We start from the raw sequence: 57,135 nt of genomic DNA, 5'->3' as shown, positions 1-57,135 counted from the left end.
GCAAGTTGTCGCTCCGTTACGCTAAGAGCAGCGTCTGCGGAGCCGACGGCGCAGCCTGAAAAAGTTGGCGGATATGCGCATACAGAATCGGGATATCGTCTGCTCCGAGATCAAGTTCAATCTGATACTGCGCTATACCGATTTCTGCTGCTGCGCTCGGCGCTAGGTCAATAGTGCATTGGGTATCACGAATAACAAAACTCGTAATCCCACCATAGGTTGTAGCACCAGCCGAAGTACTGAGACAATAGGTAGCCATGCCTAGCGCTTGGTCCTGTTCATCAGGCTCCTCAAAGCTACGCTGCAATTCGAGATATTCTGATGGCTCCTCAGAATCATCGGCAAAAACAATCGCTAAAATGCCATCATCACACCAATCGATGCCAACTACGCGCGCCAAAAAATGAATTTTTTTCATAAATGCGATTCCTAAGGCAAAACATGGCAGCAGGATTGGATAATAAGGCCAAGCAATCCAACGGTATCCTATTCTCCTTTATGGATGGCAGACCCAGTGCAGCTTGAGTGCGCTTGCATGGGCCTGCCACTTTCCAGCCTCATAATATCCGCTTTTGGCCTAAACCGAATCGTGGCGTTTGAGCCAATTCAAGATTGCTTGGTTCGTTTCGTTGGGCTTTTCTTGCTGAATCCAATGTCCACAATCTAGATCGAGCACTTCCACGTTGGGCACGAATGTCGGCAGGTTTGGCGAGCGTTGGACGGAATCGTGGTTGCCGTAAATCATCAGCGCTGGTTGCTGGATAATTGGGTCGACATCGGCCAAGCGCTGCCAATTACGGTCAAGATTGCGATACCAATTGAGGCCACCACTAAAGCCTGATGCTTCGAATGCGGCGACGAAAATAGCCAATTCTGCATCACTCATAATCGGCTCACCGCGCGGTGTTTCAGCGTTGGCAAGATTGATCAAGGCCATTCCGGGCTGTGGCTCGCTGGGCGGCACATTTTTGCGATACAGATTGCGCAAAAATTGCATGGTATTGGCTGCGAAGATTGCATCAGCAACGCCTGGCTGGCGATTAAAGTGCACGAAATACGAATCGCTGCCAAGAATTGCCTCTAAAAATTCGAGCCATGGCATTGTGCCGCGATCCATGTAGGGCACGCTGAGGTTAATCAGTTTGTTGACCCTCGTTGGATGCAATAACGTCAATCCCCACACCACCATTGCGCCCCAATCGTGGCCAATAAACGTGGCATCGGCGTAGCCATAATGATCGAGCAGGGCAATCAGATCGCCCGTCAAATGGTCAAGATCGTAGGCTGTTACAGCTGCTGGTCTGGTTGAGTTGCCATAGCCGCGCTGATTTGGCACGATAACATGATAGCCTGCATTGGCCAAGGCTGCCAGCTGATAGCGCCACGAAAAGGCATGCTCTGGCCAGCCATGACAAAGCACAATTGGTTTGCCTCCATTGGCGTTGCCTGCTTCAAAAACTTCAAGGGTTACTCCGTTGACTGCGATTAAGCCGGGCTTGGGAAAATCGTTTGGATTAAACATTTGGCGTCCTTCATTGCTGATCGTGTTTAATGCTTATCAACACGGCGGGCTACTCATAGCGCGAGTATAATAGCCAAACGATGACAGCAGAATGTCACTGTTTTTACTGAAGCAAAGAAGGAAGCCATGGAAAAAGTCGAGCGCTTGATAGCGATTACCATGATTTTGCTGCAAAAAGAGCGAGTTTCAGCAACCGAATTTGCCCAGCTTTTCAAGGTTTCCAAGCGCACGATTCTACGCGATATGCAAACCTTGAGCATGGCGAATATCCCGATCTATGCGCTGACTGGGGTCAATGGTGGCTATGGCATTATGGATACCTACAAAGTTGATAAACGCTTGTTGAGCAGCGCCGATTTACAGCATCTCTTAACTGCGCTTGCAGGCTTGGAACAACTCATCCTCAGCGCAGAGATTGCCCAAACAATCAAAAAAATCGAGGCCATGGTCGGTCCATTAGGGCTTAATCGCTCGATGCAGCTGTCATTTTATGCTTGGGAAGGGCGGGCCGAACTGCGCGAAAGCTTAAAAATCTGCCAAACAGCGTTATTAAAGGAGCGACTTGTGGCATTTGACTACAGCGATAAAGCTGGCGTGCAAACCCAGCGCATAGTCGAGCCATATGCGCTGCATTTCAGTGAATCAAGCTGGTATTTACAAGGCTTCTGCCTTGATCGCCAAGCCTATCGGAGCTTCAAGCTCGCCAGAATGGAGCAGTTGCGGGTGGAGTTGCGTGGGTTTCAGCAGCGCGCTGATTGGCCAGCCCACGCTAATACAGCCCACACTAATCCGCAATTCGTGACCATTAAGGCGTTGGTTGCACCAAGCATCCACGACCAAATTATCGAACGCTATGGCCGAAGCAGCATTGAAGCATATACTGCTAATTATGGCCTGGCGACAATGTATGTGCCGCAGAATCCGCAAGGATTTCAGCTTTTGGCCAGCTTTGGCACTCAGATTAAAGTGCTCGAACCACAAAGCTATGTTGCTGAATTTCGCACATATCTCGTGCAAATGCTCCAAAACTATGCTTGATTAGCGCTTGGCATCAGCATCAAGCATGGGTTTGAGCAAATGACCATAGCTAACCAGATAGACTTCAAGGGTGGTGAGAGTGGGCATTGCAGTCCAATCGCTGGTTATTAAGCTGTATAGCCGCTTAACAACCCTTCTTGCCAACCTGACCCCAGAAAAGCTCAAGGTTTAATTGGGTAATGGTTGTAGGGTAACCAGCTGCTGGCAAGCGGCTTACTGGCGCTGAGAACTCAGTCCACAAGCGGTTAATCGCAGCGCTGAGTGGTGGTATTGTGATGCTGACTGGGCACTCGCCCGCTACGTATTGCATATACTGTGAGGAGTTTTTGCAATGGCATTAGAACGACTGGCTGCAGCTCCAACCGACTTTGATTTTGTGCTTGGCGACTGGAATGTTCGCCACCGACGGCTCAAAGATCGGCTGGTTGGCAGCACCGAATGGATTGAGTTCACTGGGCAGATGTCTACCCAAGCAGTGCTTGGAGGCTACGGCAATGTCGAAGACAACCTCTTGAATCTCCCAGAAGGGCCGTATCGCGCGATTGCGATTCGCTCGTTCAATCCCCAAACCATGAGTTGGTCGATCTGGTGGCTCGATGGGCGCATGCCCGGCCAGCTTGATGTGCCCGTGGTCGGAAATTTTGTCGACGAGGTGGGAACGTTCTACGCTGATGATACGCTGCGCGGCAAGCCAATTAAAGTGCGCTTCCTCTGGTTCGCGGTCACGCCAGATGAGTTGCGCTGGGAACAAGCCTTCTCCGCAGATAACGGGGATACGTGGGAAACCAACTGGATTATGGAGTTCTCACGCATTTAGTGCGACCGTCGGGCATCAATAGAGGTGTCCGACGGCTATTTAACATTAACCACAGTAGGTTATAGATATAGCATTGCTGGTAGTAACAGATAGATACGAGCAATAACCCGCTACGAATCCAATATGGCGTAAATCTGGCGGGCTACTAATCCGTTGCCCATGTTGGCGTTGCCGAACCACATCGATCCTCACTCCAAGATAAATGATCAGCGGGGAATCAAGGCATGAGTTTCTGGATCTTTGAGGAGTCCTGCGCCAATGCACGGTAGCCACTCCCACATTGAATAGCGCCATAAATCGAGATACCACAGAAAGCTACTAAGCATGAGCCAAATACGTGCTGTAACCAACGTCCAAAACCAATGAATCGCCGTTTCCCAGCGTGATGGGGTTGGCTGGTTTGATGGCACCTGCCACATAGTAACTCGCTTTCCAGCATCTTTTTATTATGTAAAATAAGAGGTAGAAATCGTATCCTAAAAAACTAAACGTAGCTTGTATCTAACGTGAGGAGGTATCTCTTCGGTGCAAGCGTAGGTGCTGCACATCGAATTGTCAAGCATAGCCCTATGTTGTAACAGCGCTGTAACATCGCAGGGCTATCCTCTCCTCAAGCAGCAACTCTGGTTATTTAATGGCTGCTGAAAGGGAGAATCCATGTCCAGCCTAATCACATCACCCCAGCCTGGCATCCACTGGCGCTATTGGCTTGTGCTCTTGACAAGTTTTGGCTATTTTGGCTTCAGCGATTGGTTGCTAACAAACATTTTTGGTTATGGGTTGTGGCCACTCTATTTGGTTAGCACAGGGTTGCTCTTTACGCTGCAATGGTGGCTGTTTGTACCTCATCCCGATGGGCTACGCTGGATCGTTGGCAGTGTTGGGGTATTTACGCTAAACTTGTTGATAACGACTTTTTGGTTAGAACCATTATTTAGATTTGCTATACAGACATATATGCCAAATTCTCCTATGGAGTTAAAATTCAGACTCCAAGCTGGACTTACCTATGGTTTTTTGGGGTTGCTGCTGGGGTTCGTCCAAGCTACCGCGCTACCAGCGTGTTATAGTCCGATCAAGTGGATTATGCTCTCGATGCTTGCCTATAGTTTGGCGGGTTTGGGGTTGTTGTATTTTCTATGAGGGTAATTATCACACTCTTCTCGCTGTGGTAGCCCAAGCGGGGCAGTTAAATTGACCCGCTTGGGCTGAGCAATGGCATTAATAGAGTTGTTCGCTCTCGTCGACATCCGCATTGACTGCTTCAAGCACGGTTTCGCTAGCGAGCTGCACCCCACAATCGGGGCAAGCATCGAAGCTAATCTCACCGCCTTGATGTTCCACATAATTCAAATCGTACTCGGTTCCACATTCACACGTTACTGATAGCTGCATAATGCCTCCTTGGCTGTATTGTAGCAAATGGCCGAAAAAAGCACGAATTGCTATGGCAGCGCATTCAGAATGTTTGGCAGTCGCCAAAACACAATCCCAGCCAGCACTAGCCTAGCCTATGCGGAAGCATAGAAAAGAAGCTAGCCACAATCGTAATGTTGTGTTCAGTGATCCTCAGTGCTAAGCATGCCAAGCCTACTGCGCGCCGCCTGGTTGGGCAAAATCAATCTGCTCAGCGCGGGCCGTGTTATTCGTGCGCCCAGGATAGGAGAGCCACTGCATGGCGATATTGAGTTCCTTAACAATAGCTGCTGCTTCGATGGTGGTGCCGCTCTCCAATTCGATTGTTCCGGTCGTATGCCCATCACTGATGAGGGTCAGATCGTAGCCGCGTTCAAGCGCAGCATAGGCGGTGGCACGAATGCACCAATTGGTTGCAGCTCCTGCTAGCACAATGTGCGAGACCTCACGCACCGCTAGTTCTTCCGCTAAACTGGTCTGTTCAAACGATGAATTAAACTGCTTATGGATGCGTGGCTCATCTGCGGCTGGCACCAGTTCTGGAACCCATTGCCATTGTGGACTATCGGTGGGCAGTTCTTCATCAGTATGTTGAACCCACAGCACGGGAACATTTTCAGCACGGGCACGCTCCACAACATGGGCAATATTCCCGATAATCCGCGCGGCATCCCACGCCTCATTAACCACTCCGACCTGAACATCAACAACGACGAGTGCTGCCTTGTTTCCTTCGCGGATAGTTGCCATACAGTGCTCCTTTGGCGCAATTTAGCAGATACTATTGGTGTATCATAGCACATATGTACGAATTTAATGCTTCAAAACGATGCTTGCGGAAGTTCCCTGTTTTTTCCTCAGTAATCAGCTAAAATCAAGCCTGCTGCGCGGTCAATAGCACTGGCGCTAACGAATCAAGGGCGGTGTTAACTCGAATTTCAATCAGCAATTCAGCATCAATAAAATCCAAGGTTAATGTATACACAAATGGCGTTTCGTGGAGCCGCAGCTGCATTGTAAAGCTCGTCTCGCTTATCCATGCCCCACTGGCAACAAACGGGGTATGGCCAAAAAATGCTTGCTGAAACAGCGCCGTCGCTCCAGTCTGCCAAACTCCATAGCCACAAGCAAGCGTTTCTAGGCTCGTCGCTGTTTGGCAAATCAGGTGACAACCAGTTGCGTTAAAGTGCAGACGTATCCGTTCAAGCCCGAGCCGATTGGCGCCAACGTCATAGCTGCGGCCAGAAACCAGCTCTGCAAGCGGCGAGCTCGCTTGGCCTGCAACTGTGGGGAAATGCAAGCTTGCCAATTTTTCAGTTAACCCGTGGTGGGTAGCAGGATCAGCAGCTAAACTGTCAGCGCCCATGATCGGCAACAACAGCTGCCACACCAAATCCAAGGGCTGCTGCATCGCAAACACATCTATTCCAGCAGTTATCGCCAGCACTGCATCCTGCGCTGGCAGCACAAGGCAATATTGGCCAAACACGCCATCGCCACGATAGGCTCCATGGCGGCAACGCCAAAATTGATAGCCATAGCCTTGCGCCCAATCAGAATCAGGATCATCACCATTTGCGATCTGGAGTGCCGTCGCTTGCTCCACCCAAGCTGCGGAAAGAATTCTTTGTTTGTTCCACAGACCTTTTTGCAAATACAACTGACCAAATTTAGCCACCGCTTCGGTGGTCAGGCTTAGGCCAATGCCGCCAAGCGTAATTCCTTGCGGCGATTCCTGCCAGTGCATTTGCTCAATCCCCAAGGGTGCAAACAAACGCGGGCCAAGATAGTCGCTCAAACGCATACCAGTCGTTGTTTGAATAATTGCTGAGAGCAGGTAGGTCGCACCTGTGTTATAAACAAACTGATTGCCAGGCGCAGTCGCAATTGGATACGCCAAAAAGGCTTTAATCCAATTGCCATCAGCTCGTTCATTCATCGCCGTCCATGGGTCGCTCGCATGGCCAGTTGCCATCGTAAGCAGGTGTTTAACCTGCATTGCTGCCAAAAAGTCGCTCACCACCAGCGGGGTTTCAGCAGGAAAAAAGCCGATAACCGAATCATTAAGGGCAAAATAGCCTTCGTCAATTGCCAGCCCAATCGCTGTCGCGGTAAAACTTTTGCTCAGCGAAAACAACAAATGTGGTCGTTCAGCAGCGTATGGCGACCACCATGCCTCGGCCACAACCGCACCATGGCGCACAAGCATCACACTATGCAGCTCGTGAATCTGGCTATCAAGTGCTTCGATAAAGCGCAACAATCCGAGCGACGAAATACCCTGTTGTTCAGGCGCTGTCCGTGGCAAGCGATATTCATTATGTAAAATCATAGTAATAAACTCCATGCACAAGCCATTGCAATCTGCTTGCTATCGTAGCAGCAGGTGCAACAAGCATGAAGTTTGGACAAACCTATATTGGTTGCCAAAGCGCTGGTACAATCTGCGGTTCCCAGCCGGGCAAAGAGGTATGGGCTTGAATACAGCGATAGCGTATGCCATTATGCAGCACAAGGCTGCCAACGCTATAGCTGGTGTAAGCCTGCCAAGGATTAATTCCATTGGGAGTTGCGGTTGGCGATGGCGGGGCCATGGTTGGCACAAGGGTTGGGGTGGCACTCGCGGGAATCAGCGTTGGAATTGGCGTGCTGGTGCTCGTTGGAAGCTTGGTTGCTATAGTTGTTGGCGTATTGGTGCTGCTAGGGTTAGGAACATAGGGAAATTGCTGAGTGCCAGCGACATCGCCCTCAGCACGCAACGGAATATTGCTATCGGTCACAACATTGCCATACACATCAGTAATTCGGAATGTGAAAGGGCCTGTGCCCATGCCGCCGGGCACCAGAAAATAGTTATAATGCGCCCGCTCGACAGCTTGAAAAACCCCTTGGGGATTGCGAAACTCAAACTTGGCGATTGCATTGCGATGATTGCGCAATTGAACCCCAGCCCACCATTGGCTACTTCCTTCTTTGTAATTGTAAATCAGCTTACCACTAAGATTGGGAGCGCTGATTAATTGCCATGTAATTGGCACGTTACCAGCCTCAAGCGCGGCAATTCGCTCGAAGGCTTGCGGGCTAAGGTCGATCCCACCAACCACACAGCCTGGGCAACGATCAATAATTTTGACCGTTACGCTGCCTCGTGGCCCATTGACGGTCACAGAGGCTCCGCAATAATCGGCCAAACCATAATCGCTGGTATTGATTGCAGCCACCAGCAAATCGCTGGGCAACGGCAAGCTACAATTGCCCATGCCAACCGTTGGGTCATAATGGGTCGCCCGACCAGTGCGCAACGCCCATGGATTGCCAAGTGACTGGATCGATTGCGCATTGCTTTGGGCAACCAACACAGCCGAAGCAAGCAGCATAGCCAACACCAACCACAGGCCAATGAGCATGCGTTTCGATTGAATCCGCGCCATAAAATCCTCCAAACTGCATAACAACACCATGGTGATTTCATTCTTGGCTAGGATGTTAATAAATTCAATGAAATTACAAACACTACTTTAAGCAAATTTTTACAAATGTCAAGCTTCGAAGTGGCGCAGCTGTAGCCAATTCGGCAATCGACCAGTGGCTGATCACATGGCAATGATCAGCCATTAACATTACAACCTTAAACGCATGCCAATACCAGCGCTACGCCAACAAAAACGGGGCAACGAGCTGGGCGACGAGCGGTGTTGCCATCAGCGTGTAATGGGTTGTGCCAGGCACAATCGCTAGCTGGCCAGCTGGCCGACCAGAACCATCCATGCCGCCATCGCGCTGGCCGCCGCCCAGCTGGCGGTAGAAATCAATAATACCCTCAGGCCGCCAACAGTCTGCATCAGCAAAGACCAGCATCACTGGCATCGGTAGTGTCGCCACCGCCTCCGACCAGTCATAGTCGTGGGCCAGCATCTCGCCCAGCTTGGTAAAGAGTCGCGTCCAATCGACAGCGGGGTAGAGCTGGGCCAATGGCGATTGCTGCAAAGCAGCACCAATCTGCGGCGCGTTAGCACCCAAGGTATCAAAGCCAGCAATCCCCTCTGGGTAGGCATCGGCGCGGCGCATGGGGGTTGAGACGAGCACCAAGCGCTGCACAAGCGCAGGATGGCGAATCGCCAACTGTAACGCCACCGCAGCCCCCATCGAATAGCCCATCACGGCTGCTTGGTTAAGCCCCAACAGCTCGATCAGCGCGGCTACATCGTCGGCCATAAACTCGCGGCGCAGTGGTCGATCACTATCGAGCGTTTGACCATGGCCCTGCAAATGTACGGCAAACACTTGGTGCGTCTTTGCCAGCTCTGTTAAGGTCGGCCCAAAAGTATCACTGGGGTTCACGCCCCCATGGAGCAAAAAGAGCGGCGCACCACTCCCATGAACCTCATAGTAAAGTTTCAGTCCGTTAAGCTCGACATACTGGCCTTGAACTACGTTTGAATCAAGCATACATCACGCTCCTTTCGCAATGGGCAGCAAATGGGCTGCGGGTCTATAGCAGTCTTGCGCTAGCCTACCGACCATGCATGGCGCTAATCGAACATCCATGCTATTTTTATGGCTATCATCGCGCAAAAGCGTTTAATTTGCAACCCTGAAAACGCTAGCAACGGCCTTTCTGCTTGTGCTCCAAACCTTAGCGCTAGTTATGACTGAATCGATATTGCTTTCTACTGCATTCAACGAGTGGTTATCGGCTATGATGGTCTGCGCACAGCAATAGGCACGAATTAACCACCCAATGCTGAGGGTTAATTGTGAATTGTTGTTGCAGCTCATCAGGGTGATCAGTCCCGCCACGCTGGTGATAAAGCAGATTCGATTGCAGTTCGAAAGGATATACTGTGAAGATCCAACGTCCGGCCAACCTTGGCCTGATTCTCCTCGCGTTTATTGCCTTTGTGGCTCTTGGGCTGCCCGATGGACTGCTGGGAGTTGGCTGGCCCTCGATTCGCGCAAGTTTCGCCCAGCCGCTTGATGCAATTGGCTTATTTTTGACCGCCTCGGTTGTTGGGTATATGGGTTCGACTTTTCTAAGCGGCATGTTGTTGGCGCGACTAGGCGTAGGCCGAATGCTGGCTATTAGTTGTTTGCTCACCGGAGTGGCATTAATTGGCTATACCCTTGTGCCTGCATGGTGGATGATGGCGGCGCTCGGCACGCTTGCTGGCATGGGCGCTGGCGCGATCGATGCAGGCCTCAACACCTATGTGGCAGCCCATTTTAGCGAAGGCCTAATGCAATGGTTGCATGCAAGCTGGGGCGTTGGGGTAACGCTCGGTCCAATCATCATGACCTTAGGGCTTTCGAACCTCAATACATGGCGCTTTGGCTATTTGGTGGTCGGCTGCTTCCAAATTGGCTTGGCGCTTTGTTTTGCCCTGACTCGGCATATGTGGAGTCGGCATACTGCTGCCGCCAGTGCAGAGCCAGAAATCCGCCTGACCGATTATAAAACGCCAATGAGCACAACCTTGAGCCAGCCGCGGGTTTGGCTTAGCATCACGCTGTTTTTCCTATATGTTGGTGGTGAGGCCTCGCTTGGTACTTGGACATACAGTTTGCTGACCGAATCGCGCGGCGTGGAGCCAACGTTGGCGGGCTTCTTTGCTGGGAGCTATTGGTTTAGCTTTACAATCGGGCGGATTGTGGCTGGCCTGATCGCCACTCGTTTAGGAGTGCATCGGCTGGTGTTGGGCGGCTTAACTGGAGCATTTCTTGGGGCAGCGCTGCTGCTCTGGAATCCCTCGCCGCTCGCGAATGTAGTTGCTGTAGCCATCATTGGCCTCGCGATTGCGCCGATCTTTCCCGCTTTGATGTCGGGCACCAAAACTCGCGTAGGCGACCACCATGCAGCCAATACCATCGGCATGCAAATGACCGCAACTGGCTTTGGCATAGCGGTCATCCCCAGTTTGTTGGGCGTTTTCGCGCGCCGAATGTCGCTAGAAATTATCCCCATCTGTTTGCTCGTCGTCTATGCAGTGATGATTGGGGTCTATATCGTAGCAGTACGGGTTCAAAAGCCCATAAGCATAGCCAGCAATGTAGAAGCAGAGCATTCATAATCAGAACCAATCGCAAACCCCACAGAATGCACTATGCCCATTAAAAGCATAGTGCATTCTGCTTTTAGGCCAGCTACGAGGCCTAAACCATTTAGCGTTCGCCAATTGCATAGGGTTGCCATTCTGCTGGCCAATCCTCAGGCTCATAGATGTCATAGCTGATGCGCTATACCTCTCCTTTTTCGTTTGCTTTGTAGCCGTATTCTAGCAGCAAGCGATGGTATAATCCAAGCATGCCCCAACTGCAATAAATCTGCGCCACGATGCTCTATCTACTAGGCACTTTAATCGTTAAAAGGAGTTCTTTGATGAAGCCTGAAGACATTGCGAAAAAAGTTCGCGAAGCAGCCGAAGATGGGCTGAAAAAAGCTCAAACCAATAGCGTCGATGATCATCTCGATCACGCGAGCGATCAGCATGATCGTCGCCCAGCCAAGGAAGCAGACGAACATATTACCTTGCGCAAACGCCGCCGCCCAAGTGGCAACGACAACGAATAATCATCAGTTCATTATTGGATATACTCGCCGATTTTTGCACTTTGTAGGAGTGTTGTATGCAGCAGATTGCGCCGCGACGCTGGCGTTTGACGCGTTTTAGCTTCGTTTTACTCTTGCTCTTAGCCGCTTGTGCCGATCTCTCCGAACCAACTCCGGTGGCAAAACGCACTCCGATTGCTGGCCAAGCCACACCTGCCGCTCCAACCCGCACCGCCGCTGGCCGCGATGATCAGACCTGGCTGATTATGCTCTACTCCGATGCCGACGATGAGATTCTTGAGGAAGATATGCTCAACGATCTCAACGAGGCCGAATTGGTTGGCTCGACCGATCGGGTGCGCGTGGTCGCCCAAATGGATCGCTACGATGGTGGCTACGATGGCGATGGCGATTGGACCAGCACCAAACGCTTTTACATCGAACAAGACGACAACCTTGAGCAAATGAACTCCAAGGAACTTGCCGACCTTGGCGAGCAAAACATGGCCGATGCAGATACGCTGATCGATTTTGTCACATGGGCTGCCAAAGCCTATCCCTCGGATAAATATGTGCTCATTATGTCGGATCATGGCTCGGGCTGGCCAGGTGGCTGGACTGACCCCGAACCTTCAACTTTGGGTCGCCACGATATTCCCTTGGCCGAGAGCTTTGGCGATATGCTGTTTCTGATGGAAATGAGCGAAGCTTTTGAACATATCATCGCTGAAACCGGAATTGGCGAATTTGAACTGATTGGCTTTGATGCATGTTTGATGAGCCATGTTGAGGTCTATAGCGCGATTGCGCCCTATGCCCGCTATGCAGTGGCCTCGCAAGAGGTCGAGCCATCGCTTGGTTGGGCCTATGCCGCCATTCTTGGCCGCCTAACCGATAGCCCAGAGATTGATGGCGCTGAGCTTTCGCGGGCGATCGTCGATAGTTACATCGAGCAAGATCAACAAATTCTCGATGACGATGCACGGGCCAAGTATGTTTCGCGTACCTACGACTTCGATGGCGAGGTCTCTGCCGAAGAAGTGTTAGTGCAAGAGCGTAAGGCCATTACGCTCACAGCGGTTGATTTGGGCAAATTGCCAGCAGTTATTGATGCGCTTGATCGCTTAGTGATCACCTTGGCCGAGGCCGAACGCAAAGATATAGCCGCCGCCCGCCGCTATACCCAAGCCTTCGAGAGTGTTTTTGATAGCGATCAGCCCAAGCCCTATATTGATCTTGGCCACTTTGCCCAATTGCTCAAGCAAAAAGTCAATGTGCCAAGCGTCAATAAAGCCGCCGACGACTTGATTAAGGCCATCGACAAGAGCTTGATCGAAGAAAAACATGGCGACGAAAAAGCTGGCGCAACTGGCATTTCGATTCACTTTCCCAATTCGAAGCTCTACACGAGCGCCGATGCTGGCTATAAATCGTATAACACGGTCGCGGTAAGCTTCGTTAATGATTCGTTGTGGGATGAATTTTTGGCCTTCCAATACGCCAAAAAGCCCTTGCCAACCACCGTTGAGCAACCAACCGCAACCATCGAACGCCAGCCAACGCCTGAACCAGTCGATGTCGGCGATGTCGAAGCTCCTGGTGCCGACCCAATTACGGTTGCGCCGATTCAGCTTTCGTCCACAACTGCCAGCCTCGATCGGCCTGTTGTGCTCAACAGCAGCATCACTGGCGATAATATTGCCTTTGTTTATATCTTCATCGGCTATTACGATCAAGAATCCGATGCAATTCGCGTGTTGGATATGGATTATCTTGATGCTGAGCAAACGCGCGAAATTGGCGGGGTCTTTTATCCCGATTGGGGCACGGCCTCAACGATTGATATTGAGTTCGAGTGGGATACCCAAGTGTTTGCCATGCAGAACGAAACCCAATCGAGCTTAGCCTTATTCAGCCCCGAAGATTATGGCGCGTCGCCAGAAGAGGCAACCTACACGGTTGAAGGCTTGTACACGACCGCCAAAGGCAAAAAGAGCCGCCGCGCTTTGTTGTTGTTCAGCAATGGCGAGTTGGTGCAAGTGCTGGGCTACACGGGCAAGGAAGATACCGGCTCGTTGCGCGAAATCAACCCCAAGCCCGGCGATAAATTTGTGCTGCTCGATACTTGGCTCGAAGAATCGCAGCAAACAGGCGAGAGCGAATTTGTCAATTACGAAGGCGAAGATTTCGTTTTTGGCTCGGATAACTTTACATGGAAGCTTGAGCCAGCTCCAGCAGGCAACTATTTGGTTGGTTTCTTTGCCGAAGATTTTGATGGCAATGTCTATTCAGCCTACGAAACCTTGATCGTCGAATAATTGCTTTAAACACACAAGGCGCTGGTTTTTATACCAGCGCCTTGCTTTATTTTAGCTCTCTGAATGGATTAGGGCTGCCAAATTAACCAAACTTCGCTATTGCCATAGACCGAGCCAGCCACATCGCGGAAGGTAATTGTTAGCGGTTGATCGAGCCATGTTTGCAACTCGCTGCGCGAAACTTCAACAATTTGCGGCGTGGTCAAGGTATTTTCATACAAAATTTGATTATTCGCCCAAACCGTCATGCGATCATCAACCCGTACTTCGGCCACCGCATCGCTGCGCGCCGAGAGATAGAAACGACCAGTTGCTGGCAATGGGCCATTGATCGTCAAGGTCGTGGTGTAGTAAATTTGGCCTTGCTGAGCGATCGGAATCAAGGCTTGGGCAATTGGATTGATCACCATCGGAAAGATCTGGCGCTGATTCGTGACCAAAGGCAAGAAGGTCAGCGAGTTTCCAACCCCTGGCGTAACGCTTGGCTGCACTGTTGGTGTGATGGTTGGAATTTCGGTTGGCGTTGCAGTAGTGGTTGGTGTTTCAGTTGGCATACTCGTTGAGGTGCTGGTCGGCGTTGCGGTTGCAAGCGGAACGCGGCGCAACAAAATACTAATGCTATCGCCATAAAAATTCGAGGTGGCAAGATCAATTAAACCATCGTTATTCAAATCGGCATAGATTAATGAGGTTGGATGCACGCCGACAGTCACGATTTGCGGCGAGCTAAAATTGGCATTACCTAAACCAAAGTAAATGCTGACCGTGCCAGGATCGACATCGGTAATCGTATTGGTTGCCAAAATATCCAGCACGCCATCGCCATCAAGGTCGCTGATTTCAATATCGCCCGGGCCTTGCAAGAAAATAGTTGGCGTAAGTGGGCTAAAGCTCCCAGTGCCATTATTAATCAAGCGGGTCATGCTTTGTTCCCAGCGATTCACAGCAAGAATATCGTTATCGCCATCAGCATCAATATCACCAATTCCAGCGCTATGCGGAATCTGTCCAACTGGATAATGCACCGCAGCAGCAAAATTTCCATTGGCGTTATTGCGCAGCACGCTGATGCTATCGCTGCCAGCATTAGCCACAACCACCTCAGGATAGCCATCGCCAGTCAGATCACCCACTGCTTCGAGCGTTGGCGATGCTTGCACGCTATAAACAACCTGATTGGCAAATGTACCATTCCCGTTGCCCAATAAAACACTCAAACTTTGGCTATTAATGTTGGTTACGACCACATCGAGCCGGGTATCTTGGTTGAAATCGGCCAAAATCACATCGGTTGGGCGTGAACCAGTAGCAAACGATTGTCCCAGCACGAACGTGCCATCGCCATTGCCCAGCATCACAACCAGTCGATTTGAGTTTTGATTTGTCACCACAATATCGAGGTGCTGATCATTGTTCAGCCTGCCAACATCAATTCCACAAGGAGCGGCAATCTCATAACTCGCGCGGGTAGGAAAACCACCAGCACCATCATTGATAAAGATCTGAACTTCACCTACCAATTGATTAGTCGTTGCCAAATCAACAAAACCATCGCCGTTAAAGTCGCCGCGGCCTAATTCACAAGGCCGACTTGGCGCAGCATAAGTTACCACTGGCTGAAAATCAATAAGATTGGGTAGGTTGGGAACAGTTAAACCTTGACTGTTAGCATTAACAATCAATACACTGCCCACCAAAAGAGTGCCAACACTTGCGAGCAGGCCACGCCGAAAAAAGCTGGTTGTCATGCGAAAATCTCCCATCAATCGAGTGTGAAGCTTGGTTGTTCTCTCTAATGAAGTTCTAACAAATTATAGCAGAAAGGCTGGCTCAATAGAATCCTTAGTTTTGAGTTACGTCCCACGCAACCTGCTGCAAGTATTGGGCTTGGGCATCGGGCAAATCGGTTAAATTTGGCAAACTTTGGCTTGGTGGCCGCAAGAGGGTTGTGTAAAAAACGCAGGCGGTTAAATAGGCGCCGTTTAATGTGGCGTGGTTTTGATCTGGCTCGTAGAGTGCGATGGAGCGATCGCGTTGGCGAACCTGTTGCCAAGCAGCACCAACCTTAACCAAGATTGCCTGTTGCCCAGCAGTTTGGGCATAAGCTGCATTAATCTGGGCTTGCTGCTCTGGCGCATACTCGCGCGCCCACGTCACAAAAAGCACTGGCGTTGCGCCTTGCTGGCGAATCGTCTGCATCCAGCGGCTTGCTGCCTGTTGAAAGCCTTGCGGATCTTCAATTGGCCCAAGGCTGCGTTCTTGCAACACAACATACTGCCATTGCTGGCGTTGCAAGGCTTGCAATCCCACTCCATCCTGCCAATGCTTGGCTAGGCTTGCGCCACCTTCAACCACGGTTTCAATTTCAAGGCAATAACGCGGCTCACCAGCAGCAGCCAATTCCGCCAACAAATTGGGCATATCATGGCCATAGGTATGGCTATTGCCAATAAAAAGCAGGCTGACTTTTTGGCAATTCTGCTGCTGATTAATCCAAACCAAGGCCCCAATACTTGCTACCACAACCGCAATTAAGATCAATCCTTGGGCAAGCCAGCGTTGCATCCATCCTCCTCCCAATAATTCAGTATTCTAAGTTACGTTGTAGCCATTATCTAAAAAATCTCAGCAGAAAACAAGCCTGTTTCCTGCTGAGATGCGCGCAAGTAGCACTATGCTTGCGGCTAGATGCGGCAGAATTTAGTTGGCCAAACGTTGTTGACGTTGCGCCCACCAACTTTGCGGCCAATTCGTATAGCAAATATGGATAATAATCGCCAACGGCAGAATCCAAGCAAAGCGCATGGCGGTTGAGCCAGCCAAGGGAATAAACAAAACCCATGCATACGATAACGGAATCGTCCACCATTTAGGGTAGAACAAGACCAAAACCATGTAGGTGTAAATACCGAAGAACGGCGAAGCGAGGGCCATCACCGCAATACTCAGCACAATTCGCAAATCGCGCTGCTTGAAAAGCAGGGGAATCCAAATAAATGGCAAGCCAAAACGCCAGGTATCTAAGGCTGAATAGCGCCACATATGCACTGGCAACGATTCAGTATTGGTCAACCAACGCACAGGCCAATCGATGCCAAACACCGCAAAACTGAGCAAGGCCAGAATAATCGGTGCTACCAACATTTTGGCTAAAACAGGCAATGGTTGGCCAATCAGCAGATAGAGCATAGCTAAGGCCATAATTTGCGGCTTAATTGCCAAAAAGCATAAGCCAATTCCATTCACCAATGGATTTTCGTGCTTGAGAATTAAATAAATTCCAATGCATAAATAAATATCAATCTGACCCAACCAAAATTGGCCAATAACCGCAAACGAGGCTACGATTAATGGATTAACATCAAGCGTGTAAATCAGCCAAAATAGAACTGCAAACATAATGATGTTCCAAATTGGCCACGCAAGCAAGCTCTTTGGCAAAAGCGCTAATGGAGCCAAAAACCAACGCGCATAATAGGGAACATAGCCACAATCAAGGCAACCTTTGGCAAATGGCATATAATGATTATATAAATCACTGCCATAATCAAAGAAAAATGAGATCCCAATATAAAAGAGCACCATCACAATCGAACTAATCCATGCAATTCTTCGCCAATTGATGGTTGGTTGTTGGCTCATCGGTTGCGTTCCTCAATACTTCAACGATGTTTACCGAGCTGCTGCGCTGCGAATAACAACTGACGCAGTTCAAAGCTTTTCAATAAGGAGATTTATGGGTGATTCAATCATCATGATTCCAGTTATGTGTGATCCTGAGATGGCTGATTGGTTAGCCGAATATGGGATTACGCTACCAAAATTACATGCTGATAGTCGCTATCCCAGCCTAGCCGAAATGCGGGCCTTCTTTCAGCGTTTTCCTGAGTATACAGTCAGCGAAATGATTAATGATAAGGTTTGCGATTTATATATTCAAGGTCGCGAAGCCTATCAGTATACGCCAATCTGGTTTAGTGACTTCAAGGGCGACGAGCACGAACCACTCGATATTCATTTTCACAAAGGGAATTATGAACTTGTCTTATGGATTGTGCATCAAATCGTCGCCTGGTGTGGCCCAATGATTGTCTTTACTGGTAGCGTGGGCGTCCCGATGCTCATCAGCCATGATATGACCTTTGATCAAAGCTTGATCGATCGATTTTATGCATTGGAATGAGCGCTGTGGTAACCACAGCGCTCGTTTAATCTGCTTAAGGCACGTTTGCGGTGCGGGCTGCTGCTAGCAGATGATACCATTCTTCGCGATTGAGTTCGATTTGCAACGCTTCTTTGGTGGCAGCAATTCGGCCTGGGTTGGTGGTGCCAATAATTGGCAAAATCTGGGCTGGGTGACGCAACAACCATGCCAATTGAATCGCTTCGGAGCTTACGCCATACTGTTCAGCCAATTGATTGACCAAGGCCGCAGTTGCCTTAACATTGGCTGGCGCATCATCCTTGAAATTAACTAACTGACCACCAGACAATGGCCCCCACGCTTGAATTTGAATCTTGTGCAAACGACAATAATCAAGCAAGCCAAAAGCTGCATTAAAAGCCAAATTGCTGCGATTGGTATCAATGCCTTCGCTAATTAATTGATGGTGCAACAAGCTCAATTGCACTTGATTAACCACCAACGGCTGGTCAAGCGCCGCTTGGGTTAGCTCAATTTGGGCTGGCGAATGGTTGCTGACCCCAAAATAGCGTACCTTGCCGCTTTGTTGCAATTGATCAAACGCCCGCGCAATTTCCTCTGGCTCGACCAGCATATCAGGGCGGTGTAACAGCAGCAGATCAAGGTGATCGGTGTTGAGCCGTTTGAGGCTGCCTTCAACCGAGGCAATAATATGGTCGTAACTAAAATCGTAGCGTTGCGGCGAGCCAGCAGGCTCATCTGCAAAGCGAATGCCACACTTCGATTGCAAAACGATCTGATCGCGCAAGCTTGGTTGTTCAGCCAAAAGCTCGCCAAAAATTCGCTCCGATTTGCCGCGCGTGTAAATATCAGCATGATCAAACAGCGTAATATCCTGCTCCAGTGCCGCAGCAAGGGCTTTGCGCCCAGTTTCATATTCGCTGCTCGTCCACGGCTCGTTGCTCCAATTACCCCCAATCGTCATACAGCCATAGCCAATTGGCGCCATCTGGAGATCGGTTCGTGAAATCGTGTACGGGTTTTTCATACGAGCATCTCACACTATCCAAAGCCTTGGGGTAGGCTTCGGCTCAGCTTTAGGGTAACACATTTTTATGCCAAACAGCGTTGGTAGTCATACGTTTGATTTTGTATAGCAGAATATTTGCTATCAAAAAATTAACGACATTTTAGTACCAATAAAAATATTTATGTCAACCAAAAATTATTCAGCCTGATCAAGATAATGTTGGATTTGGGCCAACGAGCCTTGCCACATGGTTTGGGCCAAGTAGGGCTTGAAGCCCAAGGCTTGGTTGATTTTCAACATTGGCGCGTTCGAATTGGCGTTGGTTGTGCGTACAAACTGCACCATTGGCAATTCACGCCGCATATAATCAACCATTGCTGCCTTAAGCCAACGGCCTAGCCCGTAATTACGATAGTGCTCAAAAACACCGGTATCTCCTTGCTGAACAACATGCGGTCGTTCGCGATGCCAAAAAATTTCAGTATAGCCAGCCAAAGCGTTGGTTGCCCGCTCGCGCACATAACACGTCCAGCGTTGCATGCCATTGGCCAATTGAGTTTGCTCAAGCTCGCGCAGTTGCTCAGGGCTAAAATGCAACGGCTCATAATCCAAATCATCGTAGGGCTGTTGATTCATAACCTCATACAAGGCCACAATCGCTGCCAATTCGGCCTCAGGATACGGCCCCTGCCACATGCCCAGTTCAAAGCGAGCGCTTAATTGCTGATTTGGTTGGAGCCATTGCTGCAATAATTGTTCGTCAATTTCAGCCAGAACTAATTGATTAATCTGGGTTTTTAGCCGCGCTTCAGCCCCCAGCTTTTGGGCAAAATGCTCACCAGCAGCAACTGCTTGGGTTGTGGTACCAACAATCACTGTGCGTTCTGCTTCAACCACCACTGGCAGCATTTCGCGCAATAAGCGCCGCGCCAAGCCCCGCCCACGATGGCCAGGCAACACTGCGAGATTAAGGTCTGCAAGATTACGATTGGTATCGAGCAGCAACATATGCAGCATGCCAGTCGCCACAATCTGCCCTGCATCCCATAAGGCCCAAACCCGATAATCGACAAAATCGGGAATACATTGCCACATATTGACCAAGAAGGCAGTTGTCATTGGCGGATCAGCGGGCGTGCGCTCGTGGCGAATTTGCTGCTCGAATTTGGCCAACGCGCGATAGTCGGCCTCGCTTGCATGGCCAAATCTGAAGCTTGTTAAGTGCATAAAAGTTCCTCAGCTTATTGAATCCGATCAGCCAGTGCTGCTTTAACCTCAGGGCTAGCCCGCAATGCACCATAAACCTTGATCGATTTGATCGTCGCTTGGGCTAGCTCAACCGAAATATCGTTGCTGAGAATCAGCAAGCCTACCACGACAATTCGCGCTTGCTCGTTATGCTGTTGCATGCGCTCCAAGCGCTCGCGGTCAAATAGAATGACCCCTAACACCGATGAGGTGCGTACAACTGCTTGCTTAATTGCTTCGTCGTGGCCGCCAAGTTGAGTACGCACCGCCGCCCGAAAAAAATCAGTTCTGCTGGAATAAAAGCCTTGATCGACCAAGAGGTCAATCTGACCCAAATCGACCACACTCAAATTAATCGATACTTTCTCAATATCCGCCATATATCCTCCCTATGTATTCCATATGGAATACAAAGAGCATATAGCAGGAGTATATCCTTGTCAAGTCCCAAATATTGGCATGCTTTGATGTGCTCATCCTTTAAATTATGTCAAATAAAAACCTATCCTATTGAGCACTCTAACCAACATGCGTTTGGCAGATCTGCGCATAACTGTGGGTCAAAAGCTTAATTAATTATTACTATTCAGCCATTGACTGCAACAAACTTAGGCACTTTAGCCAACCCTAGATTGGCTGATCTCTTTGTACAACATGCACAATTAACAATCAATTAAGATCGTGCATTTTGCTAATTCAAGCCCATATTTGGATCGGCTATGCTTAGTGCTAACCAAGTTTCAAGCATCATATTGCTGCCAAGCAAGTCAAAATCGGTTTTTGTTTGTACGTTTTGTACAAGTGTCCAACAAAAACCAACTTCAACCATTCAACACTCATCCACAATCCGATGATCCCCAGCGCTGCGGATCACGAATGTTCAAGCAGGTAGCGTTCGACATTCAGCACAAGTTAGGGAGACCCGCAGCATGGAAATGATTAACGGAGCCGATACCGTTTGGGTGCTTCTCTCAGCCGCCCTGGTTATGTTGATGACCCCCGCCTTAGGGCTATTTTATGGTGGGATGGTTCGCAAGAAAAACGTGCTTTCAACCTTGATGCACAGCTTTTTTATGTTGGCCTTAATCAGTGTGCAATGGGTGCTCTTTGGCTATAGTTTAGCATTCGGGCCTGATGTTGGGGGCGTGATTGGCAGCCTTGATTGGGTTGGCTTGCGCAATGTTGGCATCGAGCCAAACCCAACCTACGCCGCAACGATCCCGCACCAAGCCTTTATGATCTATCAAATGATGTTTGCGGTCATTACCCCAGCGTTGATTTCTGGGGCCTTTGCAGAACGCAAGCGTTTCAAATCGTTTGTGGTGTTCTCATTGGCTTGGTCGACCTTAATTTATGCACCAGTAGCACACTGGGTTTGGGCTGATGGCGGTTGGTTGCGTTCATTAGGCGCGTTGGATTTTGCAGGTGGCACGGTTGTGCATATTACCTCAGGGGTTTCGGCCTTGGTTTGTGCCTTGGTGCTTGGCCGCCGTTCAGGCTATGGCAAAGAAGCAATGGAGCCACACGACACCACAATGACTGTGATTGGCACCGCCTTGCTGTGGTTTGGCTGGTTTGGCTTCAATGCAGGCAGTTCGTTGGGCGCTGGTGGCTTGGCAGTTTCAGCCTTTGTCAATACCAATTCAGCAGCAGCCATGGCAATGCTTGCTTGGATGACCGCTGGCTGGATTCAACACAAACGCCCAAGCGTGCTTGGTGCTTCAGCTGGAGCCGTCGCTGGCTTGGTTGCAATCACCCCTGCTGCTGGTTTTGTGACCCCAATGGCCTCGTTGCTAATTGGCTTCTTGGCTGGTGGTATCTGCTACTTTGTGGTCGAAAACTTGGTGCGTGGTCGGGTCGACGATGCGCTTGATGTGTTCGGTGTACACGGGGTTGGCGGGTTGCTTGGGGCACTGTTGGTCGGCGTTTTCGCTACCAAGAGCATCAATCCAGCTGGCGCTGATGGCGTGCTTGCAGGCAACTGGAGCCAACTTGGCGTCCAAGCGCTCACGGTCGGCATTGTAGCAGTTTATGCTGGCGCAATGACCTGGGGCATTCTCAAAGTTGTTGATCTCTTGTTTGGTATTCGGGTTACTGAGGCCGAAGAAGAACAAGGGTTGGATAGCAGCCAACACGGCGAAGTCGCCTATCGGATGGGTGTCTAATTGATTGGGTTACAGCATTTCTAGTTTGATAAGGAGCTACACTATGGAATTCATCATTGCTTTGGTCTTGTTCGTCGCGATGGTTGCTGTTTGGTTGCGCATGCCAAAGAGCGCCCAAGCTTAGGTCGGTTGGTTCAACCAGCGCTATGGGTTTTCCCATAGCGCTGGTTTTTCGTTTAATCATACGCGGGGCAAGGGCTCAGCGGTCAGCGGCTTAGACGCTGCTTGGATTGCCCAGATTAACCTGGCGCATGTGGCGCAGACAGAGCACAAGCAGGCTATAACAAGCCACCCCAATATAAAAGTTAACCGAAATCGTGAAATAGATTGAAATCAAGACTGCTGAAGCAGAGCAGAGCACGCCAAAGATTCCATTCAAGGCCCAATACCATGGCGTTTCCGTGGCGCCGCTTGAGCGAACCAACTGCATCCCTGTTGGGAAGAACAAGCCAAGCAGTAAGCCCAACGGAAAAATAAGGATGATCGAAACCATAATCTTGGTCGCCATGGGAGCAGTGATCATGGCGGCAATAATCGCCGATAGCCCAAAGCGAATGCCAAGAATCGCCAACGCTGTCACGATTGGCATCACGAAAATCCAAGGCTTCTTGGTTAATGGCAAGCGCTCGCTGAAAAAGCTACCAACCCCAGTGCTGGCAATGATGGTAAAGAGCAAAATGCCTAATGCATAGACTGGATGACCCAAAAATACTGAGAGTCGCTGCATGAGCGCAATTTCGACACACATAAAGCCTGCGCCAATCAGCGAAAAATAGGCAGCTGCCGACCAAACAATCGTCGTAGAAGCCTCGCTTGTGTTGCGAGCTTTTAAGATGAGTGGCAGCACGATCGTCATCACGGCGAAGATCAAGAGACAGATGATCAATCCTACCAACGTTAAGGTTGCCGTAAGATTGCCATCAATTACCCCATTGTCGGCAGTGGTTTTATTTAAGGCTACATCCATGCGATCAAGACGCAACATGTTGAAAAAGTAAGGGTTTTCATCAGTTGTAGGCGTGTAATTTAATGGCTCATCACGCACAACTGCAAATAACTCTTCAAGCGAAGTAGCGCCAAGAATGTTGCGCAAAACCGGGGTTTCTGCAGGAGTACCAGGCACAATCAGCAGCTTATATTGTAAATCGGTGGTTACTTTATGTAGCTGAGCAATATCTTGGTCTGTGAATGGCTGGCGGCTCAAAAGCAAGGTCGAGACTTTGCCCGAGCCGATTAAGGCGATATGGCGTGCTGGATCAGTAATACCATACTTTTGTAAGGTTGCCACCGCCAAACTTACAACCCGACCGGTCTCATTAACATTATCCGCCGAGTACCAGCGTGATACGGTAAAAATACCATCATCAGTCAGCCGATCTAAGAAAACTTGCCAGGCTTCAACCGTGTAAAGCCCATTTTCGGAGAGCGAATAAGCGCCAGCTCCGGTTGAGGCCCATGTATCAATCAGCGACATTTGAATGGTGGTATAGCGCTGGTCAGTCCGTGATAAGTAGCTTCGGGCTTCATCAACCACGAAAGAAACGCCTGGCCGATCAGCCAAACCAGCAAATTCTCTGAACCTTGTTTGGAGTAAGTCCACAAAGATTGGGTTCAGTTCAATTCCGGTGACTTGCTCATGGCCAAACAAAATTGCACTTTGCAAATCGCGACCACCACCAACGCCAATCACGGCAGCGGCGCCTTGCGGACGCAAATAGTAGACCATATTCGTCACGTCGTATTTTAAGTGCTCAATATCTGCAAGCGAAGAAAATTGACGGACTGACGTTCCTGCTGCACCATCAATATTCATTTGATATTGGGGTAATAAGTTTTGTGGTGCCAGCGGGCTTGGCCCCCAGTATTCGAGGCTGGTGTTTTCTTGGTTGTAGACAACAACGCGCGAAAATGAATTCCACTCTTCTGAAAGAAAATTGCTGGCATCTTCTGCCGAACCTTTAACATAGAGCGGGCGAATGAGGGCTTGCGTTGATTGATTAAACAGTGCAGCAACGATCAGCACCCCGCCAACTGCATAGCAAAGTTGCCGCAAACGAGCTGATGCGCTGCGCCAAGCAAAACTGAGCGCGGCCACTGCGCCAAGTCCACCGCAGAACAAAATAAAGCTTGGAGCATCGAAGAAGGCTAATCCACCCAAAACAAACAGACATCCCAGCGCGGCGCCAATCAAATCGCTGCCATACAGCCGACTAATCGACAAGGGCGATTTGGTCAAAATCGCACTGATCACAATCCCAGCAAAATAAAACGGCAAAGCACAGGCAATAGTCGCTAGCGCCATCTGAAGCATGCGTTGGGCAGGCGATCCAGTATCAAACGGAATTCGACACAGGATAAGCAGCATAACCGGAATCGAACCAGCATAGCCTAAGCAGGCCTTCGCAGCAGAGTCAGCCAAGCGTTCACGGCTAAATCGTTCTGGTTTTAAATAGACGGTTGTTGCACCAGCAGTCATCCCGAGCATCGCCGTTGAAACCGCGAAAAAAGCCAGATGATACCAGGTCATAACACTGAGCAGTCGGGAGAGCGAAATTTCTACGCTCAGGCTTGCAAAGGCAATCAAAAAAAGTCCAAAGTAGATTGGCATGCCAAATACCTCAATAAGGAACAATCATAACGATACCGAGGATGAAATTGATGATGAGTGCGAATGCGTCACTGGTTAACAATGCCTGCTGGTGGACAACCCATATTATAGGTTAAATTGATTAAAGAACAACTAAGGGTTACCCCAATCAATCCAACTTTGGGGTGAGTAACGTTTGGTACACTCGATGAATGTTGGGTTCAGGCCATCGCTAGGTGCAGTACTTGCTCACGTTGAGCATGAATATTAAGCGAGCGGCCTCATCCTCCAAGCAGCGCAATTCGTGGTGCTCTTTTTGCATACATAAGCCCTCAATTAACATCAATCACGGTTTACAATGAGGTCAATCATGCAACGACGACATATCATCTATGTATTCGGGCTTGGGCTTGGATTCATCGGCCTAAGCCAACTCTGGCAACGGCGTTTCAAACGCGGCAAAACAACCCAACGCCCACAAGCAGGCAGCGGCTCGCTCTATCGCCGCCGTTATTGGGTCGATTTTGTTGATCCTAAACAAACTCCAGAAGCCTTGGTCAAATATATCAAGGCCAATCTGCCCGATTTCAGCCCAGGCTTATTTGCCGATTTTCGCAAAGCCACTGGCGATGGGCGCCTAATGCAAGTTGGCGATGAATATGATATAACCATTTTGGGGCCGTGGAATGGCTCGGTACGCGTGCGCGAAAGCCAAGCGTTAAGTTTTAGTTTCAGCACGCTCGAAGGCCATCCAGAAGCAGGTCAGATTCACTTTGAGCTTAAACCACACCCTGAGCAAGCCCAAACCTGGCGCTTTGAAATTGGCTCCGAGGCTCGTTCACGTGATGGCTTAGTCGAAATGGCCTATAAAATTGGCAAAGCAGTGCAGACCCAGGTTTGGCGCACCTTTTGCGAACGGGTGGTTGAGTATGCCCAAGCAGAGCAGCTTGGCGAAATCCAAACCAGCACCATTGAACAAACAACCGAGGGCGAGGTAGTGATCCATGACTGAAACACCTTTATGGCAACAATATCGCCAGCAAATCGAATCGTATCGCGATGCACAACTGAATTTCGATTTGCAGCGCGTCCACGAATATACCAAGGAAAATGGCTGGAATGTTGATGATCATGAGGCTGAATTGCCACCAGAACAGCCAGGCGAGCCGCAAGCGCATGGCTCGTGGCATGCAGCCTGCGCGGTGCTACGCGAATATCGCTTTCCACCACCAGATCTGATTACCGGCATTTTTATTCCTGATCAGCCGCTAGAGCAGCGGATTATGTTGCTGCGCGGCACTTTTTTGGGCTTTACCTTCTATTTTGGGGTTAAAATTGGCGGTGTGATCGATGAAACCCGCCAGACCGAGCATGGCACCGAGCGCATTTGGGGTTACAACTACCAAACCTTGCAAGGTCATTTCGAACGCGGCCAAATTGATTTCAGCATTGTTAAGATAATTGAAACTGGCCAAGTGCTCTTCCGTATCCATGCCTTCTCGCAAACTGGACGGATTAGCAACCCAATCTATTGGATTGGCTTTAAGCTCTTTGGGCGGCATTTGCAGTTGCGCTTTGCGCGAGATGCGATGAAGCGTATGCAAACCTTGGTTCAGGAAGCCTTGGCTGGGGTGCCAAGCCAAACCAGCCAACAAACTCCAATCCAAAGCACCGCCAACAATCCAGAGGCTGCTGAACAATTGGCCGAAGTCGTCGAAAAACAATGATCAACAAATTAGGCTTAATCCATACTGCCGCTGTGCATGTGGCAACCTTTGATCAATTAATTGCTGAAATTGCGCCACGCTGTGCGGTTGAGCACGTGGTTGTGCCAGCCTTGCTTGAGCAAGCGCGCCACGAAGGCTTAAGCGTGGCGATTGCCCAGCAACTTGCCCAGATTATTGCCGATTTGCAAGCCCAAGGAATGGAGCACATTCTTTGCACCTGCTCGACCCTTGGCGGCCTCGCCGAGACGCTCAACTCTCGGGTTGTGCGGGTTGATCGCGCCATGGCCGAGCAGGCAATTGGGCTTGGCTCACGGATAGCGGTGGTTGCGGCACTGGAAAGCACACTTGAACCAACCAAACAGCTTTTATATACTCTTGCCCAAGCCAAACCAATTCAGATCGAAACATACCTATGTGCCGCTGCGTGGCAAGCCTTTTTAGCCAACGATCAAGCAAGCTATCTACAGCAAATTGCCATGCAGCTTGAACACATTCAGGCCGTCGATGTGATTGTTTTAGCGCAAGCATCAATGGCTAATGCAGCGAAATTATGTCAACAAAAAATTCCAATATTAAGCAGCCCACGCACTGCAATCGAAAGCTTGTTTGCGCCCAACGAGCCATCCTAGTTGAAAAATGGTATTGACAGGTTGGTTATCAAAGCACCACCAAATCGCTATTTAAGCTTCATTGACAGCTAGTTAAAATGTAACTATACTTGTTTCATATTCACAATGAGGCAAAAAACCATGAGTGCAAGCAGTCGATTCGCTGTAGCGGTGCATATTTTGGCACTGCTTGAAACCAATGCTAATCAAGCTCTTTCCTCAAGCTCAATTGCAGCCAGCGTTAACACCAATCCGGTGGTTATTCGGCGCATTTTGGGCCGATTGAACAAAGCGGGCTTAGTGCATACCGAATATGGCGCCGATGGTGGCACTCGTTTGGCGCGCGCTGCTCACGAAATCACCCTCAACGATATTTATCATGCGACCGAAAATTGTCGTATTTTACCGTTGCATGCCAGCTCGCCCAACCAAGATTGCCGCTGTGGGCGCACGATTCAGCCAGTGCTCAGCAGCATTTTTAGCAGTGCCGAAGCTGCCATGCAACAAGTGCTAGCCAACAAAAGCCTTGCAGAGGTTGTACGCGAGATGCAGGCCCAAGCCAAGCCGCCAGTAGTTCAACCAAGCTAGGGTTGCATCAATCCACTTAATACTTGCTGATCATAAATATCGATCCCAAGCAAGCGCAATCCAGCTAACGTATAGGGTAGAACATAAAAATCGGGCTGCTGTTGAGCTGGATCAAATGGTTGATACAAACTATTGCCTGCTGGAGGAAGACAAGCAGCCATCCATGTTGTTAATGCTTCAACGTGGGGTAGCGGCTGATTTTGCAAATTCAAAGCTAGCAACAGCAAATAGACTTCACGCACGGTAAATGTTTGGCTGTTTTGGGCCTCAAGCGTTTCAAGAAACTGACGAATCCAATTAATATTCGCTGCTTGCTGATCTACGTTGTAGCCGAGATAGCTATACAGAATCACTGCCATGGCCGTATGATAGGCAGTGATCGTGCCTTCAACCCCATAATTGCCATTAAGCTTAAAGCCCTCAACGACGTTGATCACCTGTTGTTTGAGCGAATCGGTAATTGGGAGCTTTAGTTTGTTAAGCGCCGAAAGATAAAAAAAGTATTGCTGCAAGTCAGCTTCCGAACTAGGCTTAGCCTGTTCAAGCTGCTGCACAAACAGCTGTTGATTCGTAGCCGAGAGTTTTGCAACATCAAGCATGCTCAAACTATAAAGTTCTTCAAGCCTCAATTGCGGCTTTTCCAACAAGTGCGCTATAACGCTATTCAGATCGCTAGTTGCTGCTGATGGTAATTCGGGGAATAAGCGGGCATACTGATAGGCAAAGACGGTCGTGAGCACATCATCCTCAGACAAAACCACCGGGTAGAAACTGCCATCGGGCATTAGCTGCCGTTGCAGAAACTCTTGCATCCGCTGCTGATTAACCGCGAGCGTTGGATGCGCTTGGGCTGCCCGATACAACATTTCTGAAAACAACAGATCAGGGGTCTGATTGGAATCGACGATCAAACCATCATGATTACGAACCGGATCGTTGATGAAGTCGATCGTTGCTTGCTCAAGCCACGCCTCAGCAATCCCTGTATACTCTGCATATCCAAGCATTCCGCTCAGATCAAACCCAAGATCGCTGTAGTTGGTTGCGATTTTCGATTTCGCACGATACATGCTCAGAATTGAATCCCAGCTATAATCAGTGGGCAATGCTGATGTTGGCTTGAGCAACTCAATCAATACAAGTAATGAGGCCAAACTGCCTGGATCGTTGGCTTGTTGCCGCGCTCGCCATTCTGTCTTAATCCAAGCGAAGAGTTGATCATGGGAGGCATAGGGATAGCCTAAGCGATCAAGAATCCGCAGCGAAAAATAGGTACTTGCAAAAGAGTCTGATTGATTGGTAGGTTGTTCAGCTTGGCTGGTGGTTGTCGCTAAAAAGTAGCCTTGTGGTTGCTGCAACGCTTGAATGAGGCTCGCCAATGTTTGTGGCTCTGGAAAGGCGATGTTGAGGATTGCCAATGACTCAAGCAAGTAAAAACTTTCTGATTGCAGCGATATAAAGGCTTTTTCTGGCTGCTCCATAATCAATGTTAGTCGATCAATCGCCCATTGCCCGCTTTGATCAAAGGGCAAGCGCTGCGCACCAAGCGTCTGATTGATGCGTAAGCCGCGATACAGCCAATAGCCATTCGATTGAATTGCTGGATTAATCACCCCATAGGTTCCGGTTTCTTTATAGGCGGTCTTAAGGTAGGCGCTCGTCGCAGCATGCCATTGCTGATAGCCAGGCGAGGTCTGAATCAGGGCTGGCTGATCGGCTTGAGCCATACAACCCCACAGCAAAACCAGTAAGCACAAACTTCGATAGTATTTCATCAGGATAGCAACACCATCGTGCAACGATAGATTATGCACGCATGCTCTATCGTTGCACACACGTTTTACCAGCTAGGCGTTATGTAAATAAACCATGCATGTCGCGTGTGTGAGTGGAGGAGCAGAATGAGCGAGGATGCTGAGCGAACGAAGCTTAAACAACGCTTGATTTAGGGGTTATCCCAATAGGAAATGCGGGCTGAACTAACTGCTACTGACGTGCTACTGCCCTTAGTTGCCGCATTTGAGTCAATTTGTTTGACTGCTTCGAGCGTGGGATAAAACGCCGAACCACTGGCCTCGTGTCCGGCAGCAGAGATTGTGCCAAATGCTGTGTTGTTATAGTTGAATGGACCAATGCTCCCACATGAGTTTGAGGCACTCATTCCAGGCGGGAACGAAACGGTGAACGTCACACCTTCAAAACACACTTGGTTGACCATACTAATAACATCAGCATTGCCATTGTTGTAGAATGAAAGGCTTGAGTAGGCATTGGTGACTTTAAGCCGTTTGGTCGCTGTCGAGGTCGTTTTGGTAACATTCAACGATGTAAAACTTTTGGCTTTGCCATCTGGAGACCATTGGGTTGCTGTGCGACGAATATTCACCGAGAGTTGATTTGGTTGTGGTTGCTCAGCTTGGGCTTGGGTTTTAGCTTCTTGGTGCTGGCTCAAGCTATCCAATTGGCTCACATCAAGCGCTTGCTTATCCAGTGGCAATAGATAGCTAACCTTATAGCTACCATAATCCAGCGTGCGCAAGGTTACTGGTTGCTGACCCTCAAGTTGAATCACTTCTTCCGAAATATGCACAACGTCGACCGAACGATCGTTGGCACTTGCCTGTTGGGTATTAAGCATCATAGCCATACTTACAAGCATAAGTATAAGTAAAAACCGCACCTTCATCATCAAAAATCCTTCTACTATTCGATTAAAATGTAATCTTCCGCAACGTATCTATTCTATTAATTTAATTGAATTAACAAACAATTTTACCCTTGCTTATTAATCAAATATTCCTCAAATTAATAGATTTAGATCACTATGGTTATTGTGGATAGATATGATTTTCCTCGAAGCACCTCCCACCTCAATCTATCAGATAGTTTAAAATAAAAAACTCGTCACAGTTCTGTGATGAGTTTACAAAATTCCTCATTTAGATAACTCATCTCACTTCTTCGATGTGATTATAAATGGGTTGAAATCTTAAGTCAATAGATAATTTCCTATCTATCTAAATCTCTAATCTATAATTAATAAATGATTATGGAATCTACTAATCGATAATTACTGCTCTGGATAGAATTTATTTTTCGTTCAATTGAGTACCAGATCATTGCTGATAACTGCTACTTCAAGCGCAAAAAGACGATCATCTGTTAACGCTCGTTACAATCCTTGTCGGGGGCCAAAGCTACATGCTATGATGCAGCACGAAGAGAAACTAGCGGTAGGAATCCAACGATATGGCAGAAACACGTCGCTGGCCATGGGGCCTTGTTTGGACAGCCCTGATTATTTTTCTGGCTGCACTCGACCAAACGGTGGTGATCACTGTCTTACCAAATGTGGTCAGCACCTTGGGTTTGAGCGTCGATCAAGCACTTGAACAGGGCATTTGGGTTATTACTGGCTATTTGCTTGGCTACACAGTCGCCATGCCCTTGCTTGGCCGCATCGCCGATGCCTACGGCCATCGCCGCTTATTTTTGGCAGCTTTAGGCGTTTTTGTGGTTGGCTCGATTGGCTGTGCCTTGGCCAATAGCGTTTGGTCATTGGTCGCTTGGCGCATCGTGCAGGCCATCGGCGGCGGTGCGGTCTTGCCGATTGGTCTTGCAATTGCCATGGACGAAGTTAAACCAATCCATCATGCCACAGCCTTGGGGATTATGGGCGCTGCTGGCGAAGCTGGTGGAGTGCTTGGCCCAGCCTATGGCGGTCTGATCTCGCAAATTCAACTTTTGGATGTTGATGGTTGGCGCTGGGTTTTCTGGCTCAATGTACCGTTGGGTGCAGTGCTGGCATGGGCGATTATTCGGACGTTGCCAAATCGGCAAGGCAATCGCGGGGCTGTCGATTATGTCGGCGGCGGCTTGATCGCAATCAGTTTAACTGCATTGACGGTTGCACTTTCGCGCTCGCTTGGCAGTCTTGCCGTCGAGCCAAGCGCCGAAAGCGGCAATCTCGACCAATATGCAGTTGAGTGGACATCGCCGCTCACAATTGGGCTATTGGCATTAACGGTGGTTAGTTTTATTGGCTTTATTTGGTGGGAACGCCGCACCAAAACGCCGTTAATTGAACTAAGCGCCTTTCGCACTCCAGCATTTAGCGCCGCCAATATCACCAATTTGTTGGTTGGCATGGCCTTAATTGTTGGCATGGTCAATGTGCCGTTTTTTGTTGGCACCGTGCTCTCCGGCGATGCCCTCAGCGGCGGCTTAACCCTTATGCGCTTGACGGTTATGATTCCGATTGGCGCTGTTTTGGGTGGAATGTTAATGCGGCGGATCAGCGCGCGCTTGGTTGCCAGCCTTGGCATGATCATCACTGCGGTGGGTTTTAGCCTACTTGGCTTTTGGAACCTTGAAACCAACCAGTGGATGTTGACGCTCTATTTGCTGCTTACTGGAACTGGCTTTGGCTTAGTGTTGCCAGCATTGAGCGCCGCCGCAATTGGCAATGTTGCCCGCGAATCAATGGGCACGGCAGCTGGTTTGCTCAATGCCTTGCGTATGGTCGGCATTACCTTGGGCGTTTCAGCCTTAGCTTCGTGGAGTTTAGCCTATCGTAACAGCCTCAACAGTCGCTTGGTATTAACCCTCGAAGACTTAGAGAATGGCAAGGCGCTAGCAGCATTCACCCAAAATGAGATGACGGTCTACCATAGCACCTTTTTTGCTGCCGCCGTCATTTGTTTGTTGGCCTTGATTCCAATTTGGTGGCTGCCCCGCGAACGCAGCGAAGGCGATACACCGCTGTTTGCTTAACCGATGTTAATTGAGGTGCAGGCAATGAAAAGCCTATGCGAATGATCCTATAGTTCATCATTTGATTGCCCAATTCCAATGATTGCCATTTAGGGGGTACAGGGGGATTAAAGCCCCCTGTGTTTCCCGCCTTGAGGCGGGATGGAAGGGTGGTGATCGCCAATAAAGGTCGATTACCATGTCTCTTTAAGAACCTACCATTACTACAAGTAAACGTTTAGTAGGCATTCTCATTGCCACGAATCGCATCGTAGGCAGTACGAATAATAATTTTAATATCGAACATGGGCGACCAATTTTCGATATAGTAGAGATCGTAGCGCGTGCGCTCCTCGATTGAGGTATCGCCACGCAGGCCATTAACTTGTGCCCAACCAGTAATGCCAGCCTTTTCGCGATGGCGATGCATATAGCGCGGAATTTGCTCGCTAAATTGGGCCACATAGCGCGGTTGCTCAGGCCGTGGCCCTACCACACTCATATCGCCCAACAACACATTGATAAATTGTGGCAGTTCATCGATTGAGAAGCGCCGCAAGAAGGTGCCCAACCGCGTGCGCCGATCATCATTTGGCGTTGTCCAGGTGCCCATTTTTTCAGCATCAGTTCGCATCGAACGATACTTGATCATCTTAAATGGCCGACCATCACGCCCAACCCGTTCTTGAATAAAAAACGCTGGGCCTGGCGAATCAATTTTGATCAAAATGCCAATTAACAGCAACAACGGCGAAAGCATAATTAAGACTGCCGCCGAAACCGCCACATCAAGCAAGCGCTTAATCGTGCGGTTCAATTGGCGATCAAGCGGCACAGCCCGCAAGGTAATTAGCGGCAACCCACTCAATTCACCAACCGAGACTTCATTATTGGTGATCAATTGAAACGCATCAGGATAAATTTTAATCGCCACACTTTCATCGTCAATTTGCGAAACTAAATCGAAAATATCGTTATATGAGGCTCCGCTAACCGCAATAATCACTTCATCGATCGCACAGGTGCGCACTGCTAAGCCCAGTTTGGCGCGTTTGCCCAACACTGGCACATCATCAAGCACTTGTTGGCCAGTCGGAATATCGTTGGAGAGAAAGCCAATAATTTGGTAGCCCAAGGTTGGCACTTTGCTCATCTGGCGATAGACCAATTGGCCAATTTCGCCAGCCCCAACAATCAAAACCCGCCGCGTATCATAGCCACGCAAACGTAGCTGGCCAATGCCCTGATGATAGAGCAAACGTAAGATCGTCGTCAGAATAATCGCCAAAATCCAGCCATAAACCAAGGTTTGGGTCGTGATATTGAGCAGCGGGAACACGGTATTGAGCGCAATAAACATAACCGTGCCGATCGCAATCGCCCGAAAAATATGGTAGCCTTCATCGATGCGCGAGCCACCACGCTGCATGCGATACAGCCCATTGGCCGTAAACAGCGTGCCAAACAAGGCATTCAACACTGCCAACGTCAGCAGCACTTGGCCAGCACTTGGCGGCTGAAATTCGCGCACAATCGCATCGAGATTAAGGTAATAAGCTAAGAAAAAACCACCGTTCACGCCAATAATATCGCAGCTAATCAGCAGCAATAGCACAACATAGCGATAGCGGCGCGTAACGACGGTTGTTTGATTAAGCATTCTTGTTGTTGCCATGGATTGCTCGCCGAGAGGCTAACGGGCGCAATCGATTGCGCACTAACGCTTGCCATTCTTTTAATCTAATGCCTAGATAAATCAACCAATTTAACGGCGCAAGCGTCGTCGCCTCATAATGTTTGCGATGAAAAATCCGCATCGCATCATAAAATGCCCGAATCGAGGGCACTGCGCGCCGTGTGCTCGAAACCCGTTTATAATGCAAAATGGTTACTCGTGGATCGTACCAAACTTGCCAGCCATAGCTTTTGGTGCGATAACACCAATCGAGATCTTCGCCATACATAAAAAAGGCTTCATCGAGCAAGCCCACATCGCGCAACACTTCAGTGCGCAACAACATTGCTGCGCCAACAATCGAATCAACTTCGGTTGTCACATCAGGATCAAGATAGGTCATATTGTAGCGGCCAAAGCGCGGCGAGCGTGGAAAAAGCGCCGATAGGCCAATCATGCGGTAGAGCGCAACCTCGGCAGAAGGAAACGAGCGCCGACATGCAAGGTCGAGCGAGCCATCAGCCAGCACCAACTTTGGCCCAACAATTCCCGCTTTTGGCCGTTCAACCAAAGCCGCAACCAAGCCAGAAATACCATTGCTTGGCACGACCGTATCTGGGTTGAGCACTAAAACTCCCTCAGGCGTTGGGGTTTCAGCCACAATCTGGCGCAAGGCGAGATTATTGCCCGCAGAAAAACCAATATTTTCCGGCGATACGATCAGGCGCACCCAAGCAAACTGCTCGCGCACCATCGCCACGCTAGAGTCTGCTGAGGCATTATCAACCACCCAGACATCAAGCCGACCATCCCAGTCTTGCTCAGCCAATGAAGCTAAACAGGGCTTCAATACATCGCCCGAATTAAAATTAAGAATCACAACAGCAATATGTTTCATAGCGTGCCAATTATACTGCATAATATCAAGCGCCATTGTATCGCTTGCGTAACAATCAGCGTTGGTATAATGGGCAAGCACTCAGCATCCCAAGCGATGCACCATCCAACTTTATAGCGAAAGGATTGTGCTGTGACGACTCAAGCGTTCCCAATCGAATCGATTAATGCCTGCCCTATTTGTCAACACCCAGAGGCACGCTTTGTGGCCCATTACCCAGAACCCCATCTTGAAATAGGCGTAACGCTCAATCAATGCCTTAGCTGCTCGGTGGTCTACCTTAATCCACGCCTGAGTTTAGCAGGCATTCATATGCTTGAAGATCAAAGCGATGTTTACGATTATGATGCTGCGCAACAGGCCCAAGCAGTTGATGACCGCGAGGAAATCATTGCTTGGCTTGAAACAATGACCGACCTCAAGCCGCGTTCGATTCTCGATGTTGGCTGTAATCGCGGCTATTTGTTGGCGGCAGCAGCCCGCCGCGGTTGGCAGCCAAGCGGCGTGGAATTATCGCTGGTTTCAGCAGCAGCGGCCCGCGAACGCTTTGGCTTTCCAATCTATCCCAATCTCGAAGCCTTGCCAGAAGGCCAATTGTTTGATTTGATTACCTGTTGGCATGTCGTTGAACATCTGCATCAGCCAGTTCAGATGCTGCAACAACTTTACGATTTGCTCACGCCCGATGGCGTTTTGGCCATTCAAGTTCCCGCCTATAGTTTTGCCGATGAATATCTGCGCCGTGGCAATGGCTTACATATTTTTTGTGCCTCGCATCCAGTTCACTATACTGCTGCAACCTTAACCATGGTTTTGGAAAAAGCTGGCTTTGAGGTGTTGTATAGCGATGAATCAGCAGAGTATTTGTTTCTGACGATCTATGCAGCCAAACCTACGCGCAATGCCCAAAGCCGCCATAATGCCGAATTACAAGCCCAGCTGGAGCAAACCAGCCAAAAACTTGCGTGGTTTGAGGCCGATCATGCCGAGCTTGCCACACAACTCCAAAGCATGAATCAGTATATTCGCCGCCTCGAAGCTACGCTTGAAATTAAAAATCAATACCTCGAACACCTTGAGCAACGCCTCAACGCGGTGAATAATGGCCGAGCCATGCGTATGCTCAATAAACTTAAGCGAACTTGAAGCTTAATCTATTTGCGCTACAATGAGGGTAGCTCAGTTTTGAGCCAACATAGGAGTTCCGCGATGATTGATAAAAAGACCCAAGCCACCGAAGCCAAACGGATCTTGGCCCTAAATCCGCGTGAGCTTTCACTGGAGATCGCTCGCTTGGCGGCCCAAACCGGCCTGCCGCAAACCAAAGTCCTCGAATTGCTCCGCCGTCAGGCCGCCGAGGGCGAACAAAAACGCTAAACTAAGCAAGCGATCTGATGTGTAGGGCATAAACCCCGTACATCAGATCGCTTGCTTATGGATTAAAGCGACGATACTTTTGGGCCAAGGCATATTGTTGTTGTAGATAACGCTGTTCTGCTTGCTGGAGATTTGGCTTTGTGCGCCACAGCTCCCATGCCACTGTGATAAAAACAACTCCCATCGCAATGAATGACATTCCGTTTAACAGGGCACTTGAATCCTTCCAAGCAAGCCAAATCCCCAAGCCCGCTAGCCCAAGCCCAGCGCCGAAGGCAAGCAAACTATTCAACTCAAGCCGAATTGGATACGCTCCATCTTCATCGGGGCGCTCCGGATGCGCGCTATAATAAGGTTTGATAGTATGATAGCGCAATCGCTCATTGAGCCAACGTTGCTCTAATTGCACCAATTCAGTCAGGTAGGCCTGCTCAGTTTTGGGGGCATCAACAATGATCCGTTGGATGCTTGCGTGATAGTGTTTATCGCGTTTTAGCTCAGCATAGTGCAATTCTTGCAGCGCATAGATTTGTTGTTCGGCAGCAGTCCATTGGCTGGCATAGGGGTTTGTTGGAGCAGAGATGCGTTGTTTGGGCGTTAATTGCTGTGGTTTGCTTGGTCGATTCAGCGCTTTGGCTAAGGCTGCTCGCTGTTTAAGATAGCGGTGCTCAGCCAAGCGCAGACGAATACCCGCCCGCAATCCAAAACTCAGCACAACACCCAAGCCAACCAATACAAGGCTTACCAGCAAAAAGCGAAGATCAACTTGGTTAATCGCCTCGCGCACTGCCATTGCCCCAAACATCAGCAACATCCAGAGCAACGCCCCAAGCATTGGGATGCTAGCAAGCTTAATCCGCGGATCAGCGTTATGTTCACCAACATATGTAATCCGTTCTTGCTCCCACTGCTGATCAAGTGCATCTAAGGGATCAAGCGCTTCTGAATTGGGTTCGAAACGAACAGCCTGGTCGGTCAATGGGTCAATCGTGGTTAGTTCGAGCATTGGTTGCCTCATTTCAAATAATCAGCTAATCGCGTTAGCGGCCATAATCGTGGCTCAGCTGTTGGCGTTGGGCAAAATAGCGTTGCTCTGCTGCATCAAATGAAAGCGATTGCTTCCGCACTGAAGTAAAACCACCGACCATCATTAACCCAAAAAGACAACAAAGTACAATATTAATCAATGGTTTGCCCTCTGCTGCAAGCATAATTCCAAACCCAATGATTCCCAATCCAAGCCCCAATACAATCCAAGGGCCCAACGAGGTCGGCGATTGATAATAGCCCGCCTTATGATTATAGTTCAGATAGCTAAAGCGTTCTTGAACCCAACTTAATTCCAATTGGGCTAGTTCATTGAGATAGCGCTGATCGGCCTCAGGCGCATGTGCAATGAAACGCTGAATTTGATCACGATAGGCCTGATCGCGCTTTGCGGACTCATAATGCTCTGCTTGCAGTTCATGAAAGCGACTTTCAGCTTCCGAGCGGCTCTTTTTGGGCCATGAATAGCTTAATCGTTGGGCTGCGATTGGCAATGCAACTGCTTGCGCAGGATAGCCAAATTTTTCGATTAAATCAGTACGTTTTTGCAAATAGCGCTTCTCGCCAAGCTTAAATCTGATCAGATTGCGTAGCGAAAACAAACTTATTAGGCTAGTTCCAATAAATAAAACAGATCCAATATACATTGTTATTGATGAGGCTTCGACTGCCTTATTCCACAAGGCTAAACCGGTGATAAAGATCAATCCAGCCATAAGAATGACCACAATCGGGTTGCCACGTGGTTTTGAATAGAAAACATTCTCAATTCCGAGGTACTTGACTTGTTCTTTGCGCCATGCTTGGTCCAGTTGGGTAACTGGATCTGCATTGGGATCGGGTTCTAAAGATTTTTCAATTTCGAGTTGGGTTTTGTAGGCTTCTGCAAGGATTGCCTGAAGATTAGTTAATTTTGCCATTTTTTTGCTCCTTAACGTTCAAATACATTTTATTTTTTAGCTATTTAACTACGAAAGACCTTCCTGTTAGAGTATACGCGACGCTAACAGGAAGGTTACGACAGAGATATTAATTGATGTCCATTTAATCGCGGAGCTTAATCACGAAAACGGCTATGGAGTTGCTTGCGGCGTTCAGTAAATTCTGCTTCTAGTTTTCGATAGCCTTGGGTCTGTTGCTCGCCATAGATCGTGATAAAACCAATCAAACTAAGCATGCCAAGCCAGATCAGCAACCCACCCCAATGCCCACGAGGCGCATATTGGATAATTCCAAAGAGGCCAAAGAGGCTATAGATCAACACCATTGCCCCAATATTCAACGGTTTTCTAGCCTGATAACGCTTGCGGCCAATTCGAAGCCGAGTAAACTTAAGCCGTTGCTGAACCCATTCGGCTTCGATTTCTGCCAGTGCCCTGAGATAGCGCTGTTGTTGTTCTGGCGCCCGCGCAATGATAGCGTTGACCGACTGTTGATAGTGGGCTAGATCGTCCAAGCCGCGATAATAATCTTGTAACTGGCGAATTTGAGCGGCTGGCGACATGCGATAGGATTGATCGCTAAACAATTTTTCAACTACTGGTGCTGGCGGCGTTGCTTCTGGTTTAAGGCGTAAGCGCTCAATCAATTCGGCCCGTTGGGCTAAATAGGCCTTCTTGGCTTGGGCAAAGCGCAACTGCTGGCGCACCCCCCAGCCTGAAATCGCCACAAACAGCAATAATACGAGACCAAAACAAAACATACCAGGATTAACCGTTGTTACGCTGATAAAAAACACGCCTAGCATAAAAACGGTCATAACTACGAACACCCCAATGACAATTTTTAGATTGCGCTCTTGACTGATTGGCCTGCCAGAACCATCGCGCGATACCTGCATCCCTGTATATTTGACGCTCTCTTGAATCCATTGTTGATCAAGTTGAGTAAGGGGATCGGCGTTGGGATCTGGTTCTAAGGCTTGCATGTTAACGGCGAAATTGCGTTGCGCCCGATCAATAAATTCACTCATTGATGGTCGCCGTCCGCTGTTACTATCCCATTCCTCGTCCATACACAACCCCTTTATGTTTGATCGTCAATCGAATTGCTTGGCAAGCTCTACGCAATAGCAACCAAGAAGGTTACGTGCTCAAAGCCCCTCGCCTATTGCATAAACGAGGGGCTTGAGGAATGGGGAGCAAGCGCAGCAGTGCCTAGGACTGCATCCATTCGCTGGGCACGCGCACGGCCAACACCGTGCCAGTTGCACACAGCTGATCGTCTGCGCTTAACGTGCAAGTTACCAAGGTTTTACGTTCGCTTTGCACAGCGAAGCGGGCGCGTAAGGCAACGCTTGGGCCAAGCGGGGTTGGTTTATGATAGGCAATTTCGAGTTTGCCAGTGACATACCAAATTGGCGAAGGGCTGCTGAGTGCAACCCCTGCCTGTTGAGCAGCCAAGGCCATGGCACTGATAATTGAATGGCAATCGATCAAGGCACCGATAATCCCGCCATTGAGCACATGGGTTGGCGAGGCGCAATGCCAAGCTTGTGGTTGCCAATGGCAAATAGCGTCAGCCCCATCCCAATAGCTTTTGATCTGCAAACCATGCGGATTATCCTTGCCACAGCCCCAACAATGATTGCCCTGCAATTGATCTTGGAAGGCTGGTTGCGTCGTTGAAACCATCAGTGCTGCTCCTTGAAAATTATTCGCTATACCCATCAGGATGGTGTTGATGCCACGCCCAAGCACTTTCGATAATGCTCTCGATGGTGGTATAGCGTGGTTCCCAGCCCAACTCACGGCGAATCGTTTCTGATGAGGCAACCAAGGTTGCTGGGTCGCCAGCGCGGCGCGGGGCAACAACGGCGGGAATTTCGTGCCCAGTGACGTTGCGCACCGCTTGGATCACTTCTTTGACGCTGAAGCCACCGCCGTTGCCCAAATTGTAGCGGCGGCTAGCACCACCATTGAGCAAGGCTTGCAGGGTCAGAATATGCGCCGAAGCCAAATCACTTACATGCACATAGTCGCGTACACACGAGCCATCGGGCGTTGGATAATCGTCGCCGAAGATTGCGATTGATTCGCGTTGGCCCAAAGCAACTTGCAAAATCAAAGGAATGAGGTGAGTTTCTGGGTCGTGGTGCTCGCCAATTGTGGGCGTACAGCCACAGGCGTTGAAGTAGCGCAAGGCGCCATAGCGAATGCCATGGACGCGTTCATACCAATAGAGCGCCCGTTCCATCCAAGCTTTCATCTCACCATACGGCGAGCCAGGCACGATGCGCTCGTTTTCGTCGATTGGCATTTTGGCAGGGTCATCGAATAAATTGGCGGTCGAAGAAAGAATAAACGCTTTTACGCCATGCTCCGCGGCCACCGTCAACAAGTTAATCCCAGCCACAACGCTATCGCGCAGATAATATTCAGGGTGCTGCATCGACTCGCCGACCAAGGTATGCGAAGCAAAGTTTAAGATGCCATCGAAAGGGCCATAGGTTTCAAAGGCAGCCCGAATTTCGGCAATATTATTAAGATCGCCAAAAACAAAGGTCGCAGCAGCAGGAACCGCTTGGCGATGGCCTTGGCGCAAATTATCAAAGATCACAACATCGTAGCCAGCATCAAGCAATGCGGCACTGGTTACGCTGCCAATATAGCCAGCGCCACCCGAGACCAAAATACGCATACAAACTCCTTTTTACACGGCAAGAGCGTCGTGTAGCATCGAATTCGCTGGCTATTGTAGCCGAATCAGCTTAATTGTGGGTGAGAAGTTGTATGAAGGATGAAGGATGAGGGATGAAGATAAACAATACTCTTTGGGCTAGCCGAGTGCTCGTTCATGGGGTATACTAGGCCTAACAGCCAAACCATATGAATCAAATAAACTCTTGCCTTCAGCATTGCCTCCATTCCATACAGAGTTTTTGAAGGAGCGATCAATGCCTGTAGCAAGAAAAATCATCGCTGGTGGTCTGCTCGTTGCTAGCCTCGTCGGCCTTGGCCAACTGCAAGCGCCCGCTGTTCACGCCCAAACTCCCACGCCAACTCCAACCGACCCCGGCTACACCACGACCAACATTGGAACCCTTGGCGGCCACGATGGCTTTGCCTCCGATATTAATGATTTTGGGCGGGTTAGTGGCTACGCTGAGAACGAATCATCAGATTATCATGCTTTTATGTGGCGGCGCGGCACCAAGACCGAAATTTGGCCAGTTAATACGAGTGAAAACGATCGAAGCTATGGGTATGGCATTAATGATACTGGCTATGTCGTTGGAAAAAGTGGTACCTCCTCACAGTATCAAGCCTTTTTTTGGAATGGCGACGACATGCTTGGGCTTGGTACGCTTGGTGGAACGAATAGCAGCGCCAGCGATATTAGTAATGGCGAACGGATCATCGGCACGAGTGATACGGCGAATGGTGAAAGCCATGCCTTTATGTGGTATCGCGGCACCATGACTGATCTGGGCACACTCGGCGGCCCAAGCAGTGCTGCCAACGAAATAAACGATCACAAGGTGATCGTTGGCACTAGCAGCAACGCCAATGGCCAAAGTCGCGCCGTGATCTGGAAAAATGGCCACATTATCGACCTCAATGTGGCAGCACCTAATAGTTATGGCTATGGGATTAATAATCATGAGCAAATCGTTGGCACAATGGTTTTGACCGATGGAATTCCACGGGCCTTTTTGTGGGAAGATGGCGTAACAACCGACTTAAGCATCAGCCCTAACACCTATACCTATGCGAACGATATTAACGATGCAGGGATTATCGTGGGTTCTACGTATTCTTCAGAAGCTAGGAAGGCCACCGTTTGGCACAATGGCACAGTTCTGTATCTGTGGCCAGGTGAAGATGCTTGGGCTGATTACGACACAGGGGCAGTTGCGATTAATGAATCAAATCAAATTGTTGGCTATCAGGAGTATGACGATGGTTGGGTTTTCCTTACCGATGCAATGCTCTGGAAATTGACTGAATAACGCTTCGCTTGAGGCTGCCTGACAACGCTCCTGCTTCAAGGCCCACTACAGGAGCGTTGTTTCGGGGTATAATGCAGCATATGAGCCTGAAAGCCATGGGTTGTGCTTGATGAAAACCGACCTGAGCCTGCAATGGACACCAACCAACATTCAAACCTTGCTGCAAAACCCGCAGCGTCTGCTTCAACATGCACAGTGGCAAAGCGCAATTCAGCATTTTGGTGGTTTAAATGGCTTTTATCAATATCTGCGAAGTTTACGCTTAAATGAACGCCAATTAAATCTCTTAACGGTCATTACAGCCTATCCAAGAGCAAGTGTTAGCGAATACTGCGAGCACTTGCATATTCACGCCGCAACCTTCCATCGCCATCAGCGTGATCTGTGGCAAACCCTCAGCACTCAATTAACCAGTGAAGCGCCGCTTAAACAGGCCCAGCCAACCCCAGCAATGCAGCTACGGCCCCAGAAACGGAGCCAACTTCCGCATCCATTAACCCACTTAATTGGGCGGGCGCAAGAAATTGCCTTTATCCATAATTTACTCCAGCACACAGTACGACTCATTACCCTAACGGGAATCGGTGGTATTGGCAAAACCCGCTTGGCAATCGAATTGGCTCATGAGTTAGAGGCCGAACGCACCCAAAAAATATTTTTTTGCTCATTTGTCGATATTCTTAACCCTGAAGCAGCATTGCCTTTTTTAGCTCGTCAACTGGGGCTGAATGATAATCCACAAAGCGATGACCTAATCGAATTATTGGCTGAATATTTTTCTGAACAGCCAAGTATCCTTATCTTAGATAACCTTGAGCACATTTTAGGCATTGCACCGTTACTTAGTCGATTGTTGCGCCAAACATCGAGCTTGAAAATGATTGTAACCAGTCGCGTGCGCTTAAATCTCTATGGCGAACATGTGTTGCCAATTCAAAGCCTCAGCGTTGCCGACCCGCAAATTCAATTAGCATTGAGCGATATTGATAATTTTGATAGTTTAAGGCTTTTTATCAGTCGCGCACAGGCAATTAATCCCTTCTTTCAAATTGATCAGCATACACTTGCCCAAATTCAAGCTATTTGCCACAAACTTGATGGTATTCCGTTGGCGCTCGAATTTGCTGCTGGTCATTGTAATCAGTTAACCACAACTGAAATTATTAATGGATTAAACAAACGCTTTGAATTATTAACCAATAGCACCAATGATGCTGAAGCGCGCCATCAAACCTTGTATGCGACCTTAGATTGGAGTTATCAACTGCTGGAGCCAGAAACTCAAGCTTTTTTCAATCAGCTAGGTATTTTTCAAGCGCCATGGGATTCTGAGCTATGCTATGCCTTATTTCCCCAATTTACTCAAGCGTATGTTGATCAACAGCTGGCTACCTTGCTTGAACATCAATTACTCAAACGATTCACACTTAACAACGCGTCTGCCTATATGATGTTGGAAACAATTCGCGATTATGCACAGCAAAAACTCGACAGCGTACAGAATTTGGTAATAATTCAACAATCAATTATTAACTATCTGCATGATTATCTCCAAGTAAATCCTTATGCTGATTCGAATAAAGAAGATTGGATTGAGCAAATTCAGTTTTATTATCCGCATATTGTCCAAATATTAGACTGGTTAGATCAATCAGGTTACGACCACCGCTTAGCAGAAATAGTGTATGCAATTATCCCTTATTGGCTGAAAAAGAATTATTTCAAAGCAGGTTTAGATTGGTGCAAAAAGATCATTGATGCTAATAATGACCAATATGATCTTATTTATGCAAAAATACTTTATTATTTTACCATATTTCATGGGTACTATTGGAATTCTGTTATGGATGATTTTTATATTTTAGATAAATATCTAGAAACATCGATCAAAATAACAAAAAATTACCTAAACGAGGAATTATTTATTGCAGAATCATATAATCGTCTAGGAATTATTCATTCATTGCATAATAATGATATTGCATTTAACAATTGGCGGCGAAGTATAGAAGTTTTCAAAAAATACTCAAGGCATATTGATGTAGGCAGAGTCTATAACAATATGGCTAATGTTTTTCGTTTGGATGGTCGGCCAGAGAAATCGTTACTGATTTATCAAAAAGCAATTGATGCCTTTCGTTTAGCCAATGATTATAAAAAGCTTTCAATCGCTTTAGGGAACTATGCAGCTTCGTTACAAGCAGTTAATCGAATTGATGAGGCAATTGAAGCATTAAATGAGGCTTTAGCACATACAAAAGCTAATAACGATCTGCAAGCAATGACCCTCAATTTAATGTATTTATTTGATGTTTTTTGGGTCACTAAGCAGAAATCAGCCGCAGCAGCCGTTCTTGAGGAGGCTAAAGCCAATGTTAGAATTTTGCGGAATAGATATTTTGATCACTGGATCGATCAATCTGAACAACGATTAGCAGAACTGAACCAACAAGGCTCCTAGCAATTAACTGGCCTCAAAAGCTACAACTGGCCCTTGCACGCTCACCGCAACCCGTAAATTTGGCGCAAGATCAAGCCGCGGCCCCGTTTGCACAGCCAGTTGCAAAGCGCCAATTTGGACATCAAGCAGTTGGTAGTGGCCATAAAAACGTTGGCCAAGAATCAGGCCATTGCCGATTGGGTCGGGCACAAGCTGAAGCGCTTCAGGCCGAATCATCAGGGTCACAGGGCCATGCATGGGCTTGGTGAGCAACAATTGGCCCAATCCACATTCGACGCTATTGTCGCGGGCGATCCCCGCCAAAAAGTTGGCTTCGCCTACAAATTGGGCAACTGCCTGGCTGGTTGGACGCAAATACAGTTCATGCGGGCTAGCGCTTTGCATAACCTTGCCCCCAAGCATCACCGTGACTTGATCGGCCAAACTCAGGGCTTCTGCTTGATCGTGGGTCACAAACAGAGCCGTGGCTCCAACGTGGCGTAAAATCTGCTTGGTCGCACTCCGCACTTGGTCGCGCAGGCCTGCATCGAGATTGGAAAATGGCTCGTCAAGTAGCAAGAGTTGTGGATTGGGAGCAAGCGCGCGGGCTAATGCTACCCGTTGTTGCTGACCACCAGAAAGCTCATGTGGCATGCGTTTGGCCAAGCCTGCCAAGCCAACCAATTCGAGCAATTCGTCGATGCGCTGCTGGCGGGCCTGCCGACCCAAGCCGTAGCCAACATTTTGGCCAACCGTCAAATGCGGAAACAAGGCATATTCTTGAAAAACCATGCCAATCTGGCGTTGTTCAGCTGGCACATGGGTTTTGGCGCTGGCAATTTCGCGGTCGCCAAGCCAAATCTGGCCTTGATCGATGGTTTCGAAGCCAGCAATTAAACGCAACAAGGTGGTTTTGCCGCAACCTGAAGGGCCAAGCAACGCACCTAAACTACCGCCAGGCAATTGAAAATCAATCTGATCCAACACCTTGGTTGTATTGAACGTTTTGCTCACGTCACGGCAATTAATCGCAAAATTGGTTGGTTCATGCATGGTTGTAATCTCACGTCTTGCGTTCGTTCGCTAGCAGCAGGGCCAAGGAGCCACAGGCGGCCAACATCAATAATAAAGCAGGCAGCGCGGTTTGCGAAAAGCGCAGTTCGGTGGTGTTATTCCAAATATCAGTTGCCAAGGTATGAAAGCCAGTCGGGCCTAAAAGCAGAGTCGCTGGCAATTCTTTCAAGGTCGAAAGAAATACCAAGGCGGCGCCGCTAATAATGCCCGGGCGCAGCAGCGGCAAGGTAATGCTCAACACCACCCGCCATGGAGTCTGACCCAACGAACGGCCAGCTTCCTCCAAACGCGGGTTAATTTGCAACAAACTGGTGCGCAAACTGCCAATCGCTTGGGGCAAAAAGCGCACAGCATAGGCCAAAATCAATAATCCCAAGGTTTGGTAGGCCCATGGCAGATAATTAGCACCCCAGAAAACCAATGCCAAGGCGACGACGATTCCAGGCAACGCATAGCCAACATAAGTTGCGCGTTCGATCAAGCTAGTTAAGCGGCTCGGATAGCGCACCGCCAAAAAGACCACCGGAAACGCGAGCATAATCGTTACGAGGGCCGCCAAACTAGCAGCAAGCAGCGAATTACCGAAATCAGCTAGTTGTAAATTCCAGGCTTGGCCAGAGCGAATGCCGATAATCAGCCAAGCCCCAATTGCTACAACTGGCAAAACCACCGCAAATAGCACCACAACCGCGCAAAAAATTAAGGCTGGCCAACGCCAACGCCCAAGCTCAATAACGTTCGCTTGGCGACTAACCCCAGCAGACGAGCGATAATAGCGCGCTCGACCTCGACTGAGTGCTTCAGCAGCCAATAAACCACAGGCTAAGCCAACCAGCAACAACGACAATACCGCCGCGCCAGTTCGATCAAACGAGGACCGATATTGTAGATAAATCGCACGGGTAAACGAGCTATAGCGCAATAACGAAACTGCACCAAAATCGCTCAAGGCATACAACACGACCAACAAACTGCCAGCAGCAAGAGCTGGGCGCAACTGAGGCAAGGTAATCCGCCAGAAAATCTGGCCAGAACGTTGGCCAAGCGAGCGCGCCGCTTCTTCCAGTGCTGGGTCGAGCTTGCGCAACGCAACCCGCACATTCAACACAATATAGGGATAGCCAAACAGCATTAATGCTCCGGCTGCGCCCCAAAATCCATAAATTTCGGGTAAGCGTTCAATGCCCAACGGTTCGAGCCATTGTTGCACCAAGCCGCGTGGCCCAAGCACAGCAATAATCGCCCAAGCCCCAATATACGAAGGAATTGCCATTGGCAGCATAATTAAGCTGAGCCAAATTCGGGCGCCAGGTAAATTGGTGCGGGTGGTCAGCCAAGCCAAGGGCAAGCCGATCAGCAGCGAGCCAGCAGTCACCGTAATCGCCAGCAACGCCGAGCCAGTAAAGACCCGCAAAGTGCTGGGGCGTTGTAATTGTGCCCATGCCGCCGTGCCCGCCTCGCTGGTGCGCAAAAGCAAGTAGCCAAGCGGCAACACCATGATTAACGCAATCAGGCCAGCACTGATCGTCAAAATCAGTGCTGGCCAGCGGCGTGGCCGAGTTAATTGAAGCCGTTTAAACACCATAGTACCAACAAGCTTCCCAACCACACACCGAACGGCTGGGCATTATTGAATCGCACCAACATCTTGCAACAATTCCAAGGTGCCTTGGAGATCTTTCAAGTTGCTAAGATCAATATCGGGGGTGGTGATTTCACTCAATGGCTTGATCGCTGGGTTAATTGGAATCCCAGCAGCCAAGGGATATTCATTAGTTTGTTCAGCAAAATAGAGCTGAGCAGGAATATCCAAGAGGAAGCGGGCAAAGGCTTGGGCTGCTTCTGGGTTTTTGGCGGTTTGCAAAATGCCCACGCCTGCAACATTGACCAACGAGCCAATATCGCCATTGCTGAAGTAGTGGTTGGCAGCCTTGGCATCTGGTTGGTCTTTTTTCAAGGCAAACAGATAGTAGTGATTGACCAAGCCAGCATCAACTTCGCCATTGGCAACAGCTTTGACGATGGCTGAGTTTGATTCGTACACTTTGATTTCGTTGGCAATCAAGCCTTCAAGCCATTGTTTAGCCACATCTTCGCCTTGGCTAACCCGCAACGCAGTGACGAATGCTTGCAATGAACCGTTGGTTGGAGCCCACGCCAAGCGCCCTTTCCATTCTGGTTTGGTCAAATCGAGAATCGAAGCTGGCAAGTCAGTGCTGGTCAAGACATCGGTGTTATACACCAAAACCCGAGCGCGGCCCGAAGCGCCAACCCATTTGCCTTCGCTTGAAGCAAAGCGTGGGTCAACCAAGCTTAGCAAGCTGCTATCGAGTTGCACAAAGCGATCGCTCAATGCACCCAATGCCCCAGCATCTTGGCCAAAGAACACATCTGCTGGGCTGTTATCGCCTTCTTCAAGAATTTGGGCGGCCATTTCGGCGGTGTCGCCGTAGCGCACTTCAACCGCAATGCCGGTTTCTTTGGTAAACAGCGCCAACAAGGGAGCAACTAAGCTTTCTGAACGCCCTGAATAGACCACTAAGCTGCCGCCTGCTGGCTCAGTCGTGGTCGTAGTTGGAACGGTTGGCGAAACCTCAGCAACGGCGGTTACTTCGACGGTAGCGCTAGCCTCGGCTGCGCTAGCGGTGGTTGAGGTTGCTGCAGCGGTGGTTGGTGCTGCTGGTGCAGTTGTTGGGGTAGTTGCCCCACCACAGGCTGCAATAACCATGCTCAGACAGAGCAACAGCATCAAAGAACGCACAAGTTTCACGAGCTACTCCTTAAGCCTATTTGCTCGACAATTGAGCAATTTTTGGCAAGTATTAATCACATGCTAAAAACTATTTTATCTGAAAAAACAGTTTTTATCAGCCGGAAGTATAGCCTGAGCAATCAGCCATGTCAAATAATTAAATCTAGATCCATTTTTCATTCTAGCGCTATAATAATTAATCAATTAAATGCAGTGTATTCTTTATCAGTTAATTTGATTTAGGGTATGGGATAAACGTTCATATGTGCTGAATTATGCTTTATCCTCAATCAGCACATATCAGCCTGATTTTGGCCTAGAAGGTTGGAGCAGCAACAGCGCGTTTAAGTGGTTGCAGGCAGCTAAAATCGCGTATAATCAACCCATACCTAATGCAGCAGAATGGAGCACCCATGCACTATGATGCCGATGTGGTCATTGTTGGAGCAGGTTTGGCCGGACTAGTTGCCGCCGCCGAGTTGGCCGATGCAGGCAAAAAGGTCATCTTGGTCGACCAAGAATCGGAGCAGAATCTTGGTGGTCAAGCATTTTGGTCGTTTGGTGGTTTATTTTTAGTCGATTCCCCAGAACAACGGCGCCTCAAAATCAAAGATTCCTATGAACTCGCCTTGCAAGATTGGCTCGGAACTGCCGCGTTTGATCGGCCTGAAGATTATTGGCCGCGCAAATGGGCCGAAGCCTATTTGGCCTTTGCTGCGGGCGAGAAACGTCAATGGCTCTACGATCAGGGCATGCGCTTTTTCCCAGTGGTTGGCTGGGCTGAGCGGGGCGGCTATGGCGCAATTGGCCATGGCAATTCTGTGCCACGCTTTCACATTACTTGGGGCACTGGTCCTGGCGTGGTTGCGCCATTTGAGCGCCGCGTGCGGGCAGCAGCCCAAAAAGGGCTGATTACGCTCAAATTTCGTCATCGCGTTAATCAATTGTTGCTGAATGGCGGAGCAGTTGCTGGCATCGAGGGCGATATTTTGGAGCCAAGCAGCCTAGCGCGCGGCGTGCCAAGCTCGCGCAAGGTGGTTGGTAGCTTTACATTGCAGGCCCAAGCGGTGATTGTGACCTCTGGTGGCATCGGCGCAAACCACGATTTAGTGCGCAAAAATTGGCCCGAACGGCTTGGCCAAGCGCCAAAAACCATGGTTGCAGGGGTTCCCGATTATGTTGATGGCCGGATGTTGGCAATTACTGAGGCTGCTGGCGGCACAATTATCAACCCCGACCGCATGTGGCACTACACCGAAGGCTTGCAAAATTGGAAGCCAATTTGGACCAACCACGGCATTCGGATTTTACCCGGGCCATCGTCGTTGTGGTTCGATGCGCTTGGCAATCGCTTGCCAGTGCCGCTGTTTCCTGGCTTCGATAGCCTTGGCACGCTCAAACATCTCATGCACACTGGCTACGATTATAGTTGGTTTATTCTCACCCAGAAAATTATCGAAAAAGAATTTGCGCTCTCTGGCTCGGAGCAAAATCCCGATTTGACTAACAAAAGTGTGCGCCAAGTGTTGGGGCGGGTTCTGCCTGGAGCAACCCCGCCAGTTGAGGCCTTCAAGCGCCATGGAGCCGATTTTGTTGTGCGCGATAATTTGGCCGATTTGATCAAAGGCATGAATGTGCTCACCCCAGAGCCATTGCTTGACCCAGCAGCGATTGAGCGCGAAATTCAGGCCCGCGACCGCGAAATGAGCAATCCATTTACCAAAGATATGCAAATTACGGCCTTGCGTGGAGCATGCAACTATCTTGGTGATAAATTAATTCGGGTCGCGAAACCGCATCGAATTCTTGATCGCAGCGCAGGGCCATTGATTGCAGTTCGCTTGAATATTCTCACCCGCAAAAGCTTAGGCGGGCTGCAAACCGATCTTTCGGCGCGGGTGATTGGCCAAGATGGTCAGCCGATTAGTGGGTTGTATGCTGCTGGCGAGGTGGCTGGCTTTGGCGGCGGCGGCATGCACGGCTATCGTTCACTCGAAGGCACTTTCCTTGGTGGCTGTATTTTTTCTGGTCGCACCGCAGGCCGCGCAGCAGCAGAAGCCTTGGCCTAGCAATGGGCGCTTAAATACGATGTATTCCCCGAACTCGTCAAACCAGAGGGCTAGTTTGACGAGTTCGGGGAATGTCCATTTAACCAATTGATGCGAAACCCAAGGTTTGAATGGATTAACGGCTCATGCTTAGCCGATCAAGCCACTCGGTGAGTAATGCACGCTCACCTGAGGTCAACATATCGTTGTTTGGCAGCAGGGCCTTGAGCGTCACCGCCACGCTAATCATCCGACGAAGCTCATTCGATTTTCCATCTACTTGGATGGGTTCTGCAGTTTGCGTAATTGCTGATAAGATGGCTTCGCGAACCCTAGTCGAAAGCGCAAGGTCGCGGGCATCCGAATCGATTTCGAGCAAACTAAATGTTACTCCGCGACAAGCAGCATGCAGCATCTGAGCCGCCGACTCAACATCGACCAGCAAACGCCCAGTCGCAGCAATCTGGGTTACTCGTTCGCGCAAGATCGCTAAAGCCTTGCGCGCAGCAGGAACCTCTTTGCTTGGCTGTGGCTCGCCATACATTAGCCGATACAAGGCAGGATTAAGCAACCCAAACTCCACATGCATATCCCAGCCATTGCGAATTTCCTCAACCGGATCATGATGGGCTAGCCGTTCGCGTTTGCTCTCAAGATAGACCTCAAATCCATGGCTCACAACGGCGTTCAGCAGCCCACGCATATCACCAAACAGCCGATAGATAATTGGCACTTGAACTCCAGCAGCTTCGGCGACAGCACGGGTTGATACGCTTTCGAGGCCACCATGGGCAAGCAAACTCGCAGTAGCCCGCATAATTCGATCATGTGCATTTAAGCTAGGGGTAGTTTCAGCATTTTCCATGGTAACAATGATAGCATAAAAATGATATCAGTGATTGAATTATCACTGATATCATGATATAGTTATCTTCGATAACACTACTTTTATCGGAGCAGCTATGATTTTGCTAACAGGTGCAAGCGGACAGATTGCAACAGCAGTCATCACGACACTCTTACGTCAACTACCAAGCAACCAGATAGCCGCTTTCGTGCGCAATCCAGCCAAAGCTACCAAGCTTCAAGCCCAAGGGCTCGATCTGCGGATTGGCAGCTATGATGATCGCGATTCACTTGATCGGGCGATGCAGGGCATCGATACCGTGTTGTTGATCTCAGGAACCGAAGAGGGCAAACGGGTGCAACAACATCAAAATGTCATCGATGCAGCAAAAAAAGCGGGGGTCAAACGCATTGCCTATACCAGCAGAAACTTACGCAATCCTGCGACGCTCGCAAATACCCTGATGCACGAGCATTTTCAGACCGAAGAAGCGATTAAAGCCAGTGGCCTGATGTATACGATCTTCCGTAACGCCTTGTATATGGATGCAATTCCGCAATTTATTGGCGGAGCACACAGCTTTGAGCGCGGCATTGTGCTGCCTGCAGGTGATGGTAGAGTTGCCTTCGCGCTGCGTAGTGAGCAAGGCGAGGCCATGGCCAATGCACTGGTTCAGCTGCACAATGAGAGCCAAATCTATGCACTTACTGGAAGTCAAACGTGGTCATTTGCTGATGTGGCACAGTCGCTCTCTGAACTGACGGGCAAAACGATTGCCTATACGCCGATTGAAGGGTCGGCATTTGCAGCAAACCTAAAGCAGCGCGGTCTAGATGATCAGGTTATTCAACGAATCCTTGGCTTTATGACCGATATCAAATTGGGTCAAGAAGATCAAGTTTCAGCGAGCTTAGAAACGCTGCTTGGCCGCAAACCAAGTGGACTCAAGGCGGGTCTCTCAAGCATCTTCGCAGAAGCATTGCAAGCCAACGAGCATTAGCACTAACCTTTTACAATCGTTCTGAATCAAGCGATTTTCGCTAATTTAGCCCGTTGGGCGGCGATAACCACATGCGTTATCGCCGCCCAATAATTAAACCTCAACCTGAAACACCTGCTCTAGTGGTTTAGCAAAAAGCAGCGCAATCCGAAAAGCCAATTCAAGCGATGGATAATATTTGCCTTGTTCGAGCGCAATCACGGTTTGGCGGGTAATGCCAACATGATCGGCCAGCGCTTGTTGGGTCATTTCGTTGGCTTCAAAGCGCAGTTGGCGAATCCGATTTTGAATCAAGAGTTTATCCATGGGCGAGCTTCCGATACCCCACCACAATGCTCGCATAATAGACGCAATTGGCCAGCACAAAGCTAGCAAACAGCCAGTGAACAGCGGTTAATGCTTGGGTTACAGGCACACGAAATTCAGCCAAATTGCTTGGCTCACCACCAGCACTCACACCCCAAGCAGACACAAAAACCAGCGCGAATAAACACCATGTCAGCACCGCACATGCCAGTACAAAGCCTGCATATTTCGCTGCGCGTAACTCAATCATGCGATCAAGTTCATCGATTGGCGGCGTAACGCCACGCTCACGAATCAATTTGCTACTGATAGCATTGACAATGTGAAAGCCAGTCAAAATGAGCACTAATGCGATTACCGCCACGATCAAGATCCCAAAAGCCAACGGCTGTCGCAAGACAACCACAAGGTATGGGGTAAAAACTACGCCTATCGCCAGCAAACTTGCCCAAGCACTTTTTTCATGAAAACTCATCACGAGATCCTCAACTAAATAGCCGAATTGTAACGTATACGCTACAATATGTAATGTATAGTATACTCAATGTAATGTCAAGCATACATTTCCAAGCGCTATAATGAGTAAGTGTCAGCACAAGGAGCAGCAACGATGGGACTTAATGTGGCAAAAATCGACAAAGCGCATAGCCATAGCGAGCTGCTTGCCAGTTATGATCGTTCAGTAAAAATTATGTCAATTTCAAATCCTCTAGCCCGCGAATGGGCCTCTAGCATCAATTTCGATAACTACGTCATCGCAGGAGCAAGCCTATGGATCAGGCCAAAGCAGGATTGGCATTAGCGGCATTGTGGGTATACCATGCTTAATTATTTACCCGCAGAGGATGTATGTGTACCAGTTTTGCAATTAATCAGCCCCAAGCCTTGGTGGCGATGAATTTTGATATTGGGCCGCGCCCAATCGCTTTGAGCATGCCCAATCCAGCCCAATTATTGATTTTACAATCGGAGCAGGGCCAATGGTTGCCAGCAATTGGCCTCACCAGCAGTGGCCGCTTTATGAACCTGCAAATGTTGCCTGCCACAGCTGCCGGAGCCTATCGGCGCAGCAACAATGTCATGCATATTATGAAGGTTTTTGAGCAATTTCTGGCCGGGGCTATTGATGTTGCTGGGTTGCAAAGCCAAGCCATTGTCAATGTGCCGAATCACAGTGTGCATAGCTTGCTGCGCGATGAGCATGGCCAGATTGGCATTTTAGAGCCAGGCCAGATTGGGCTGGTTCAACCCGAGCAGAGCCTAATTCAGACCAATTTTTCGTTGCATAGCACGCCAGCAGCCAGCCTGAGCCAACAACCAAGCGCCGATCGCTACCTGATCTGTCAGCAATTATTGAATCAACAGCAGCCAGACGTTGATCGAGCCTTTGCAATTTTGGCGGCAACCAAACAACATGCTGGCGATTTCCCAACCCAACTAAGCGTAGTCTTTGAACCACAGCAACACACTGTTTGGTTTGCCCAACCAAGCCAATTAAGCCAACGTTGGCGCTTTACATTTGGCGATCAACAGCTTGTGGTTGGCGATCAGGTTTATCAACTGAGCAAAAAACGCCTGTTGCTTAGCAGCCTGAACCCAGCGTTATGAGCAGCAATTTGGGTGCGAGCTTTGCATTAGGGCCTTTTTTCTGGCGATTTCTAGACTCGCGGACTGATTCATTGCCACCAGAAGGGCGCTGTTTGGTTGATCCATGGTGGGATGATGAGCCAACGTTGCGCTATCGCAATCTTGCTGATCGACTTGAACCACATTTGGATATCCATCATGTGCACTTGGCATCATGGTTTTTGGCGCGCTTGTGGTATCTTTCGGCAGGCACAATTGAACCAGCCTTGAATGTTCAGGCGGGGCATGGCGTGGCTGATGGCGGGCATTATTTAGCCTATGCGGTAGTTGAAAACGCCCAGCAACAAGGCATAGCCGAACTGCTAATCGAAGGCATGCCCAACTATCTACGCGTTGTGATTGACTATCGTTCGCAGCAACTCGACCCTGAAGCATTGCTTGATTGCCTGAGCCAACACCTGCTCGCTGAGCCATGGCAACTTGCCGTGTGTCGCATTCACATTCACGATCCGGAGCAACCACACAACCCAAAGCTTTATGGCTGGGATGGTAAACACTTGCTAGGGCAAGGCTAAAAATGAATAATTGTTACCAAGGCTTGCAGTTAACCCTACGGCAACTTGTATCGTGCATGGATTATTTGAAATAGGGAGCGAATCGATGCAACGAGCAAGTTTGATGGGCCTCAAGATCGTGTTGGTTTTGGTGGGATTGTATAGTTTGTATATCAGCCTCGATTTTGGAATTGGCGGCTTTGAAACGCTTGGTTGGCAGGGTGCGCCACCGCATGTTGCTGATCCAAATAATCTCCGTTTTGGTGTGCAAGATAGCCATTTTCGCTTTTTGGCTGGCGTTTTTGGCACTTTAGGTGTTTGCATTCTGCTGGCAGTACGCGATTTGGCCAAATATCGCTTGCTGCTGCAAACAATCTTTACCGCCTTTATTGTTGGTGGATTGTTGCGCTTCAGCGCCAATAATTTCGCCGTCTTGTTGCGCAGCGAAGTATTAATCGCGTTAATTGCCGAAATTGGGCTGATGCTTGGATTACACTGGTGGTTGCAACAAGCCTTGAAAGCAGCGCCCCTTACCCAGCAGAGTGGGCAAGGGGTTTCGCATCGAGAGTAACTTTTTCAGCGCTCTCGCCTGCGTTCAGTAGCCGAGAGCGCTGAAGAAATTAAAATTCACCTGGCTGAGCATAGGGCTGAAGCCACAGCGTTACATGCAACACCACCGCTTTAAACCACGCTGCATACATCTGTTCAACCTCTGCTGAGCTATGGCCGCCAGCTTTGAGAAACTCTTTGATCGTCAGGGTAATTGGCACGATAAAGCCAACCATATAGCGTAGCGGGATAATCGTTGGCGCGCCAGCAGCAGCATCGGTGTGATTTTTCTTCTCTGTATGGTGGCGCAAGCCAATTTCCATCTGATAGTTAAGCCAGGTCTGATCATACTCGCGCTGGGTTGTATCGCGAATCCATTGGGCAAAGCGGGCACGAACGCGGGCTAAATAATCGGGGAGAACTGCACCTTGAGTGGTTGAAAAATAGGCCACCAAATGCGGATGCGCCGCCACAAAGCCATACCAAACATCCAAAATCGCTTCAACTTGCGGTTCGAGCACAGTGCCCGCCATACGCAAATACTGCACATCAGCTTCAGTAAAGAGCAGCGTCTGTTTGAGGATGGCAAGATCGTCTAGGCGAAATGGCGATTCGGCCACCTCAGCATTGCCATAGGTATAGCCAGGAATCGATGCTGTCGAAGGCATATGGTTCTCCAGAAACAACGCCATTGAATGGCGCTAACGTTCAACACCACGATTCTAGCCCACCTGCTATAATTAGTCTAACAGATAGATCTTATGCTTTTCATAAGCTGAGGTGATAATGGAATTACGTCAACTGCGCTATTTGGTAGCGGTTGTGCAGGCTGCCAACTTTACGCGAGCCGCCGAAACGCTGTTCATTTCGCAATCAGCGTTATCGCAGCAAATTCAGGTTTTAGAACAAACCGTTGGCACCGTGTTGATCAATCGCTCGAAACGTGGCGTAAGCCTGACCGCAGCAGGCAGCATTTTATACCAGCATGCAGAGCGGATTTTTGGCGAGTTGCAGCAAGCAGAAACCGCAATTCGCGAACTTGCAGGCCTGCAACGGGGCGAATTAACGATTGGCGTTGTCCAAACAGTCAACGATTATTTGATTCCTGCGCTGGCTGCAAGCTTTGCACAACGCCACCCGCGGATTAAGCTGTTGATCGAAGAGGCTCCAGCAGACACGATTGAACAGCGTTTGGTCGCAGGCGAGTTGCAACTTGGCTTGAGTTTTGTGCCAAGTTCGCACGAACTTTTGGCCAGCCAGGAGTTATTTGAAGAACGTTTAGCGCTGATTGTGCGCAACGATCATGCGCTTGCTAACCAGCAGGAAATTGCAGTTAGCGCGCTTGATGCGATGGATTTGGTGCTGCTTGCCAAGAGCTTTTGTACCCGCCGCCTGTGGGAAGAAAGCGCGCGGTTGGCTCCTGTCCAGCCGCATGTTGTGATGGAACTCAACACCGTTAGCAGTATTTTGGCGGTTGTTGAACGCACAGGGCTGCCAACAATCTTGCCAGCCCTGAGCTTGAA

The 57,135-nt window shown here is 49.2% G+C and carries 55 protein-coding genes (1 of these 55 cut by a window edge); 23 read left to right on the top strand and 32 right to left on the bottom strand.

The features are described 5' to 3' along the window. Positions 1-16: 16 nt before the first annotated feature. Both SE18_RS08145 and SE18_RS08140 read right to left on the bottom strand, forming a co-directional pair. Positions 17-418: an Imm10 family immunity protein gene (locus SE18_RS08145; protein WP_054533941.1), complete on the bottom strand. Its 402-nt coding sequence runs from the start codon at positions 416-418 to the stop codon at positions 17-19. 159 nt (positions 419-577) lie between these two features. Further along, complete coding sequence (locus SE18_RS08140) at positions 578-1,522, bottom strand: alpha/beta fold hydrolase (RefSeq protein WP_054533940.1); 945 nt, start codon at positions 1,520-1,522, stop codon at positions 578-580. A 126-nt stretch (positions 1,523-1,648) separates the two neighbouring features. On the opposite strand from SE18_RS08140, the gene SE18_RS08135 reads away from it, so the two are divergent. Both SE18_RS08135 and SE18_RS08130 read left to right on the top strand, forming a co-directional pair. Beyond that, positions 1,649-2,560, top strand: a complete 912-nt coding sequence (locus tag SE18_RS08135; RefSeq protein WP_054533939.1) for a helix-turn-helix transcriptional regulator — start codon at positions 1,649-1,651, stop codon at positions 2,558-2,560. Between the two features lie 331 nt (positions 2,561-2,891). Next, a complete protein-coding gene (locus SE18_RS08130) occupies positions 2,892-3,377 on the top strand; it encodes a hypothetical protein (protein WP_054533938.1) in 486 nt (161 codons plus the stop codon). Positions 3,378-3,583: 206 nt separating this feature from the next. Here the strand turns inward: SE18_RS08130 and SE18_RS08125 are convergent, their stop codons facing one another. The 6 genes from SE18_RS08125 to SE18_RS08100 form a co-directional block, all read right to left on the bottom strand. Then, complete coding sequence (locus SE18_RS08125; protein ID WP_054533937.1) at positions 3,584-3,796, bottom strand: hypothetical protein; 213 nt, start codon at positions 3,794-3,796, stop codon at positions 3,584-3,586. Positions 3,797-4,598: 802 nt separating this feature from the next. Continuing rightward, on the bottom strand, positions 4,599-4,772 hold the full coding sequence (locus SE18_RS27430; protein WP_160319482.1) for a hypothetical protein: 174 nt from the start codon (positions 4,770-4,772) through the stop codon (positions 4,599-4,601). A 195-nt stretch (positions 4,773-4,967) separates the two neighbouring features. Next, on the bottom strand, positions 4,968-5,543 hold the full coding sequence (locus SE18_RS08115) for a cysteine hydrolase family protein (RefSeq protein WP_054533935.1): 576 nt from the start codon (positions 5,541-5,543) through the stop codon (positions 4,968-4,970). A gap of 124 nt (positions 5,544-5,667) precedes the next feature. Continuing rightward, entirely contained in the window at positions 5,668-7,125 is a 1,458-nt protein-coding gene (locus tag SE18_RS08110) for a serine hydrolase domain-containing protein (RefSeq protein ID WP_054533934.1), read from the bottom strand. Positions 7,126-7,207: 82 nt separating this feature from the next. Beyond that, the gene (locus tag SE18_RS08105; protein WP_083469781.1) at positions 7,208-8,224 is read right to left on the bottom strand and encodes an expansin EXLX1 family cellulose-binding protein; all 1,017 of its coding nucleotides are present in this window, start codon (positions 8,222-8,224) and stop codon (positions 7,208-7,210) included. A gap of 220 nt (positions 8,225-8,444) precedes the next feature. Continuing rightward, positions 8,445-9,242, bottom strand: coding sequence for an alpha/beta fold hydrolase (locus SE18_RS08100; protein WP_054533933.1), 798 nt, complete (start codon positions 9,240-9,242; stop codon positions 8,445-8,447). Positions 9,243-9,637: 395 nt separating this feature from the next. On the opposite strand from SE18_RS08100, the gene SE18_RS08095 reads away from it, so the two are divergent. From SE18_RS08095 to SE18_RS08085, 3 genes are all read left to right on the top strand, one after another. Further along, positions 9,638-10,861 (top strand): MFS transporter, encoded by a 1,224-nt coding sequence (locus SE18_RS08095; RefSeq protein WP_054533932.1) that lies wholly within the window; start codon positions 9,638-9,640, stop codon positions 10,859-10,861. A gap of 308 nt (positions 10,862-11,169) precedes the next feature. Next, a complete protein-coding gene (locus tag SE18_RS08090; RefSeq protein WP_054533931.1) occupies positions 11,170-11,361 on the top strand; it encodes a hypothetical protein in 192 nt (63 codons plus the stop codon). 56 nt (positions 11,362-11,417) lie between these two features. Further along, complete coding sequence (locus tag SE18_RS08085; protein ID WP_054533930.1) at positions 11,418-13,658, top strand: clostripain-related cysteine peptidase; 2,241 nt, start codon at positions 11,418-11,420, stop codon at positions 13,656-13,658. 68 nt (positions 13,659-13,726) lie between these two features. On the opposite strand, the gene SE18_RS08080 is transcribed toward SE18_RS08085, so the two are convergent. The 3 genes from SE18_RS08080 to SE18_RS08070 form a co-directional block, all read right to left on the bottom strand. Beyond that, a complete protein-coding gene (locus SE18_RS08080) occupies positions 13,727-15,406 on the bottom strand; it encodes an FG-GAP repeat domain-containing protein (protein WP_054533929.1) in 1,680 nt (559 codons plus the stop codon). A gap of 94 nt (positions 15,407-15,500) precedes the next feature. Continuing rightward, positions 15,501-16,223: a hypothetical protein gene (locus SE18_RS08075; RefSeq protein WP_054533928.1), complete on the bottom strand. Its 723-nt coding sequence runs from the start codon at positions 16,221-16,223 to the stop codon at positions 15,501-15,503. A gap of 135 nt (positions 16,224-16,358) precedes the next feature. After that, a complete protein-coding gene (locus SE18_RS08070) occupies positions 16,359-17,300 on the bottom strand; it encodes a glycosyltransferase family 87 protein (RefSeq protein ID WP_054533927.1) in 942 nt (313 codons plus the stop codon). Positions 17,301-17,394: 94 nt separating this feature from the next. Here SE18_RS08070 and SE18_RS08065 point away from each other — a divergent pair, with 94 nt between their 5' ends. Next, positions 17,395-17,841: a hypothetical protein gene (locus SE18_RS08065; protein WP_054533926.1), complete on the top strand. Its 447-nt coding sequence runs from the start codon at positions 17,395-17,397 to the stop codon at positions 17,839-17,841. A 34-nt stretch (positions 17,842-17,875) separates the two neighbouring features. Here the strand turns inward: SE18_RS08065 and SE18_RS08060 are convergent, their stop codons facing one another. From SE18_RS08060 to SE18_RS27425, 4 genes are all read right to left on the bottom strand, one after another. Beyond that, positions 17,876-18,850, bottom strand: coding sequence for an aldo/keto reductase (locus SE18_RS08060; protein ID WP_054533925.1), 975 nt, complete (start codon positions 18,848-18,850; stop codon positions 17,876-17,878). A gap of 177 nt (positions 18,851-19,027) precedes the next feature. After that, entirely contained in the window at positions 19,028-20,059 is a 1,032-nt protein-coding gene (locus tag SE18_RS08055) for a GNAT family N-acetyltransferase (protein ID WP_054533924.1), read from the bottom strand. A gap of 14 nt (positions 20,060-20,073) precedes the next feature. Continuing rightward, positions 20,074-20,460, bottom strand: a complete 387-nt coding sequence (locus SE18_RS08050; RefSeq protein WP_054533923.1) for a hypothetical protein — start codon at positions 20,458-20,460, stop codon at positions 20,074-20,076. A gap of 311 nt (positions 20,461-20,771) precedes the next feature. Further along, positions 20,772-20,909: a hypothetical protein gene (locus SE18_RS27425; protein ID WP_160319481.1), complete on the bottom strand. Its 138-nt coding sequence runs from the start codon at positions 20,907-20,909 to the stop codon at positions 20,772-20,774. A 100-nt stretch (positions 20,910-21,009) separates the two neighbouring features. Between SE18_RS27425 and SE18_RS08045 the strand changes: the two genes are divergently transcribed. Then, positions 21,010-22,245 (top strand): ammonium transporter, encoded by a 1,236-nt coding sequence (locus SE18_RS08045; RefSeq protein WP_054533922.1) that lies wholly within the window; start codon positions 21,010-21,012, stop codon positions 22,243-22,245. Positions 22,246-22,459: 214 nt separating this feature from the next. On the opposite strand, the gene SE18_RS08040 is transcribed toward SE18_RS08045, so the two are convergent. Further along, positions 22,460-24,853: a spermidine synthase family protein gene (locus tag SE18_RS08040; RefSeq protein WP_054533921.1), complete on the bottom strand. Its 2,394-nt coding sequence runs from the start codon at positions 24,851-24,853 to the stop codon at positions 22,460-22,462. 349 nt (positions 24,854-25,202) lie between these two features. Here SE18_RS08040 and SE18_RS08035 point away from each other — a divergent pair, with 349 nt between their 5' ends. The 4 genes from SE18_RS08035 (at position 25,203) to SE18_RS08020 (ending at position 27,755) form a co-directional block, all read left to right on the top strand. Continuing rightward, positions 25,203-25,844 (top strand): DUF1990 family protein, encoded by a 642-nt coding sequence (locus tag SE18_RS08035; RefSeq protein WP_054533920.1) that lies wholly within the window; start codon positions 25,203-25,205, stop codon positions 25,842-25,844. Further along, entirely contained in the window at positions 25,837-26,559 is a 723-nt protein-coding gene (locus SE18_RS08030; RefSeq protein ID WP_054533919.1) for a DUF1990 domain-containing protein, read from the top strand. Before SE18_RS08035 ends, SE18_RS08030 begins: the two co-directional genes overlap by 8 nt. Beyond that, positions 26,556-27,188, top strand: a complete 633-nt coding sequence (locus SE18_RS08025; protein ID WP_054533918.1) for a hypothetical protein — start codon at positions 26,556-26,558, stop codon at positions 27,186-27,188. The genes SE18_RS08030 and SE18_RS08025 overlap by 4 nt, the downstream gene beginning before the upstream one ends. 120 nt (positions 27,189-27,308) lie before the next feature. Beyond that, positions 27,309-27,755: an Rrf2 family transcriptional regulator gene (locus SE18_RS08020; RefSeq protein ID WP_054533917.1), complete on the top strand. Its 447-nt coding sequence runs from the start codon at positions 27,309-27,311 to the stop codon at positions 27,753-27,755. Here SE18_RS08020 and SE18_RS08015 read toward each other — a convergent pair. Both SE18_RS08015 and SE18_RS08010 read right to left on the bottom strand, forming a co-directional pair. Further along, positions 27,752-29,530: a prenyltransferase/squalene oxidase repeat-containing protein gene (locus tag SE18_RS08015; RefSeq protein ID WP_152976581.1), complete on the bottom strand. Its 1,779-nt coding sequence runs from the start codon at positions 29,528-29,530 to the stop codon at positions 27,752-27,754. The genes SE18_RS08020 and SE18_RS08015 overlap by 4 nt on opposite strands. Positions 29,531-29,700: 170 nt before the next feature. Continuing rightward, the gene (locus SE18_RS08010; protein WP_152976580.1) at positions 29,701-30,444 is read right to left on the bottom strand and encodes a hypothetical protein; all 744 of its coding nucleotides are present in this window, start codon (positions 30,442-30,444) and stop codon (positions 29,701-29,703) included. A gap of 560 nt (positions 30,445-31,004) precedes the next feature. Here SE18_RS08010 and SE18_RS08005 point away from each other — a divergent pair. Beyond that, positions 31,005-32,528, top strand: a complete 1,524-nt coding sequence (locus tag SE18_RS08005; RefSeq protein ID WP_054533914.1) for an MFS transporter — start codon at positions 31,005-31,007, stop codon at positions 32,526-32,528. A 217-nt stretch (positions 32,529-32,745) separates the two neighbouring features. On the opposite strand, the gene SE18_RS08000 is transcribed toward SE18_RS08005, so the two are convergent. Both SE18_RS08000 and SE18_RS07995 read right to left on the bottom strand, forming a co-directional pair. Further along, positions 32,746-34,182: an undecaprenyl-phosphate glucose phosphotransferase gene (locus SE18_RS08000; RefSeq protein WP_083469779.1), complete on the bottom strand. Its 1,437-nt coding sequence runs from the start codon at positions 34,180-34,182 to the stop codon at positions 32,746-32,748. Continuing rightward, a complete protein-coding gene (locus SE18_RS07995; RefSeq protein ID WP_054533995.1) occupies positions 34,160-35,080 on the bottom strand; it encodes a glycosyltransferase family 2 protein in 921 nt (306 codons plus the stop codon). The genes SE18_RS08000 and SE18_RS07995 overlap by 23 nt, the downstream gene beginning before the upstream one ends. Before the next feature lie 132 nt (positions 35,081-35,212). On the opposite strand from SE18_RS07995, the gene SE18_RS07990 reads away from it, so the two are divergent. Both SE18_RS07990 and SE18_RS27420 read left to right on the top strand, forming a co-directional pair. Further along, a complete protein-coding gene (locus SE18_RS07990) occupies positions 35,213-36,226 on the top strand; it encodes a class I SAM-dependent methyltransferase (RefSeq protein ID WP_054533912.1) in 1,014 nt (337 codons plus the stop codon). A 63-nt stretch (positions 36,227-36,289) separates the two neighbouring features. Beyond that, complete coding sequence (locus SE18_RS27420) at positions 36,290-36,457, top strand: hypothetical protein (RefSeq protein ID WP_160319480.1); 168 nt, start codon at positions 36,290-36,292, stop codon at positions 36,455-36,457. Between the two features lie 55 nt (positions 36,458-36,512). On the opposite strand, the gene SE18_RS07985 is transcribed toward SE18_RS27420, so the two are convergent. The 5 genes from SE18_RS07985 to galE all read right to left on the bottom strand — a co-directional run bounded on the left by SE18_RS07985 (position 36,513) and on the right by galE (position 41,143). After that, positions 36,513-37,463, bottom strand: coding sequence for a hypothetical protein (locus SE18_RS07985; protein WP_054533911.1), 951 nt, complete (start codon positions 37,461-37,463; stop codon positions 36,513-36,515). A gap of 34 nt (positions 37,464-37,497) precedes the next feature. Beyond that, positions 37,498-38,424, bottom strand: a complete 927-nt coding sequence (locus tag SE18_RS07980) for a hypothetical protein (RefSeq protein WP_054533910.1) — start codon at positions 38,422-38,424, stop codon at positions 37,498-37,500. 137 nt (positions 38,425-38,561) lie between these two features. After that, the gene (locus SE18_RS07975; protein ID WP_152976579.1) at positions 38,562-39,518 is read right to left on the bottom strand and encodes a hypothetical protein; all 957 of its coding nucleotides are present in this window, start codon (positions 39,516-39,518) and stop codon (positions 38,562-38,564) included. A gap of 142 nt (positions 39,519-39,660) precedes the next feature. Beyond that, entirely contained in the window at positions 39,661-40,137 is a 477-nt protein-coding gene (locus tag SE18_RS07970; RefSeq protein ID WP_054533908.1) for a PaaI family thioesterase, read from the bottom strand. A 19-nt stretch (positions 40,138-40,156) separates the two neighbouring features. Then, the gene (gene galE, locus SE18_RS07965) at positions 40,157-41,143 is read right to left on the bottom strand and encodes a UDP-glucose 4-epimerase GalE (protein WP_054533907.1); all 987 of its coding nucleotides are present in this window, start codon (positions 41,141-41,143) and stop codon (positions 40,157-40,159) included. Between the two features lie 256 nt (positions 41,144-41,399). Between galE and SE18_RS07960 the strand changes: the two genes are divergently transcribed. Both SE18_RS07960 and SE18_RS07955 read left to right on the top strand, forming a co-directional pair. Next, complete coding sequence (locus tag SE18_RS07960) at positions 41,400-42,455, top strand: HAF repeat-containing protein (protein WP_054533906.1); 1,056 nt, start codon at positions 41,400-41,402, stop codon at positions 42,453-42,455. A gap of 109 nt (positions 42,456-42,564) precedes the next feature. Continuing rightward, positions 42,565-44,916: a tetratricopeptide repeat protein gene (locus SE18_RS07955; RefSeq protein WP_054533905.1), complete on the top strand. Its 2,352-nt coding sequence runs from the start codon at positions 42,565-42,567 to the stop codon at positions 44,914-44,916. Between the two features lie 3 nt (positions 44,917-44,919). On the opposite strand, the gene SE18_RS07950 is transcribed toward SE18_RS07955, so the two are convergent. The 3 genes from SE18_RS07950 to SE18_RS07940 are packed head-to-tail and all read right to left on the bottom strand — an operon-like array spanning position 44,920 to position 48,739. Continuing rightward, entirely contained in the window at positions 44,920-45,948 is a 1,029-nt protein-coding gene (locus SE18_RS07950; protein ID WP_054533904.1) for an ABC transporter ATP-binding protein, read from the bottom strand. 10 nt (positions 45,949-45,958) lie between these two features. Next, complete coding sequence (locus tag SE18_RS07945; RefSeq protein ID WP_054533903.1) at positions 45,959-47,554, bottom strand: ABC transporter permease; 1,596 nt, start codon at positions 47,552-47,554, stop codon at positions 45,959-45,961. A gap of 42 nt (positions 47,555-47,596) precedes the next feature. After that, entirely contained in the window at positions 47,597-48,739 is a 1,143-nt protein-coding gene (locus SE18_RS07940; RefSeq protein WP_054533902.1) for an iron ABC transporter substrate-binding protein, read from the bottom strand. 395 nt (positions 48,740-49,134) lie between these two features. Between SE18_RS07940 and SE18_RS07935 the strand changes: the two genes are divergently transcribed. Further along, entirely contained in the window at positions 49,135-50,790 is a 1,656-nt protein-coding gene (locus SE18_RS07935; RefSeq protein ID WP_054533901.1) for an FAD-binding dehydrogenase, read from the top strand. 115 nt (positions 50,791-50,905) lie between these two features. On the opposite strand, the gene SE18_RS07930 is transcribed toward SE18_RS07935, so the two are convergent. Then, on the bottom strand, positions 50,906-51,586 hold the full coding sequence (locus tag SE18_RS07930) for a TetR/AcrR family transcriptional regulator (RefSeq protein WP_054533994.1): 681 nt from the start codon (positions 51,584-51,586) through the stop codon (positions 50,906-50,908). 145 nt (positions 51,587-51,731) lie between these two features. On the opposite strand from SE18_RS07930, the gene SE18_RS07925 reads away from it, so the two are divergent. Then, complete coding sequence (locus SE18_RS07925; protein WP_054533900.1) at positions 51,732-52,616, top strand: SDR family oxidoreductase; 885 nt, start codon at positions 51,732-51,734, stop codon at positions 52,614-52,616. Positions 52,617-52,709: 93 nt separating this feature from the next. Here the strand turns inward: SE18_RS07925 and SE18_RS07920 are convergent, their stop codons facing one another. Beyond that, positions 52,710-52,922, bottom strand: a complete 213-nt coding sequence (locus SE18_RS07920) for a helix-turn-helix transcriptional regulator (protein WP_054533899.1) — start codon at positions 52,920-52,922, stop codon at positions 52,710-52,712. Then, positions 52,915-53,397 (bottom strand): hypothetical protein, encoded by a 483-nt coding sequence (locus SE18_RS07915; protein WP_054533898.1) that lies wholly within the window; start codon positions 53,395-53,397, stop codon positions 52,915-52,917. The genes SE18_RS07920 and SE18_RS07915 overlap by 8 nt, the downstream gene beginning before the upstream one ends. A 135-nt stretch (positions 53,398-53,532) precedes the next feature. Between SE18_RS07915 and SE18_RS07910 the strand changes: the two genes are divergently transcribed. From SE18_RS07910 to SE18_RS07895, 4 genes are all read left to right on the top strand, one after another. Further along, positions 53,533-53,724, top strand: a complete 192-nt coding sequence (locus tag SE18_RS07910) for a hypothetical protein (protein WP_054533897.1) — start codon at positions 53,533-53,535, stop codon at positions 53,722-53,724. Positions 53,725-53,771: 47 nt separating this feature from the next. Beyond that, positions 53,772-54,530 (top strand): hypothetical protein, encoded by a 759-nt coding sequence (locus SE18_RS07905; protein ID WP_054533896.1) that lies wholly within the window; start codon positions 53,772-53,774, stop codon positions 54,528-54,530. 71 nt (positions 54,531-54,601) lie between these two features. Further along, the gene (locus tag SE18_RS07900) at positions 54,602-55,084 is read left to right on the top strand and encodes a hypothetical protein (RefSeq protein WP_152976578.1); all 483 of its coding nucleotides are present in this window, start codon (positions 54,602-54,604) and stop codon (positions 55,082-55,084) included. 85 nt (positions 55,085-55,169) lie between these two features. Further along, entirely contained in the window at positions 55,170-55,634 is a 465-nt protein-coding gene (locus SE18_RS07895; protein ID WP_054533894.1) for a DUF4345 domain-containing protein, read from the top strand. Between the two features lie 49 nt (positions 55,635-55,683). Here the strand turns inward: SE18_RS07895 and SE18_RS07890 are convergent, their stop codons facing one another. Next, positions 55,684-56,280 carry a protoglobin domain-containing protein gene (locus tag SE18_RS07890; protein ID WP_054533893.1) on the bottom strand — a complete coding sequence of 199 codons (597 nt, stop codon included), beginning with the start codon at positions 56,278-56,280 and terminating at the stop codon, positions 55,684-55,686. A gap of 118 nt (positions 56,281-56,398) precedes the next feature. Between SE18_RS07890 and SE18_RS07885 the strand changes: the two genes are divergently transcribed. Next, a protein-coding gene (locus SE18_RS07885; protein ID WP_054533892.1) for a LysR substrate-binding domain-containing protein crosses the window boundary here: on the top strand, positions 56,399-57,135 show its 5' portion. It continues 160 nt past the right edge of the window; 737 of the gene's 897 nt are visible here — the first part of the coding sequence; it begins with the start codon at positions 56,399-56,401; its stop codon lies off the right edge, out of view.

Origin of the sequence: Herpetosiphon geysericola (genome assembly GCF_001306135.1) — a bacterium.
Lineage (GTDB): Bacteria > Chloroflexota > Chloroflexia > Chloroflexales > Herpetosiphonaceae > Herpetosiphon > Herpetosiphon geysericola.
Note: the sequence above shows the minus strand (reverse complement) of the source record. Positions and strands in the feature narration are given on the sequence as shown.

Excerpts from the sequence above, each read along its gene's own strand:
- SE18_RS08145 (WP_054533941.1), bottom strand. The coding sequence starts at position 418 with ATGAAAAAAATTCATTTTTTGGCGCGCGTAGTTGGCATCGATTGGTGT.
- SE18_RS08140 (WP_054533940.1), bottom strand. The coding sequence starts at position 1,522 with ATGTTTAATCCAAACGATTTTCCCAAGCCCGGCTTAATCGCAGTCAAC.
- SE18_RS08135 (WP_054533939.1), top strand. The coding sequence starts at position 1,649 with ATGGAAAAAGTCGAGCGCTTGATAGCGATTACCATGATTTTGCTGCAA.
- SE18_RS08130 (WP_054533938.1), top strand. The coding sequence starts at position 2,892 with ATGGCATTAGAACGACTGGCTGCAGCTCCAACCGACTTTGATTTTGTG.
- SE18_RS08125 (WP_054533937.1), bottom strand. The coding sequence starts at position 3,796 with ATGTGGCAGGTGCCATCAAACCAGCCAACCCCATCACGCTGGGAAACG.
- SE18_RS27430 (WP_160319482.1), bottom strand. The coding sequence starts at position 4,772 with ATGCAGCTATCAGTAACGTGTGAATGTGGAACCGAGTACGATTTGAAT.
- SE18_RS08115 (WP_054533935.1), bottom strand. The coding sequence starts at position 5,543 with ATGGCAACTATCCGCGAAGGAAACAAGGCAGCACTCGTCGTTGTTGAT.
- SE18_RS08110 (WP_054533934.1), bottom strand. The coding sequence starts at position 7,125 with ATGATTTTACATAATGAATATCGCTTGCCACGGACAGCGCCTGAACAA.
- SE18_RS08105 (WP_083469781.1), bottom strand. The coding sequence starts at position 8,224 with ATGGCGCGGATTCAATCGAAACGCATGCTCATTGGCCTGTGGTTGGTG.
- SE18_RS08100 (WP_054533933.1), bottom strand. The coding sequence starts at position 9,242 with ATGCTTGATTCAAACGTAGTTCAAGGCCAGTATGTCGAGCTTAACGGA.
- SE18_RS08090 (WP_054533931.1), top strand. The coding sequence starts at position 11,170 with ATGAAGCCTGAAGACATTGCGAAAAAAGTTCGCGAAGCAGCCGAAGAT.
- SE18_RS08085 (WP_054533930.1), top strand. The coding sequence starts at position 11,418 with ATGCAGCAGATTGCGCCGCGACGCTGGCGTTTGACGCGTTTTAGCTTC.
- SE18_RS08080 (WP_054533929.1), bottom strand. The coding sequence starts at position 15,406 with ATGACAACCAGCTTTTTTCGGCGTGGCCTGCTCGCAAGTGTTGGCACT.
- SE18_RS08075 (WP_054533928.1), bottom strand. The coding sequence starts at position 16,223 with ATGCAACGCTGGCTTGCCCAAGGATTGATCTTAATTGCGGTTGTGGTA.
- SE18_RS08070 (WP_054533927.1), bottom strand. The coding sequence starts at position 17,300 with ATGAGCCAACAACCAACCATCAATTGGCGAAGAATTGCATGGATTAGT.
- SE18_RS08065 (WP_054533926.1), top strand. The coding sequence starts at position 17,395 with ATGGGTGATTCAATCATCATGATTCCAGTTATGTGTGATCCTGAGATG.
- SE18_RS08060 (WP_054533925.1), bottom strand. The coding sequence starts at position 18,850 with ATGAAAAACCCGTACACGATTTCACGAACCGATCTCCAGATGGCGCCA.
- SE18_RS08055 (WP_054533924.1), bottom strand. The coding sequence starts at position 20,059 with ATGCACTTAACAAGCTTCAGATTTGGCCATGCAAGCGAGGCCGACTAT.
- SE18_RS08050 (WP_054533923.1), bottom strand. The coding sequence starts at position 20,460 with ATGGCGGATATTGAGAAAGTATCGATTAATTTGAGTGTGGTCGATTTG.
- SE18_RS27425 (WP_160319481.1), bottom strand. The coding sequence starts at position 20,909 with ATGGTTGAAGTTGGTTTTTGTTGGACACTTGTACAAAACGTACAAACA.
- SE18_RS08045 (WP_054533922.1), top strand. The coding sequence starts at position 21,010 with ATGGAAATGATTAACGGAGCCGATACCGTTTGGGTGCTTCTCTCAGCC.
- SE18_RS08040 (WP_054533921.1), bottom strand. The coding sequence starts at position 24,853 with ATGCCAATCTACTTTGGACTTTTTTTGATTGCCTTTGCAAGCCTGAGC.
- SE18_RS08035 (WP_054533920.1), top strand. The coding sequence starts at position 25,203 with ATGCAACGACGACATATCATCTATGTATTCGGGCTTGGGCTTGGATTC.
- SE18_RS08030 (WP_054533919.1), top strand. The coding sequence starts at position 25,837 with ATGACTGAAACACCTTTATGGCAACAATATCGCCAGCAAATCGAATCG.
- SE18_RS08025 (WP_054533918.1), top strand. The coding sequence starts at position 26,556 with ATGATCAACAAATTAGGCTTAATCCATACTGCCGCTGTGCATGTGGCA.
- SE18_RS08020 (WP_054533917.1), top strand. The coding sequence starts at position 27,309 with ATGAGTGCAAGCAGTCGATTCGCTGTAGCGGTGCATATTTTGGCACTG.
- SE18_RS08015 (WP_152976581.1), bottom strand. The coding sequence starts at position 29,530 with ATGAAATACTATCGAAGTTTGTGCTTACTGGTTTTGCTGTGGGGTTGT.
- SE18_RS08010 (WP_152976580.1), bottom strand. The coding sequence starts at position 30,444 with ATGATGAAGGTGCGGTTTTTACTTATACTTATGCTTGTAAGTATGGCT.
- SE18_RS08005 (WP_054533914.1), top strand. The coding sequence starts at position 31,005 with ATGGCAGAAACACGTCGCTGGCCATGGGGCCTTGTTTGGACAGCCCTG.
- SE18_RS08000 (WP_083469779.1), bottom strand. The coding sequence starts at position 34,182 with ATGGCAACAACAAGAATGCTTAATCAAACAACCGTCGTTACGCGCCGC.
- SE18_RS07995 (WP_054533995.1), bottom strand. The coding sequence starts at position 35,080 with ATGAAACATATTGCTGTTGTGATTCTTAATTTTAATTCGGGCGATGTA.
- SE18_RS27420 (WP_160319480.1), top strand. The coding sequence starts at position 36,290 with ATGATTGATAAAAAGACCCAAGCCACCGAAGCCAAACGGATCTTGGCC.
- SE18_RS07985 (WP_054533911.1), bottom strand. The coding sequence starts at position 37,463 with ATGCTCGAACTAACCACGATTGACCCATTGACCGACCAGGCTGTTCGT.
- SE18_RS07980 (WP_054533910.1), bottom strand. The coding sequence starts at position 38,424 with ATGGCAAAATTAACTAATCTTCAGGCAATCCTTGCAGAAGCCTACAAA.
- SE18_RS07975 (WP_152976579.1), bottom strand. The coding sequence starts at position 39,518 with ATGGACGAGGAATGGGATAGTAACAGCGGACGGCGACCATCAATGAGT.
- SE18_RS07970 (WP_054533908.1), bottom strand. The coding sequence starts at position 40,137 with ATGGTTTCAACGACGCAACCAGCCTTCCAAGATCAATTGCAGGGCAAT.
- galE (WP_054533907.1), bottom strand. The coding sequence starts at position 41,143 with ATGCGTATTTTGGTCTCGGGTGGCGCTGGCTATATTGGCAGCGTAACC.
- SE18_RS07960 (WP_054533906.1), top strand. The coding sequence starts at position 41,400 with ATGCCTGTAGCAAGAAAAATCATCGCTGGTGGTCTGCTCGTTGCTAGC.
- SE18_RS07955 (WP_054533905.1), top strand. The coding sequence starts at position 42,565 with ATGAAAACCGACCTGAGCCTGCAATGGACACCAACCAACATTCAAACC.
- SE18_RS07950 (WP_054533904.1), bottom strand. The coding sequence starts at position 45,948 with ATGCATGAACCAACCAATTTTGCGATTAATTGCCGTGACGTGAGCAAA.
- SE18_RS07945 (WP_054533903.1), bottom strand. The coding sequence starts at position 47,554 with ATGGTGTTTAAACGGCTTCAATTAACTCGGCCACGCCGCTGGCCAGCA.
- SE18_RS07935 (WP_054533901.1), top strand. The coding sequence starts at position 49,135 with ATGCACTATGATGCCGATGTGGTCATTGTTGGAGCAGGTTTGGCCGGA.
- SE18_RS07930 (WP_054533994.1), bottom strand. The coding sequence starts at position 51,586 with ATGCGGGCTACTGCGAGTTTGCTTGCCCATGGTGGCCTCGAAAGCGTA.
- SE18_RS07925 (WP_054533900.1), top strand. The coding sequence starts at position 51,732 with ATGATTTTGCTAACAGGTGCAAGCGGACAGATTGCAACAGCAGTCATC.
- SE18_RS07920 (WP_054533899.1), bottom strand. The coding sequence starts at position 52,922 with ATGGATAAACTCTTGATTCAAAATCGGATTCGCCAACTGCGCTTTGAA.
- SE18_RS07915 (WP_054533898.1), bottom strand. The coding sequence starts at position 53,397 with ATGAGTTTTCATGAAAAAAGTGCTTGGGCAAGTTTGCTGGCGATAGGC.
- SE18_RS07910 (WP_054533897.1), top strand. The coding sequence starts at position 53,533 with ATGGGACTTAATGTGGCAAAAATCGACAAAGCGCATAGCCATAGCGAG.
- SE18_RS07905 (WP_054533896.1), top strand. The coding sequence starts at position 53,772 with ATGTGTACCAGTTTTGCAATTAATCAGCCCCAAGCCTTGGTGGCGATG.
- SE18_RS07895 (WP_054533894.1), top strand. The coding sequence starts at position 55,170 with ATGCAACGAGCAAGTTTGATGGGCCTCAAGATCGTGTTGGTTTTGGTG.
- SE18_RS07890 (WP_054533893.1), bottom strand. The coding sequence starts at position 56,280 with ATGCCTTCGACAGCATCGATTCCTGGCTATACCTATGGCAATGCTGAG.